Source organism: Acinetobacter sp. S54 (assembly GCF_016624945.1).
Lineage (GTDB): Bacteria > Pseudomonadota > Gammaproteobacteria > Pseudomonadales > Moraxellaceae > Acinetobacter.
On the sequence record NZ_JACVUI010000001.1, the window covers coordinates 115,344 to 173,014 of the forward strand.

At 41.1% G+C, this 57,671-nt stretch carries 49 protein-coding genes and 1 riboswitch (2 of these 50 cut by a window edge); of the genes, 34 read left to right on the forward strand and 15 right to left on the reverse strand.

The window, feature by feature from the left end:
- Together dsbD and IAE20_RS00565 are read left to right on the forward strand one after the other, a co-directional pair.
- On the forward strand, positions 1-1,382 hold the 3' portion of the coding sequence (gene dsbD, locus IAE20_RS00560) for a protein-disulfide reductase DsbD (RefSeq protein ID WP_200482023.1). The gene continues 466 nt to the left of window position 1, outside the view; only the last 1,382 of its 1,848 coding nucleotides appear in the window; its start codon lies off the left edge, out of view; its stop codon occupies positions 1,380-1,382.
- Between the two features lie 6 nt (positions 1,383-1,388).
- On the forward strand, positions 1,389-2,081 hold the full coding sequence (locus tag IAE20_RS00565) for a glutathione S-transferase family protein (RefSeq protein WP_200459007.1): 693 nt from the start codon (positions 1,389-1,391) through the stop codon (positions 2,079-2,081).
- 3 nt (positions 2,082-2,084) lie between these two features.
- Here the strand turns inward: IAE20_RS00565 and IAE20_RS00570 are convergent, their stop codons facing one another.
- A complete protein-coding gene (locus IAE20_RS00570) occupies positions 2,085-3,257 on the reverse strand; it encodes a GGDEF domain-containing protein (RefSeq protein WP_200459008.1) in 1,173 nt (390 codons plus the stop codon).
- A gap of 355 nt (positions 3,258-3,612) precedes the next feature.
- Positions 3,613-4,524, reverse strand: a complete 912-nt coding sequence (locus IAE20_RS00575; RefSeq protein WP_200482051.1) for an alpha/beta hydrolase — start codon at positions 4,522-4,524, stop codon at positions 3,613-3,615.
- Between the two features lie 156 nt (positions 4,525-4,680).
- Here IAE20_RS00575 and IAE20_RS00580 point away from each other — a divergent pair, with 156 nt between their 5' ends.
- Entirely contained in the window at positions 4,681-5,118 is a 438-nt protein-coding gene (locus tag IAE20_RS00580; protein ID WP_200482022.1) for a DUF2147 domain-containing protein, read from the forward strand.
- 65 nt (positions 5,119-5,183) lie between these two features.
- Here IAE20_RS00580 and IAE20_RS00585 read toward each other — a convergent pair whose 3' ends face one another.
- Positions 5,184-5,537, reverse strand: a complete 354-nt coding sequence (locus tag IAE20_RS00585; protein ID WP_200482021.1) for an arsenate reductase — start codon at positions 5,535-5,537, stop codon at positions 5,184-5,186.
- A 468-nt stretch (positions 5,538-6,005) separates the two neighbouring features.
- Positions 6,006-6,827, reverse strand: a complete 822-nt coding sequence (locus tag IAE20_RS00590) for an exodeoxyribonuclease III (protein ID WP_200459012.1) — start codon at positions 6,825-6,827, stop codon at positions 6,006-6,008.
- Between the two features lie 38 nt (positions 6,828-6,865).
- Between IAE20_RS00590 and pyrE the strand changes: the two genes are divergently transcribed.
- Positions 6,866-7,516 carry an orotate phosphoribosyltransferase gene (gene pyrE / locus IAE20_RS00595; protein ID WP_200459013.1) on the forward strand — a complete coding sequence of 217 codons (651 nt, stop codon included), beginning with the start codon at positions 6,866-6,868 and terminating at the stop codon, positions 7,514-7,516.
- Positions 7,517-7,720: 204 nt separating this feature from the next.
- On the opposite strand, the gene IAE20_RS00600 is transcribed toward pyrE, so the two are convergent.
- Complete coding sequence (locus IAE20_RS00600) at positions 7,721-8,347, reverse strand: class I SAM-dependent methyltransferase (protein WP_200459014.1); 627 nt, start codon at positions 8,345-8,347, stop codon at positions 7,721-7,723.
- Positions 8,348-8,674: 327 nt separating this feature from the next.
- Between IAE20_RS00600 and gshB the strand changes: the two genes are divergently transcribed.
- The 8 genes from gshB to lpxC all read left to right on the forward strand — a co-directional run bounded on the left by gshB (position 8,675) and on the right by lpxC (position 17,950).
- Complete coding sequence (gene gshB / locus IAE20_RS00605) at positions 8,675-9,613, forward strand: glutathione synthase (protein WP_200459015.1); 939 nt, start codon at positions 8,675-8,677, stop codon at positions 9,611-9,613.
- Between the two features lie 250 nt (positions 9,614-9,863).
- Complete coding sequence (gene murG, locus IAE20_RS00610) at positions 9,864-10,961, forward strand: undecaprenyldiphospho-muramoylpentapeptide beta-N-acetylglucosaminyltransferase (RefSeq protein ID WP_200459016.1); 1,098 nt, start codon at positions 9,864-9,866, stop codon at positions 10,959-10,961.
- A 13-nt stretch (positions 10,962-10,974) separates the two neighbouring features.
- Positions 10,975-12,423, forward strand: a complete 1,449-nt coding sequence (murC, locus tag IAE20_RS00615) for a UDP-N-acetylmuramate--L-alanine ligase (RefSeq protein ID WP_200482020.1) — start codon at positions 10,975-10,977, stop codon at positions 12,421-12,423.
- Positions 12,424-12,475: 52 nt separating this feature from the next.
- Positions 12,476-13,405 carry a D-alanine--D-alanine ligase gene (locus IAE20_RS00620; RefSeq protein WP_200459018.1) on the forward strand — a complete coding sequence of 310 codons (930 nt, stop codon included), beginning with the start codon at positions 12,476-12,478 and terminating at the stop codon, positions 13,403-13,405.
- A gap of 3 nt (positions 13,406-13,408) precedes the next feature.
- Positions 13,409-14,263 carry a cell division protein FtsQ/DivIB gene (locus tag IAE20_RS00625; protein WP_200459019.1) on the forward strand — a complete coding sequence of 285 codons (855 nt, stop codon included), beginning with the start codon at positions 13,409-13,411 and terminating at the stop codon, positions 14,261-14,263.
- Positions 14,264-14,327: 64 nt separating this feature from the next.
- A complete protein-coding gene (gene ftsA / locus IAE20_RS00630) occupies positions 14,328-15,590 on the forward strand; it encodes a cell division protein FtsA (protein WP_200459020.1) in 1,263 nt (420 codons plus the stop codon).
- Between the two features lie 168 nt (positions 15,591-15,758).
- Positions 15,759-16,937, forward strand: coding sequence for a cell division protein FtsZ (gene ftsZ, locus IAE20_RS00635; RefSeq protein ID WP_200459021.1), 1,179 nt, complete (start codon positions 15,759-15,761; stop codon positions 16,935-16,937).
- A gap of 110 nt (positions 16,938-17,047) precedes the next feature.
- Positions 17,048-17,950, forward strand: coding sequence for a UDP-3-O-acyl-N-acetylglucosamine deacetylase (lpxC, locus tag IAE20_RS00640; RefSeq protein ID WP_200459022.1), 903 nt, complete (start codon positions 17,048-17,050; stop codon positions 17,948-17,950).
- Between the two features lie 97 nt (positions 17,951-18,047).
- Here lpxC and IAE20_RS00645 read toward each other — a convergent pair whose 3' ends face one another.
- Complete coding sequence (locus IAE20_RS00645) at positions 18,048-18,491, reverse strand: DUF721 domain-containing protein (RefSeq protein ID WP_200459359.1); 444 nt, start codon at positions 18,489-18,491, stop codon at positions 18,048-18,050.
- A 111-nt stretch (positions 18,492-18,602) separates the two neighbouring features.
- Between IAE20_RS00645 and IAE20_RS00650 the strand changes: the two genes are divergently transcribed.
- The 9 genes from IAE20_RS00650 to recJ all read left to right on the forward strand — a co-directional run bounded on the left by IAE20_RS00650 (position 18,603) and on the right by recJ (position 31,858).
- Entirely contained in the window at positions 18,603-19,304 is a 702-nt protein-coding gene (locus tag IAE20_RS00650) for a M23 family metallopeptidase (RefSeq protein WP_200459023.1), read from the forward strand.
- Between the two features lie 230 nt (positions 19,305-19,534).
- Positions 19,535-22,252, forward strand: a complete 2,718-nt coding sequence (aceE, locus tag IAE20_RS00655; protein ID WP_200459024.1) for a pyruvate dehydrogenase (acetyl-transferring), homodimeric type — start codon at positions 19,535-19,537, stop codon at positions 22,250-22,252.
- A gap of 3 nt (positions 22,253-22,255) precedes the next feature.
- Positions 22,256-24,241: a 2-oxo acid dehydrogenase subunit E2 gene (locus IAE20_RS00660; RefSeq protein ID WP_200482019.1), complete on the forward strand. Its 1,986-nt coding sequence runs from the start codon at positions 22,256-22,258 to the stop codon at positions 24,239-24,241.
- A 141-nt stretch (positions 24,242-24,382) separates the two neighbouring features.
- Positions 24,383-24,489: riboswitch (yybP-ykoY riboswitch) on the forward strand.
- Positions 24,490-24,582: 93 nt separating this feature from the next.
- On the forward strand, positions 24,583-25,158 hold the full coding sequence (locus tag IAE20_RS00665) for a TMEM165/GDT1 family protein (RefSeq protein ID WP_200459026.1): 576 nt from the start codon (positions 24,583-24,585) through the stop codon (positions 25,156-25,158).
- A 275-nt stretch (positions 25,159-25,433) separates the two neighbouring features.
- Positions 25,434-26,450, forward strand: coding sequence for an AI-2E family transporter (locus IAE20_RS00670; RefSeq protein ID WP_200482018.1), 1,017 nt, complete (start codon positions 25,434-25,436; stop codon positions 26,448-26,450).
- 110 nt (positions 26,451-26,560) lie between these two features.
- Positions 26,561-28,027, forward strand: a complete 1,467-nt coding sequence (gene guaB, locus IAE20_RS00675) for an IMP dehydrogenase (protein WP_200459028.1) — start codon at positions 26,561-26,563, stop codon at positions 28,025-28,027.
- Between the two features lie 121 nt (positions 28,028-28,148).
- Positions 28,149-29,486: a phosphoglucosamine mutase gene (glmM, locus tag IAE20_RS00680; protein ID WP_200482017.1), complete on the forward strand. Its 1,338-nt coding sequence runs from the start codon at positions 28,149-28,151 to the stop codon at positions 29,484-29,486.
- Positions 29,487-29,497: 11 nt separating this feature from the next.
- A complete protein-coding gene (gene pdxH / locus IAE20_RS00685) occupies positions 29,498-30,154 on the forward strand; it encodes a pyridoxamine 5'-phosphate oxidase (RefSeq protein ID WP_200482016.1) in 657 nt (218 codons plus the stop codon).
- Entirely contained in the window at positions 30,155-31,858 is a 1,704-nt protein-coding gene (gene recJ / locus IAE20_RS00690; protein WP_200482015.1) for a single-stranded-DNA-specific exonuclease RecJ, read from the forward strand.
- Between the two features lie 87 nt (positions 31,859-31,945).
- Here the strand turns inward: recJ and IAE20_RS00695 are convergent, their stop codons facing one another.
- From IAE20_RS00695 to IAE20_RS00705, 3 genes are all read right to left on the reverse strand, one after another.
- The gene (locus tag IAE20_RS00695; protein WP_200482014.1) at positions 31,946-32,164 is read right to left on the reverse strand and encodes a helix-turn-helix transcriptional regulator; all 219 of its coding nucleotides are present in this window, start codon (positions 32,162-32,164) and stop codon (positions 31,946-31,948) included.
- Positions 32,161-32,538 (reverse strand): hypothetical protein, encoded by a 378-nt coding sequence (locus IAE20_RS00700; RefSeq protein WP_200482013.1) that lies wholly within the window; start codon positions 32,536-32,538, stop codon positions 32,161-32,163. Before IAE20_RS00700 ends, IAE20_RS00695 begins: the two co-directional genes overlap by 4 nt.
- 216 nt (positions 32,539-32,754) lie before the next feature.
- On the reverse strand, positions 32,755-33,522 hold the full coding sequence (locus tag IAE20_RS00705) for a putative porin (protein ID WP_200482012.1): 768 nt from the start codon (positions 33,520-33,522) through the stop codon (positions 32,755-32,757).
- A 465-nt stretch (positions 33,523-33,987) separates the two neighbouring features.
- On the opposite strand from IAE20_RS00705, the gene prfB reads away from it, so the two are divergent.
- The 5 genes from prfB (at position 33,988) to IAE20_RS00730 (ending at position 38,735) form a co-directional block, all read left to right on the forward strand.
- A protein-coding gene (gene prfB, locus IAE20_RS00710) for a peptide chain release factor 2 (protein WP_200459033.1) occupies positions 33,988-35,083 on the forward strand; the annotation gives its coding sequence in 2 pieces (ribosomal slippage) (positions 33,988-34,059 and positions 34,061-35,083; 1,095 coding nt in all).
- A gap of 161 nt (positions 35,084-35,244) precedes the next feature.
- Positions 35,245-35,544, forward strand: coding sequence for an ArsR/SmtB family transcription factor (locus IAE20_RS00715; protein WP_200482011.1), 300 nt, complete (start codon positions 35,245-35,247; stop codon positions 35,542-35,544).
- Positions 35,545-35,568: 24 nt separating this feature from the next.
- A complete protein-coding gene (locus IAE20_RS00720) occupies positions 35,569-36,639 on the forward strand; it encodes an alkene reductase (RefSeq protein ID WP_200482010.1) in 1,071 nt (356 codons plus the stop codon).
- A gap of 90 nt (positions 36,640-36,729) precedes the next feature.
- A complete protein-coding gene (locus tag IAE20_RS00725) occupies positions 36,730-38,031 on the forward strand; it encodes a 3-deoxy-D-manno-octulosonic acid transferase (RefSeq protein ID WP_200482009.1) in 1,302 nt (433 codons plus the stop codon).
- Positions 38,028-38,735, forward strand: coding sequence for a 16S rRNA (uracil(1498)-N(3))-methyltransferase (locus IAE20_RS00730; protein ID WP_200482008.1), 708 nt, complete (start codon positions 38,028-38,030; stop codon positions 38,733-38,735). Before IAE20_RS00725 ends, IAE20_RS00730 begins: the two co-directional genes overlap by 4 nt.
- Here the strand turns inward: IAE20_RS00730 and IAE20_RS00735 are convergent.
- Positions 38,712-39,707, reverse strand: coding sequence for a mechanosensitive ion channel family protein (locus IAE20_RS00735; RefSeq protein WP_200459038.1), 996 nt, complete (start codon positions 39,705-39,707; stop codon positions 38,712-38,714). The genes IAE20_RS00730 and IAE20_RS00735 overlap by 24 nt on opposite strands.
- Positions 39,708-39,792: 85 nt before the next feature.
- A complete protein-coding gene (locus IAE20_RS00740; RefSeq protein WP_200482007.1) occupies positions 39,793-40,377 on the reverse strand; it encodes a DUF805 domain-containing protein in 585 nt (194 codons plus the stop codon).
- A 305-nt stretch (positions 40,378-40,682) separates the two neighbouring features.
- Here IAE20_RS00740 and acs point away from each other — a divergent pair, with 305 nt between their 5' ends.
- From acs to IAE20_RS00755, 3 genes are all read left to right on the forward strand, one after another.
- Positions 40,683-42,626 carry an acetate--CoA ligase gene (gene acs, locus IAE20_RS00745; RefSeq protein WP_200482006.1) on the forward strand — a complete coding sequence of 648 codons (1,944 nt, stop codon included), beginning with the start codon at positions 40,683-40,685 and terminating at the stop codon, positions 42,624-42,626.
- Positions 42,627-42,764: 138 nt separating this feature from the next.
- The gene (locus tag IAE20_RS00750) at positions 42,765-43,943 is read left to right on the forward strand and encodes an acyl-CoA dehydrogenase family protein (RefSeq protein WP_200482005.1); all 1,179 of its coding nucleotides are present in this window, start codon (positions 42,765-42,767) and stop codon (positions 43,941-43,943) included.
- Between the two features lie 111 nt (positions 43,944-44,054).
- Positions 44,055-46,295: a TonB-dependent siderophore receptor gene (locus tag IAE20_RS00755; protein WP_200482004.1), complete on the forward strand. Its 2,241-nt coding sequence runs from the start codon at positions 44,055-44,057 to the stop codon at positions 46,293-46,295.
- Positions 46,296-46,441: 146 nt separating this feature from the next.
- Here IAE20_RS00755 and sfnG read toward each other — a convergent pair whose 3' ends face one another.
- Together sfnG and msuE are read right to left on the reverse strand one after the other, a co-directional pair.
- On the reverse strand, positions 46,442-47,551 hold the full coding sequence (gene sfnG / locus IAE20_RS00760; RefSeq protein WP_200482003.1) for a dimethylsulfone monooxygenase SfnG: 1,110 nt from the start codon (positions 47,549-47,551) through the stop codon (positions 46,442-46,444).
- 31 nt (positions 47,552-47,582) lie between these two features.
- Positions 47,583-48,326, reverse strand: coding sequence for an FMN reductase (msuE, locus tag IAE20_RS00765; protein WP_200482002.1), 744 nt, complete (start codon positions 48,324-48,326; stop codon positions 47,583-47,585).
- A 369-nt stretch (positions 48,327-48,695) separates the two neighbouring features.
- Here msuE and IAE20_RS00770 point away from each other — a divergent pair, with 369 nt between their 5' ends.
- The 3 genes from IAE20_RS00770 (at position 48,696) to IAE20_RS00780 (ending at position 51,358) form a co-directional block, all read left to right on the forward strand.
- Complete coding sequence (locus IAE20_RS00770; protein ID WP_200459045.1) at positions 48,696-49,346, forward strand: response regulator; 651 nt, start codon at positions 48,696-48,698, stop codon at positions 49,344-49,346.
- Between the two features lie 261 nt (positions 49,347-49,607).
- Complete coding sequence (locus tag IAE20_RS00775; RefSeq protein WP_200482001.1) at positions 49,608-50,924, forward strand: ammonium transporter; 1,317 nt, start codon at positions 49,608-49,610, stop codon at positions 50,922-50,924.
- A gap of 77 nt (positions 50,925-51,001) precedes the next feature.
- Positions 51,002-51,358 carry a hypothetical protein gene (locus IAE20_RS00780; protein WP_200482000.1) on the forward strand — a complete coding sequence of 119 codons (357 nt, stop codon included), beginning with the start codon at positions 51,002-51,004 and terminating at the stop codon, positions 51,356-51,358.
- Positions 51,359-51,451: 93 nt separating this feature from the next.
- On the opposite strand, the gene IAE20_RS00785 is transcribed toward IAE20_RS00780, so the two are convergent.
- Positions 51,452-52,219, reverse strand: coding sequence for a hypothetical protein (locus IAE20_RS00785; protein ID WP_200481999.1), 768 nt, complete (start codon positions 52,217-52,219; stop codon positions 51,452-51,454).
- A 396-nt stretch (positions 52,220-52,615) separates the two neighbouring features.
- Positions 52,616-56,113, reverse strand: a complete 3,498-nt coding sequence (locus IAE20_RS00790) for a PAS domain-containing hybrid sensor histidine kinase/response regulator (RefSeq protein ID WP_200459049.1) — start codon at positions 56,111-56,113, stop codon at positions 52,616-52,618.
- Positions 56,114-56,295: 182 nt separating this feature from the next.
- Between IAE20_RS00790 and IAE20_RS00795 the strand changes: the two genes are divergently transcribed.
- Both IAE20_RS00795 and IAE20_RS00800 read left to right on the forward strand, forming a co-directional pair.
- Positions 56,296-56,628: a DUF485 domain-containing protein gene (locus IAE20_RS00795; protein WP_200459050.1), complete on the forward strand. Its 333-nt coding sequence runs from the start codon at positions 56,296-56,298 to the stop codon at positions 56,626-56,628.
- A gap of 2 nt (positions 56,629-56,630) precedes the next feature.
- A protein-coding gene (locus tag IAE20_RS00800; protein ID WP_200459360.1) for a cation acetate symporter crosses the window boundary here: on the forward strand, positions 56,631-57,671 show its 5' portion. 675 nt of this gene lie beyond the right edge of the window; the window shows 1,041 of its 1,716 coding nt (coding positions 1-1,041); it begins with the start codon at positions 56,631-56,633; the stop codon falls past the right edge of the window.

A 57,671-nucleotide genomic window follows, 5' to 3' on the forward strand; every position in this document is an offset into this window, starting at 1 on the left:
TGGATGCAGCTAAAGCATCTCAAAATAATGTATCAAATAGTATTTATGCTGAATCTGGTTCAGGTTCAGATGCAACAAGAAAATCTGGAACAACAGAGGCGGCCCAGTTAAATAGCGATACTCAAGTGGCTCAGGATCAATTCTGGAGCAGTAAACTTGAGCAACATTCATTGGGGTATGGCGTTCTGCTGTTTTTGGGTTTGGGAATGCTGTTGGCTTTTACGCCATGTTCATTGCCCATGTTACCCATACTCACCTCACTCATCGTGAGGGAAAGCAAAGGTTTACGCGCATGGATCGTTGCGCTGACTTTTGTATGTAGTATGGCATTGGTGTATGCGGTACTGGGTTTAATTGCTTCATCAGCAGGACTTAATTTTCAGCGTTGGTTACAGCAGCCTGCGACTTTGATTGCCTTTAGTTTATTATTTGTGGTTTTTGCCTTAAATTTATTTGGCTTATTCGAGATCAAGCTTCCTCAGCAATTAATGAATCATTTGGATCGGATTCAATCGGTACAACGGGGGGGAACACTGCTTGGTGCTGCGATTATGGGCATGATTTCTGCCTTATTGGTTGGGCCTTGTATGACGGCTCCTTTGGCAGGAACTTTATTATTTATTTCCCAGACTCAGGATCAGTGGCAAGGGGCTTTACTCTTATTTTGCCTAGGCTTTGGCATGGGCATTCCTTTACTACTGGCCACCATTTTAGGCGCAAAAGTTCTACCCAAAGCTGGGCAATGGATGCATCAGATCAAAGTGATTTTTGCGTTTATCATGCTGGGTTTGAGTCTGTATTTCATACGACCTTTATTGCCTGCGCTTGTACTACAAATTTTAAGTCTGGCTTTAGGGTTAAGTTTTATTGCATATACCTGTTATCGTCTTGTCAAACATCATGATCGTTTACGCTGGTTGTATATTTTATTATTAATATTCGTAATTCCTGCGATCATGTTTGATCAATACCAGCATTTTCAGCGTAATCAGCTCGATCAACAGCAAGGTGCTAGTGCTTGGCATATCGCACATACTGCGGCTGAGTTTCAGCAATTATTAAACCAAGCCCCGAAGGATCCTATTGTTATTATTGATGTCTATGCGGATTGGTGTGTCGCTTGCCAACCAATTGAACACCGTATTTTAAAAGATGCCCAAGTACAAACGGCATTACAGCCCTATTATCTTATTAAACTGGATCTCAGCCAGTATGATACTTCTCATCAGGCTTTGCTGAATCAATGGCAGATTTTAGGGCCACCGACCTATTTATTTTTAAATTCACAGCAACAGGAATTGCGCCGTTTACGATTGACTGGAGCATTTAGTAAGACTGAGCTGCTGGATCATTTACAGGCGTTAAAAAATCTCAAGGAGTAAGGTCTGATGGAACTTTATATTGGCAATAAAAACTATTCATCATGGTCGATGCGTCCTTGGTTGGTTATGACACATTTTAATTTGACATTGGATGAGCATGCGGTTGCTTTTGATGATTTTGCTGTTGAAGGGCAGTTTAAGCAAACCATGTCAGCCATTAGTCCTGCAGCTAAAGTTCCCACATTGGTTGATCAGGATGTGGTGGTGTGGGATTCTCTCGCAATTTGTGAATATCTGGCGGAAAGTTTTCCTGAAAAACATTTATGGCCGGTGGATAAAACCCAACGTGCCCGTGCGCGCAGTATTAGCGCAGAAATGCATAGTAGTTTTATGACGCTGAGACAATACTGTGGCATGAACATTGAAGCAGATCTAAGGTTTATTGGCAGTAAACTATGGAATGACTTGCCAGCATTGCGAACAGATGTGGCTCGTATTGAACAGATCTGGGCTGAACGGCCAGATATGAATGGTTTTTTATGTGGTGACTTTAGTATTGCAGATGCTTTCTATGCACCAGTGGTGATGCGTTTTGTGAGTTATGGTTTGCCTGTTTCTGAGCAAAGTCAGCAATATATGCAAACCATCTTGGCCAATGCTGCGGTACAACAGTGGATGAATCAGGCACAGGTAGAAAAGCAGTTTGTTCAAAATCAGGAACCTTATCGACAGCATCCTGAGCAGTTTTTGAGAGTGTGAGGTTTAGCTGAGACGAGGCGGCAGATCAAAAAAACATTGGACTTGATTACGTCCCATCGCCTTGACCGCGTATAAGGCCTGATCAGCCTGATTAAGTATTTCTTTAGGATCACAATTATACTGAGACGTTGCAATACCAAAACTGGCGCTAATACGAATTTCGTTTTGATGGTCGACCAATATATTTAGTTTTTGAATAGCAAGTCGGCATCGTTCAGCAATAATTTTTGCTTGTTCTAGCGGCGTGTGGGGAAGTAATAGAATAAATTCTTCACCCCCAAAGCGCCCAATATAGTCTTGACGTCGTAGATGATTGGACAAACAGTTTGCAACTTCAATTAAAACTTCATCACCAATATGATGACCATAGTGGTCATTAATCTGTTTAAAATGATCTAGATCCAACAAAATAATGGCATAACCTGATTTTGGGTCAAGATGTTGCAGATGCAATTCTTGTAAACACCGATTTATACTGCGGCGATTGAGTATATTGGTTAAGGGATCAATCTGGCTGAGACGTTGAATATACTCCTCACGATTGCGCCATTGAGTCAGTAAAATTTCAAATAAAAGTAAACAGGTTAAAAAAATTGGTGCGCTAAAGAAAATCATACTTGCGACCCAAAATGGATGAGTAAAAGCATCGATTCCTAAATGTCCAAAATTAAAAAGAGGAGCGTAGGGAATGATATGCTTCATGCTCAAATACGTACTGCCTAAAAGCATTATACTCGCGGGGATCATCACCACATAGATGAAATGACGTTGAAATAGAATGAGCCCCACGCCTACTATACTGACATAACCTACCATAGTGGCTGGGCTAAGCGTACCAATCGAATAGCTCCCTGCACATAAAGTCACAGTAAATAATCCAACACTGAGCCAAGGAATAACCGCTTCAAACCATTTATGTTCACGATAATAAAGGGTCGGATAAATCAATAACGCCAATAAACAAAACCCGAGAATATCAATTCCCAAGCTAACTTTTAGTAAGGAGCGATTAATGAGCGGCCATAATTCAGGTTTCAAAAAAATATAAACTTTCCAGACGATCCATGTGATATGGATACCACATGCTAAAAATAGAATCAGGGTACATTTTTGCATGGTGGTCCAGTTCATGACGACATTATCTTCAAATATCGCTTTGATTAACCGTTTTTTCATTTGCAACATCCCCGGTAATGCCATCACGTAACAATGCAAAACCGTATACTTTTTTCATTAAAATTTTAATTGTTGTGATATGGAGGACTATAGATTGGTTTTTATTTGCTTAAGATAACAGTTTTAGGCGTGTATGAAAATTGAGCTTGGTCTGAAAAAATTGTGATGTTATTGGCGTTAATATTCTTTTATTCATTCATTTTTTTACTGAATTATTTAAAGTCACGCTAAGTTTTTGGGGGGATTAACCTATTTCACCCAGAATATTTTTCATGTAATGAAATAGGTAAGAGATGAGGGAGATAGTGGTAAATTAATCTCATTTTAAATTTAAAAGCTCGAACGTCTACACCTACTAGTCTTTATCCAATTGGTGAGCAAATTCAGCAATATCTGCCAATGCCTGTTTAGCTTCATCAAACCATGCATTAAACATCTGAAAATTGTGCCACATACCCGTGTAAAGTTTAAATTCTACATGTACTCCTGCTTTCTTGGCCTGTTCCTGAAAGCGTTTAGCATCGTCCAATAGAATCTCTTTAGAGCCGACTTGTACTAATGTTGGCGGTAAACCAGAAAGATCATCAAATAAAGGAGAAACTTGAGGATTGTCAGTGGCGATCCGATCACCCAAATAATAATCGATTCCTGCTTCCAGCGCTTCAATAGACAATAAAGCGTCATGCTTGCGATTAAAGCGTAAAGACTCGCTGGTTAAAGTTAAGTCCAGAAAAGGCGACAGTAGGATCAAGCCGCTAGGTTGTTCGTCCTGATTTTCTTTAAGACGTAAACACAGTGCCAAAGCTAGATTTGCTCCACAGGAATCGCCCGAAATAATAATATCCTTGGCCTGTATGCCCTGATCCAATAAAAGTTGATAGATATCATAAAGTGCATCTAAGGCATCGGGAAAACCACTTTCAGGTGCCAAAGGGTAATCGACATGAATGACCTGCATCTGCGTACGTGCTGAAATATCAGTCATAAAAGCACGATGCGTATTTAGACTGCCTAAGAAGAATGCACCGCCATGAATATGAAAAATGAGTTGGGTTGAAGATGATTGAGGTTTGATTTCCTCTGCTTTTATACCCGCTAGGCGAATTGGACGAATTTCAACTTCTTTATTGATTGGGAAAACACGGCATAGTTGATCCAACGCCGTTCTGAGAGCTGCTGGAGGTAAACTAAACTGACTTGGAGTTCGGATAGCAGCTTTTAAAATTGTTTCAGTAATATATTGTTTCCACATGGTATTCATCTTCATCATTTTTTCATAGTTGGAGTATAATTTTTAAAATTGTGCGAATTGGGCTATACAAGTTACAAGGCTACACTAATTAGTCACAGACAAAAATTGCAATATTGTTGTGAGTTTTGAATACTAATCATGTCAACAAAGACTTAGGGATATTAAACAAAAATGAAAAAATTTGCATTGGCAATTGGATTACTTGGTGCGACAGTTTTGGCAAATGCAACTGATCCATTAAATGGTACGGTTTGGAAAACGATTGACGATCAAACAAAACAACCGAAAGCGATTGTGAAATTCACTGAGCAAAAAAACGGGACATTATCTGCGACGATCCAAAGTATTTTAACGCCTGGTGAAGAAAATTCTTGTACTAAATGTGAAGGACCCTACAAGAATAAATCACTGAAAGGCGTCACCATTGTGAATGGCCTAAAAAATACAGGTGGCGCAAGTTATGATGGTGGATCAATTCTGGATCCTAAAACAGGTAAAACCTATAAACTCAAAGGTGAGCTTGCGGATGGCGGTAAGAAACTGAATATTCGTGGCTATATTGGAATATCGGCATTAGGGCGTAATCAAACATGGATTCGTGCTAACTAATCGAATTTCTTCTAAATAGCATCAAATAGCCGAATGATTGATTCGGCTATTTTTTTATCAAATTTTTAGGCTTTGGCTAATTGTTGATAAGCTGCTTCATCAAAACCTACCAGATAACCCTGAGCTGTTTGGAGAACAGGGCGTTTAATCAAACTGGGATGGGCGATTAGGGTTTCAATTAAATGGGCTTCACTGCTGAGCGCAAATTGTTGTTCATCAGGCGATAACTTACGCCATGTAGTTCCCTTTTTATTTAAAATAATGTCCGCACCGACTTGATCTAACCAGACTTGAATAGTTTCTGCATCTATTCCTTGTTTTTTATAATCATGAAACTCGTAATTTAATCCTTGAGCATTCAGTGCATCAAAGGCTTTTTTCATTGAATTACAGTTTTTAATTCCATAAATCTTTAACATATTCTTGGGCTTTATCCATGACAATGCGTATTAGCCTACCCAAAAATAAAACAAAGCTCTAGTCTGAAGTGAATTGAAAAATGGATTTGAGATAACAATATCAGAATTAATTAAATCTATCGTACTTGTGTAATTAGATAAATGTCATAATATTGACATATGCTTCAGGTAAAAATGACTTGAAATTATAAGTAGATTGATCAAGAGTATTTTAATGGATGTTAAAAAAGAGAAAACCCGCATTTAATCATCCTGATCATGCGGGTCTCAGTCCAACGTCCATTGTCACATCCTTGAATAACCAAACTAGGTTATATATTTCCTTCCTACGGCGTCCTATCCTTTTGTCATCCTGACATGTCCCTGTGCCGTGCAGCTATAATGCTCTTAAACGTCTGTAAGAAAAATATACAATTTCCACAACAATTGTAGGTAAAAACCATTAATTCAGTGAACAAGTGTACCTTTTTAGCCGATTTTATAGTCAATAATCACAGGTGCATGGTCGCTAAACCATTCTTCTTTATAGACCCAAGCGTTGACTGTGCGGTCTTTCCAATCGGGAGAACAAGCGTGATAATCAATACGCCACCCCACGTTTTTGGCACGGGCTTGTCCACGGTTGGACCACCATGAATACAGTTCGGCTTCCTGACGGACTTCACGGAAAGTGTCCACATAACCTAAATCGTCATAGATATGATCCAGCCATGCACGTTCATGAGGCAAACAGCCAGATGATTTCTGATTGCCTGACCAGTTTTTAATATCAATACGTTTATGTACGATATTGTAGTCACCACAGACAATGATCGATTTATTCTCACCACGCCATTGCTTTAAAATTCGTGCATATTGCTCTAAAAAGACATCTTTACGTGCTTGTGCTTCATCGCCTGAAGAACCAGACGGTAAATACAAGGAACATACATAAACAGGCTGTGCTAGACCTAAATCAAATTCGGCCGCAATAAAACGCCCTTGTGAATCGGCGAGTTCAAAACCCAGCCCATCTTGTACCGAGCTAAAGGGAATGCGACTATAGATGGCTGTACCCGCATAGCCAGCACGTTCAGCAGGAAACAGATGAGTGTACCAGCCTTCTGGTTTAAATTTATCTGTCCATTGGGTATGGGTAATGCGACTCTCCTGCATACACACCACATCAGCTTCTGACTTTTCCAGCCATTCGAGCAGCCCTTTGGTCACAGATGAACGCAAACCATTTACGTTAATTGAAACCACACGTAGAATTTTTACATCACTTGGATAGCTATCCTTTGGTATCATGCGCAAGTTTGACCTCAATTGATGAATCTGGAGCACCTATGACAACGCCATCGTCTTTTAACCCGCAAGCTTTTATTGAACTCGCGTTATCACGCGGTGTGCTTAAATTTGGTGAGTTTACCCTAAAATCAGGACGTGTCAGTCCGTATTTTTTTAACGCAGGTTTATTAAATGATGGTGAAGCATTGTCGCTATTAGCTCAAGGCTATGCCGATAAACTTGTACAATGTAAAAATGTTGATGTGATTTTTGGTCCTGCATATAAAGGTATTCCTTTTGTTGCGGCAACTGCGGTGGCATTGTCTCAGGTTCACACTAAAAGTGTACCTTGGGGTTTTAACCGTAAAGAAGCCAAAGATCACGGTGAAGGTGGCGTGCTAGTGGGCGCTGCTGTTGCAGGTCAAAAAGTCTGGATTATTGATGATGTAATTACCGCAGGTACTGCGATTCGCGAAGTGGTGAACATTTTGAAAAATGCAGGTGCGACCATTGCAGGGGTATTGGTTGCATTGGATCGTCAGGAACGTGGTCAAGGTGAACTTTCTGCGATTCAGGAAGTACAAAAAGAGCTAGAAATCCCGGTACATGCTTTAATTACCATGAAAGACTTGATGGACTTTTTGGATGCTAAAGGTGAAAAAGAGGCCTTGGCAAATATGCAGGCTTATCGTGAAAAATATGGCATCTAAGTTTTAAAGAACTAAAAGGAGGTGGAAACTTCCTTTTTTGTTTCGTTAATTGATAATTTAAAATAATTTTAAAAAGAGAACGTGGAACATCAAAAATCAAGGAAAAAGCCCTTTCAATGCGCTGAATCCTAGAAAGTCTTTGATTAAAATATTGATGCGGAAAGAAAAATTCAAGTATTTCGCATAAGGTCTACTATGTTAATTTTAGGAAACTTTAAAAGAACATAAAGCATTTCTTTCTTTTAAAATATTAATTTGAGTAAATCCTGCTAAAGATAACTCTTTTAAATGTTCATCAACTGTCATGTACAAGTCAGTATTTTTCATACCATTATCCGCAACAATATGATCTGTAACTATATATATTCCATTCTTATTTAATAGATGATCTCTAACTTGGGTATGAAAATTCTTAGAATAGGCTTTGTGTCTTAATTCATGTAATGCTTGATGAATTATCACTACATCATATTTTTCTTGTTCTACTATATGAAACCAATCAGAATCTTTAAAATTAGCAACTAGATACTTTGCTTTTGCACTCAATTTACCTAAATTTTCTTTTGATAATTGGTGCATAGCTTGCGAAAAATCTATGGCTGTATAACTAATACTTGATAAGTTTTCTAATAAAACCTTTGCTAAATATCCTGGACCAGAACCTATTTCAAGAATTTTAGGAATTTCAATATTTAAACTATTAATTTCATCAACATAAGTATCAAAAAATTCATATCTCCATGGGCGCTTTATATTTACTTCGGCAGCCCACTCAGATGCGTCATTTAAATTTCTTAAATCAATAGGACTTTTTACCTCATTAATATTCATTTTGTGTTCCTACAATTAAGATCTATTGTTATAGAAAATGTTTTATCATTAATTTCTAAATTTGAAAAATCATCTAATTTAAAAACTATTTAACAGAATGGCGCTTATACGAATTGTGCTTACTTACATTTCTTAGATGCTAGCATGCTGGCCTTTAATTTATCTTTATGCCTTTGATTAGCCAAAATCCAATGGTGGTTTGCTGCATAGAGCGATACTTATTTCTGTTATGAACATTCCACGCTTCACTTATTCACTCAAATACTAAGCTTCATGGATAAAGCTCGTTTATAATCAAGCCAATTGAAAATAAAGAGTGAACTGGTAATGCGTGTACTTGTCGTGATGGACCCAATTGAAACTGTTAATCTGAAAAAAGATTCAACCATGGCGATGCTTTGGGCGGCCAGCCGTCGTGGACATGAATTGGGTTACGCATTACAACAGGACTTATATATCGATCAAGGAAGTGCTTTTGGTCTGATTTCGCCGCTTAAAGTCTTTGAAGATTACAACCATTATTACGAGTTGGGTGAAAAACAAAAAGAATCGCTCGCTGCCTATGATGTAGTGTTGATGCGTAAAGACCCACCATTTGACATGAATTTTGTCTACACCACTTATATTTTAGAACAAGCAGAACGTGAAGGTGTGTGGATTATCAACAAACCGCAATCTTTACGTGACTGTAACGAAAAGTTGTTTGCCACTCAGTTCCCTGAGCTCCAAGTACCTACTCTGGTGACTTCACAGCAAAGCCTAATTCGTGAATTTATCAAAGAACAGGGCGATGTTATCGTAAAGCCTTTAGATGGTATGGGGGGCATGGGTATTTTTCGTTTATACCAAGATGGCGTAAATATTGGCTCAACTCTTGAAATGTTAACGGAAATGGGAAATCGCCCAATTATGGCACAACGTTATATTCCTGAAATCGTAGAAGGGGATAAGCGCATTTTGATGGTCAATGGCGAACCTGTGCCGTATTGTCTGGCACGTATTCCGCAAAATGGTGAAGTGCGTGGTAACTTGGCGGCAGGTGGTTTGGGTGAAGCACGTCCATTGACTGAAAATGACAAAAAAATTGCAGCCAAAGTCGGGCCATTTCTACGTGAAAAAGGGTTAGTATTTGTCGGACTAGATGTGATTGGCAATTATGTCACTGAAATCAATGTGACCAGTCCAACTTGCATCCGCGAGATTGATGCGCAATATGGTACATCTATCGCCGATGATTTGTTTGACGTGCTAGAAGCAGGTCGTTAATTGCCAAAATAAATAAAGATGATATTCACTCGTATCACTTGTGAATATCATCTTTATTTTAAAAAAATTAATCAATTTACATCTATTCTCACTTGCCACAAGCCTAAATTGAATACAAGGCAAAAAAGCTCGGCTTTATGTTGCAAACACGTGAAATTTGCTTTCCGTTCTGCTTGCTTTAGGATTAAAATGAACGGCTAAAATAATAGATGTGATTTCCCCATTTTCTTTTGAGTTGAAGAATTACACCGTGACCGATTCACCACAGCACAAACCTAAACATGTCATGATGATGGCGGCCGGTACGGGCGGTCATGTATTTCCTGCCTTGGCAGTTGCCAAAGAGCTACAACAACAAGGCTGTCAGGTGTCTTGGCTAGCAACGCCAGCAGGTATGGAAAATCGTTTATTAAAGGATCAAAATATCCCGCTTTATCAAATTGATATTCAAGGTGTGCGTGGTAATGGCGCAGTACGTAAATTATTAGCCCCATTTAAAATTTTAAAAGCTACACTCAATGCGATGCGGTACATGAAACAACTTAAAATCGATGCGGTCGCTGGTTTTGGGGGGTATGTGGCTGGCCCGGGTGGTTTGGCAGCACGTGTTTTGGGGATTCCTATTTTAATTCACGAACAAAATGCAGTTGCTGGTTTTACCAACTCTCAACTTTCGCGTATTGCCAATAAAGTGTGTGAAGCATTTCCAGATACTTTTGCTGCCAGTGAAAAAGTCGTGACAACAGGTAACCCAGTTCGTAAGGAAATTGCAGAAATCCTAAGTCCAAAATGGCGCTATCAGATTCGCGAGCAGGAAAATCAACCATTCAATATTCTGATTGTGGGTGGATCGCTAGGGGCACAGGCATTAAATGAGCGGTTACCTGAAGCACTTAAAAAGTTGGATCTGCCCCTCAACGTTTTTCACCAATGTGGTCAAAAACAAATCGACGAAACAACAGCACGTTATGCGGATGCACCAGCACATGTAAATGTTCAGGTGATGCCGTTTATTGAGGATATGGCAAAAGCCTATAGTGAGGCTGATTTAATTATCTGTCGTGCAGGTGCGCTCACGGTAACTGAAGTCGCTACCGCAGGCGTGGCAGCCGTTTTTGTACCTTTACCGATTGCCGTGGATGATCACCAAACAGCTAATGCCAAATTTTTGGCAGACATTGGTGCAGCAAAAATTTGTCAGCAATCCAGCATGACACCCGAATTTTTACATACTCTTCTGAGTGGTTTGATGAATCGTCAGTTATTGTCTGAAATGGCAGTGAAGGCACGTCAACATGCTCAACCCCAAGCGACTCAAACCGTCGCTGATCTTATTCAAGCTTTATAACTTCGAGTTCGCTATGTCACCATCAACGCCAGCTGATCAAGCCAAAAAACTGATTAAAGTCCCTGAAATGCGCCGTATTAAACACATTCATTTTGTGGGGATTGGTGGAGCAGGGATGTGTGGTATTGCCGAAGTACTCAAAAATCAAGGTTATAAAGTATCTGGTTCGGATATTAAGGCATCGAATACTACAGCACAGCTCGAAGAAAAAGGCATTAAGGTTTATATCGGACACACTGCTGATAACATTCAAAATGCCAATGTTTTAGTCGTCTCTACAGCGATTGATCCTGAAAATCCAGAAGTGAAAGCTGCTATCGAAAGCCGTACTCCAGTGGTGCGCCGTGCCGAAATGCTGGGTGAATTAATGCGCTATCGTCATGGTATTGCAGTGGCAGGTACGCATGGTAAAACGACAACGACCAGTTTATTAACGACCATGCTGGCCGAAGAAAATCTTGATCCGACCTATGTGATCGGTGGGCTATTGAATCGTACGGGTGTAAATGCCGCTTTGGGTGCAAGCCGTTTTATTGTTGCTGAAGCAGATGAATCGGATGCTTCTTTCTTGTATTTAGAGCCTATGGCGGCAATCGTCACCAATATCGATGCCGACCACATGGACACTTATGGTGGTAGTTTTGATACTTTAAAAGATACGTTTGTGCAGTTTTTGCATAAATTGCCATTCTATGGTTTGGCGGTCGTTTGTGGTGATGATGCGAATGTTCGAGAAATTTTACCGCGTGTAGGACGTCCAGTCTTGACGTATGGTTTTGATGAGGACAATGATATTCGTGCTGTTGATGTTGAACAGGATGGTATGCGTTCACATTTCACAGTGCTGCGCAAAGACCGTGAGCCGCTAGGTTTAACGATTAATCAACCGGGCTTGCATAATATTTTGAATGCTTTAGCAGCGATTGGTGTTGCGACTGATGAGGGTGTATCTGATGCAGCCATTAGCCGTGCATTGAAAGGGTTTAGCGGAGTTGGTCGTCGTTTTCAGGTTCAAGGTGAATTTGAATTAGGTGAAGGAAATGTCAAGTTGGTGGATGACTATGGACATCATCCTAAAGAGGTTGAAGCCACCATTAAAGCGGCGCGTCAAAGTCACCCAGATCGTCGTCTGGTGATGATGTTCCAGCCGCACCGTTTTAGCCGTACTCGTGACTGTTTTGATGATTTTGTTGATGTACTGTCTCAGGTCGATCAGTTGTTATTACTCGAAGTTTATCCTGCGGGTGAAAAGCCGATCGTAGGGGCGGATAGTCGTTCACTAGCACGTAGTATTCGTTTGCGTGGTGACGTCGAGCCGATTTTGGTTGACCCAGTGGAAGGTAACCTGCAAAACGTGATACAAAAAGTGTTACAACCGAATGACTTGTTATTAACACAGGGTGCAGGTAACGTGGGAGCAATTTCAGTTGAACTTGCTCAGCATCATTTGTATTTAAAATAATGCGGTTCATCCATTTTTAATTATTGTGCTTGAAAAGTTTAAGGATAAAAACGTGTCAAATGCTTCAAAATTCGGCAAAGTTGCCGTGTTGTTCGGTGGGAAATCAGCTGAACGTGAGGTTTCTTTAGATAGTGGGAACGCGGTACTTGAAGCCTTGTTACGTTCGGGTGTACAAGCAGAAGCATTTGACCCTAAAAATCGCAGTGTGACAGAACTGGTCAATTATGACCGCGCTTTTATTGTATTGCATGGTCGTGGCGGTGAAGATGGTCAGATTCAGGGAACACTGGAATGGCTAGATGTCCCGTATACGGGGACAGGGGTGCAGGGTTCCGCTATCGGGATGGATAAAATTAAAACCAAGCAAATTTGGCAAGGGACTGATTTGCCGACAGCACCTTATCGTATTATCAATAAAGACTCGAACGTTGATGAGATTGTAAATAGCCTTGGTTTGCCTGTCATTATTAAACCTGTACATGAGGGTTCAAGTATTGGCATGAGTAAAGTTGAGAAAAAAGAAGACTTTGCAGAAGCGATTGCGAAAGCCACCGAACATGATGCGATTGTTATGGCAGAAAAGTGGATTACGGGGCGTGAATATACGATCGTGGTACTAAATGGGGAAGCATTACCCGTGATTCGTCTGGAACCTCCTAAAGATGTGGCTTTTTACGATTATGATGCCAAATATCAGCGTAATGATGTGCAATATGGGATTCCTTCAGGTCTCAGTGATTCAGACGAAAAACAGCTTCAACAATTAACTTTGCGCGCGTTCCAGGCTGTAGGAGCAAGTGGTTGGGGACGTGTCGATGCCATGCAGGATGAACAAGGTAATTTCTGGTTATTAGAAATTAATACAGTTCCAGGGATGACCAGTCATTCATTGGTTCCTAAAGCAGCTCAGGCGATTGGAATCGGGTTTGATGAGTTGTGTGTCGCAATTTTAGAACAAACGCTTCAAGGTACGGCTCACTAACTTATGGCTCAACTCCCAGCATCTATGCGCCGTCGTCGTGCGGCCATTACCTCCATCCATGAAAAACCACCTTCGCCTAAGCAAAAGCTGGTCAATGCGGGTGGATGGTTACTACTGCTGGTTGCATTTGTGGTACTAGGTTTAGGCATTTTTGGCTTATATAAAGTTATTACTGATGCCAAAATTGCTGAATTGAGTGTCGTCGGTACTCACTCGACAACAGAACAACAACAACTCATTCAACACATTCAGCCTATTGTTAAAGATAATTACTTTACTTCGGATCTGGAGCAGATTCGTGATAAAGCGCTTGAGATCTCATGGGTTGATCGTGTGGTTGTATCACGTGCCTGGCCCAATAGTATTCGAGTTCGTGTATTGCCGCGTCATGCAATTGCGCGTTGGGGTACTGGACGATTATTAAGTGATGGCGGTGATGTGTTTAGTGAAGCAGATCCACAAAATCACCCTAATCTGCCAATGTTACATGGCCCTCTTAGCCAATCTAAAGCCATGATGCGCCGTTATAACGAAATTAATCAGCTATTTCATCCAGTCAATCTCAGGTTAAAAGAGTTGTACTTAACTGAACGAATGACTTGGTTTATGCAGTTTGATTCAGGTTTAAGGGTAATTGTGGATCAGGATCAAACCATGAGCAAGTTGCAGCGTCTGAGTCATCTTGCGCAAACTGACTTAAAACCCGTGTGGCCCAAAATCTCTGCCATTGATTTACGATACCGAAATGGATTATCACTACAGTGGAAGAATGCAATACCACCAAAAATTGTAAATGGTCAGTTTGTTGTAACCAATGATGACACAAATGTTGCAGGTGGAATAACCGCAAAGCCATAATACATGGTTTTAAAATAACAGGCATTTTTGCCCATACTAAATAACGAACAAGTGGTAGTGAGTAATGAGTGAAGCTGTTCCCTCGATTGTTGCGATTGATATTGGGACACATAAAGTTTCAGTTTTAATTGGTAGAGTTCACGCACCGGATAACATTCAGGTCATCGGGATGGCAAACGCGCCTAACCGTGGCATGAATAAAGGAAAAATTGTTAGCCTCGACAAAGTCATTGCCGCAATTAAAAACGCCGTTGCTGAAGCAGAAAATATGGCGGAATGTCGTGTACATACCGCATGGGTATCGATTCCAAGTACAGAATTACAAAGTTTTTATGCTTCTGGGCGTACCCCGATTGCCAAGGCTGATCATACGATTAGTACAAATGAAGTTGTGCGAGCTCTGGAATTGGCTAAAGCCAGTCACGTCACGCCAGACTATTATCTAGCGAGTGCTGTACCTTTGGGTTTTGAGCTGGATGATGAACCAGAATGGGTACAAAATCCGATTAATATGTCCGCACATAGCATGACGGGTCATTATCAGTTGATGATGATGCCGATTAGTACCATGCAAAATCTGGATCGTGCCATGAAAGGCGCCAATATCGGTGTTGAAAAAATGGTCGTGTCAAGTCTGGCAACTGCAGAAGCCAGTCTGCTGAAAGATGAGAAAGAATATGGTGTTTGCTTGCTGGATATTGGAGCAGGAACCACCAATATAGCGGTCTATTTAGATGGTCGTTTGGCCTTAGCGCGGACACTACAGCGTGGTGGTGAAAATGTTACCCGTGATATTGCAGCCGTGTTACAAACTACAACTGAAGAAGCAGAACGCATTAAGATTTTACATGGTTGTGTTGACTTAAGTGTGGTGAAGCCAGACCACATGATTCAGGTACAGGCGATTGATGGACCACAAACCATTAGTCGCATAGAACTTGCTGAAATCATTATTGCGCGGTATGAAGAGATTTTTACACAGATTCGTGAAGAGCTAGAACGTACAGGTGCGATTAATGGTCTCTATCATGGTGTAGTATTAACTGGAGATGCCTGTCAGATTGAAGGTATGGTCAGTCTGGCACGTCGTATGCTTGGTGTTTCTGCACATTTAGGTAATCCACCTTTGCAGGTGTATGCTGATGATCAGCATCAGGCTGCTTTGCGACGTTCCATGTATGCAACCGCAGCAGGGCTTTTGCTTTTTAGCCAGAGTGAATTGCAAGATGCAGTGGAAGAGGCCGATGAAGTTAATGACCGCACATTTGTTGACCGTGTAGTCAATGGCTGGAATACTTTGAATAGCAAGTTAAAAGCTATTTTTTAAGATGTATGCATTTGTTGGGAATATTGTTTGGAAGTTGTAAGAGAAAATTGTCATACTTGACAAGGTAAGTATTGCACAGCATTCTAAAATCTATTGTTTTTTGAAGTATTAAGGCAGTGTACGGGCTGAAGTGACTGCCACTTATTGAAATTAGGAACCCTAAAGGTCATGGCCTCATTTGAATTTATAGAAGATGAACTAACCGATAGTAACGGTCAAGCCCGTTTCACTGTGTTTGGTGTCGGTGGTGGTGGTGGTAATGCCGTACAACATATGGTGCAGTCTGATATTAAAGGTGTGAAATTTGTTTGTGCAAATACGGACAAACAAGCACTTGATAGCATGAATGCACCTTTTAAAATTCAGCTTGGTGAACAAAGTACTCGTGGTTTGGGTGCTGGAGCTAATCCTGAAGTCGGTCAAATTGCTGCTGAAGAAAGCCGTGAAGTGATTCGTCAACATCTCGAAGGCACGGATATGGTGTTCGTGACTGCGGGCATGGGGGGCGGGACTGGTACAGGTGCCGCGCCGGTCGTTGCTGAAGTTGCCAAAGAAATGGGAATTTTGACTGTTGGTGTTGTTACCACGCCATTTAACTTTGAAGGGCGACGCCGTCAACGTGCTGCGGAAAAAGGCATTGATGCACTTGAAGCACATGTAGACTCATTGATTATCATTCCTAACCAGCGTTTGCTGAGTGTGTATGGCGATATTTCGATGAAAGATGCATACAAGAAAGCAGACGATGTATTGCTAAATGCGGTACGAAGTATTTTTGATTTAGTCGTAAATCGTGGTCACATCAACCTTGACTTTGCTGACTTGAAAACTGCAATGAGTACTCGTGGTTATGCCATGATGGGCGCAGGTTTAGGACGTGGCGAAGATCGTGCGCGTCAAGCAGCAGAACAGGCTATTCGTAGTCCGTTGCTCGATAATGTGAATATTATCAATGCTAAAGGTGTATTGATTAATATTACAGGTGGTGATGACATTACCTTACGTGAAACCGAAATTATTACCGATGTGGTCAATCAAATTGTCGATTTGGATGAAGGTGAAATTTTTTATGGAACCGTATTTGATCCGGATGCGCGTGATGAACTACGTGTAACAGTGATTGCGACAGGTTTAACTCGTAACGCTTCAGAGGCAGAACAGCCAAGAAAACGTGCGAGCGCAGGGCATGTCCATGTTCCAAGTTCACATCCTACCGATGAAGATGATGTTCCCGCGATTAATAAGCGCCAGAATACTGAGGCTCCAGTTGCAACCAATGCAGGTGCCGCACCGCGTTCATCGCCTATGAGCATTCAGGATTATTTGAAAAATCAGCAACGCAAGTAATAAAATCAATCATTTATGAAAAGGTAGTGTATTTACACTGCCTTTTTTGTTTTTTATCAATAACTAAATGTGCTAACGTATAGCGGTTTTTGAATTGAAGTTAGAGTAGCATGTTGAAACAACGTACCCTCAAACGTGTGGTGAAAGCCAGTGGAATTGGTCTCCATAGTGGTCAAAAAGTGATGATCAATTTTCTGCCGCATGTTATTGATGGGGGAATCGTGTTTCGTCGGATTGATCTCAACCCACCTGTGGACATTCAGGCCAATGCTTTGCTTATTCAGGAAGCCTTTATGTGTTCCAACTTGGTTCAGGATGATATTAAGGTGGGCACCATTGAACATGTGATGAGTGCGATTGCGGGTTTGGGTATTGATAATTTGATTATTGAAGTATCTGCTTCCGAAGTCCCGATTATGGATGGTAGTGCTGGTCCATTTATTTACTTGCTGATGCAAGGTGAGCTAATTGAGCAGAATGCTTCTAAAAAATTCATTAAAATTTTGAAACCTGTTGAAGCCTTAATTGATGATAAACGGGCTAAATTTAGTCCACATGAAGGCTTTCAGCTTAACTTCACCATCGATTTTGATCATCCTGCTTTTGCTAAAGAATACCAATCAGCCACCATCGATTTTTCAACTGAAACTTTTGTTTATGAAGTGAGTGAAGCTCGTACTTTTGGTTTTATGAAAGATCTGGATTATCTCAAAGCCAACAATCTGGCACTTGGGGCCAGTCTGGATAATGCAATTGGGGTAGACGATACGGGCGTGGTAAATGAAGAAGGATTACGTTTTGCAGACGAATTCGTGCGACATAAGATTTTGGATGCAGTCGGTGATCTTTATTTAATGGGACATCAAATTATTGCAAAATTTGATGGTTATAAATCAGGACACGCACTCAATAATCAGCTATTACGCAATGTTCAAAGTGATCCAGATAATTACGAAATTGTAACATTTGATAACGAAGAAGAATGTCCAATTCCTTATGTAAGTGTGAGCTAAGTCATTGTCTTGATGGGCTATGTTATATTGTAACTTTTAAATGTGTTAAATAGGTCACAAAATAATTGAAGCGAATATTTATATTTTGAAATGCTTGTTACTTTTTATTGCTTGCCAAACGCAGCAAAGCTTGGCTAAGCTTAGGGTCGTTCACTAATCCAGCAGCACTTCGTAACATTTCTTGTGTTTCTGGTGGTAAAGAAGTGACCTCAGTTACATGACTTTGATGATGATTTTGGGATGAATTTCTTAATCTAACCTGAAGTTTCTGTAAATCATGCAATCCTTCGAGTTGAACAAGTTTAGAAATGTATTGTGTTTGAAGATATCCGAGTTGACTAATCATGGCTTGATTTTCACCGGTAATCGTCAAAACACCATATTGATAACAGACCACCTGCCAATTTTCAGGTTGTGGCAGTAGGGGCTGAATAACTTTCGTAAGTCTTTGCCATTGTGCGACTTGCGTTGTAAGAAACGTTAAGTTTCCTGTTTTTATGTGTTTTCTTGTTTGTTGAAACACGTTTTTAGGATCAGTCATGGTGCTGGATTTTCCTCGCCAGATTATTGTCATCTTAAACGCTCATTTCAATAGATATCAAGGACGAGATCACGCAAGGAACTTTTTAAGAACAGTTCAAGAGGTTTTTTTATGCATTCGCGACGTATACTACTTGCTTTTTCACTGGCAGCTTCTGCTGCATCAGTTGCTTTCGCAGATTATCAAACACTGAATAGCCCAGATGCACCAGATCGCCTAGAAGCATTGTCTCGTACGCTTTCGCAAGGCTCTTATACTCATCCTGATGATCTTGATCTCCCTGCATCGGCTAAAGTATCGGTGACACTACGTGAGAAAACGGTTGAGTTAAACAATGAATCTCTTGAAAAGAAATATGGTAAAACAAGTAACACAGCTAAATTCTCGGCTTCTGCTTCAAGTAATAATCCTTATTCTTCATGGTTGATTAAACACCCTTTACCCGATATGACGCGCGTTTCATCTGAATATGGTATGCGAACCCTGATGGGCACAACACGTGGACATTCTGGTATTGACTTGGCTGCTCCAAGTGGTACACCAATTTATGCGACAGGTCCTGGAATCGTGACCAAGGCAGGTTGGGGTACAGGTTATGGCCAGTACGTTGAAGTAAATCATGGCAATGGATACCTTACTCGCTATGCACATGCATCACGTATTATGGTGCGTGCAGGCGATCAGGTACAGGCAGGTGAACACATTGCCAATGTTGGCTGTACAGGCCGTTGTACAGGTCCTCATCTGCATTTTGAAGTAGTGCGTGATGGTGAGCGTAAAAATCCATCAAGTTATCTCGCTTTACTTCCATAAATGCGGATTTAATTAATCACATTTCTATTCAAGCTATCATCAAATTCAAAATATTGTGTATAAAAAATCGCCTAAATTGGCGATTTTTTGTTATTTTAGGTAATGAAAAGTCATCAACTATTTATTATCTAAATAATGCTGTCAATCTGTATTCACCTGTGGGGATAACTTTACCTGCACCAAATATGATAAAAATATGGACTAACCGTAGACTAAGGGAAAGGTGAATTATGGCGTTTTATGGTGATTCCGACGCACAAGAAACCCAAGAATGGCAAGATGCATTTGATTCAGTTTTGCAGCATATGGGTACAGAACGTGCTGCTTTTTTACTCGAAAAGCTTTATCAACGCGCGATTGCGAAGCATGTGCCTATTCAGCGCCTAAATACCCCTTACTTAAATACAATTTCAGTAGAAGAACAACCTGCAATGCCAGGTGATCAGGATATGGAGCGTCGTATCCGTGCCCTTATTCGCTGGAATGCACTGGCAATGGTGCTACGCGCTAACAAAACAGGTGATGATCTGGGTGGTCACTTGGCCAGTTTTGCATCTTCAGCTACCTTATATGATGTTGGCTTTAACCATTTTTTCCGTGCTAATAGCGATAGTTTTGGCGGCGATATGATTTATTACCAAGGTCATTGCGCACCTGGTATTTATGCCCGTTCATTTCTTGAAGGCCGTTTGACTGAAGATCAATTGAATAATTTCCGACGTGAAGTTAACGGTAATGGTTTATCTAGCTATCCACATCCGTATTTGATGCCAGATTATTGGCAATTCCCAACGGTATCGATGGGTCTTGGTCCAATTATGTCGATTTATCAGGCACACATTCAAAAGTACTTGATGAACCGAGGTCTAATTAAAGAAGAAAACCGTAAAGTTTGGGCCTATCTTGGTGATGGTGAAATGGATGAGCCTGAAAGTACAGGTGCCATTTCACTTGCAGGTCGTGAAAAGTTAGATAACTTAATTTGGGTAGTGAACTGTAATTTACAGCGCTTAGATGGCCCTGTACGTGGTAATGGTAAAATTATTCAGGAACTTGAATCTTTATTCCGTGGCGCAGGCTGGCGTGTGATTAAAGTGGTCTGGGGACGTCACTGGGATCCTTTACTGGCCAATGATAAATCAGGCGCGTTAAAAGCAGTGATGGAAGAGGCTGTTGATGGTGATTATCAACGTTATCAAGTGAAGGGCGGTGCTTATACACGTGCGCACTTCTTTGGGAAGTATCCTGAAGCTGAAGAATTAGTGAAAAACCTGAGCGATGAAGATATTGATAATCTAAATCGGGGTGGTCATGATCCGTATAAAGTATTTGCAGCTTATACTGAAGCGATGAAGAGTACAGGTCAACCTACAGTAATTTTGGCAAAAACTGTTAAAGGTTATGGCTTATCTGATGAGATTGAAGCAGTCAATAAAACTCATCAGATCAAAAAAATGCATGTTGATTCACTTAAGTATGTACGTGATCGCTTCAATTTGCCATTTACCAATGAGCAACTTGAAGAGTTGCCGTTATATCGTCCAGCAGAAAACTCGCCAGAATTGAAATATATGAAAGCGCGTCGTGAAGCATTGGGTGGTTACTTACCTGCACGTCGTAAAGAAAGTGAAGCGTTGGCGATCCCTGAAATTTCAATTTTTGATAGCGTATTAAGCGGCAGTAACGGTAAAGAACAATCTACCACTATGGTGATGGTGCGTTTGATCGCGGCCCTGCTTAAAGAAAAAGCAATTAAAGACCGTGTTGTGCCGATTGTTCCAGATGAAGCGCGTACTTTTGGTTTGGAAGGTATGTTCCGTCAATTGGGCATTTATGCTGCGCATGGCCAGAAATATACACCAGAAGACAATGAACAGCTCATGAACTATCGTGAAGCCAAAGATGGTCATATGTTACAGGAAGGGATTAACGAGGCGGGTGCCATGAGTGCATGGGCTGCGCTTGGTACGAGTTATTCAACCAATAACTTGCCAATGATTCCGATGTATATGTATTACTCGATGTTTGGCTTCCAGCGTATTGGTGATATTGCGTGGGCCGCAGGTGATGCACAGGCGCAAGGTTTCTTGCTTGGTGCAACTGCAGGCCGAACCACGTTGAATGGTGAAGGCTTGCAACATCAGGATGGCCATTCGCATATTCTGGCGGGAACTATTCCAAACTGTATCGCTTATGATCCTTGCTTTGGCTACGAGCTGGCGGTTGTTGTACATGATGGTTTAAAACGCATGTATGTGAATCAAGAGCGTGTGTTCTATTACTTAACGGTAATGAATGAAAACTACGAACATCCCGAAATGCCAAACGGTGCAGAAGAAGGTATTAAGCGTGGTATGTATCTCTTTGAAAAAGATGAGCAGGCCACAGTTCAGTTATTGGGCTCAGGGGTTATTTTACGTGAAGTAATTAAAGCTGCGAAAATCCTGCGTGAAGAATATCAAATTCATTCAAACATCTGGAGTGTGACCAGCTTTAATGAGCTGGCGCGTGATGGTATGGTATGTGATGAATATAACCGCTTACATCCACTGGCTGAAGACACGAAAGAGTCTTGGGTATCACAGCAGTTACGTGGTACAGATGGTATCGTGGTGTCTGCAACCGATCATATGCGTGCTTATAGTGAACAGATTCGCGCTTATTTACCAGACAATCGTCCCTATGTAACGCTAGGTACAGATGGTTATGGCCGTTCGGATACCCGTGGTAATTTGCGTAGTTATTTCGGTGTTGATGCAGCACATATTGTGGTGGCTACATTGAAAAAACTGGCAGATGAAGGCGAAGTGGAAAATCGTTTGGTGAAAGATGCGATTTCTAGCTTTGAGTTAGATACTGATCGTCCAGTAGCTTGGGCTCCACAGGCACATCCTGAAGTACAACCTGTAGCGGAATACCATGAAACTCAATCAGGTGAGGGGAACTAAGCGATGCAAGTGAAAACACCTGATATTGGCGTAGAAAAAGCAACCGTTGCCGAGATTTTAGTTAAGGTTGGTGACCAGATTTCTGAAAATGATAGTCTGATTCTACTTGAATCGGATAAAGCTTCTGTCGAGGTTCCAAGTACAGCATCCGGTGTGGTCAAAAGTATTTTGGTCAACCAAGGCGATGAAGTGACAGAAGGAACGGTTCTAGTTGAATTAGAAAGTGGAAGTGAAGCTGCGACTGAAGAAAAGGCAGCTGTAAAATCTGAAGAAGTATCGGAAGCTACTTCATCTGAAGCTACCAAGAAACCAGCAACTCGACCTACTATTTCAGCTTCATCTGGTGCAACTACTATCGTGGAAGTACAAGTTCCAGATATTGGTGTAGAAAAAGCAACGGTTGCTGAACTATTAGTTAAAGTGGGCGATGAAATTACTGAAAATGATAGTTTGATTTTGCTTGAATCAGATAAAGCATCCGTTGAAGTGCCGAGCCCTGTGTCTGGAACAGTTGAGAGTGTTGCCGTAAAAGAGGGAGACTCAGTTAAAGAAGGTGTACTTCTGCTAAAAGTTAAAACTCAAGGTGGACGTGAACAGGTCACTACGGCAAATGAAAATACCGTAGCGCAATCTGTCGAGACCGCTTCAACAACTGTTGAAGATGAAACGGATACACAGGAAACTGTTAGCTCAGGGGAACAGGAAATTAACGTACCTGATCTCGGGGTGGATAAAGCCACGGTATCTGAAATTTTGGTACAAGTGGGCGATCGCGTAGAAGCTCAACAAAGTTTGTGTGTGGTTGAATCGGATAAAGCTTCAGTCGAAGTACCAAGCAGTATTGCAGGTGTCGTAAAAGCGATTCATGTCAGTGTTGGACAAGAGGTTAAACAGGGCATTGCGCTGGCAACGATTGAAGGTGAAGCAAAAGCAGCGCCTAAAGCCAAACTGCAAGCCAGTAAACCTGCTGCTCAAACTGCATCGGTAAAAACAGAAAGTGCTGCAAAACCTGCTGAACAACCAAAGGCTGCTGTGGTCGACTCGGTCAATAAATTGAGTCAAGCGCAGGAAGCAGAAAATGCAAAAGTTTATGCAGGCCCTGCGGTGCGTAAACTAGCACGTGAGCTAGGTGTGATTCTGGCACAAGTTAAAGCTTCGGGTGAACATGGTCGTTTGATGAAAGAAGACATCTATGCCCATGTGAAGCAGCGCATGACTGCACCTGCGCCAACCCCAGCGAATGCTGCGGCGGCAGTGGCTTCTGGATTGCCAGCATTGCCAGATTTCAGTGCTTTTGGTGGTGGTGAAGTTAAAACCATGACCCGCTTACAGCAAGTGTCTGTGCCCCAGTTATCTCTTAATAACTTTATTCCTCAAGTCACCCAGTTTGACTTGGCGGATATTACTGAGCTAGAGGCATGGCGCGGTGAGCTGAAAGATGGCTTTAAAAAGCAAGGTGTTAGTCTGACGATCTTGGCCTTTATCGCTAAAGCTGTTGCACACTTGCTTAAAGAAGAGCCATATTTTGCAGGACATTTGGCTGATGATCAAAAATCAGTATTGTTGCGGAACGAAATCCATATGGGTATTGCAGTGGCGACACCTGATGGTTTAACTGTACCGGTGTTGCGTAACCCAGATCAGAAGTCAATTAAACAAATTGCGGTTGAGTTGGGTGAATTGAGTCAAAAAGCACGTGACAAGAAATTATCACCAAAAGACTTACAAGGCGCTAACTTTACCATTACCAGTTTGGGTTCAATTGGCGGGACGGCATTTACACCATTAGTCAACTGGCCTCAAGTTGCGATTTTAGGTATTTCACCTGCGACAATGCAGCCTGTGTGGAATGGTAAGGACTTTGATCCGCGTTTAATGTTGCCATTATCGCTTTCTTATGATCACCGTGTCATTAATGGTGCTGATGCAGCGCGGTTTACCAACAAGCTAACCAAATTGCTTAAAGATATTCGTACGTTACTGATCTAATGTCTCTTATAAAAAGACCTCGCTTTGGCGGGGTTTTTTTATAATTGAAATTGGGGCCAACTATTTGCTTGTATCTACATAAAAAAGGCCCAATAAGATAGAAAATCGATTTGAAAAAATAGTAAAAGCCCGTTAAACTGGCTTTACTTCATTGGGGAGTAGCCTCCAATTACGCAAAGTAATTGGGTGATGATCAACATAATTGTTCAACTGAACATGGTCATCATAGCTTGAACGTTTTTCGCGTTCCTGAGTTGGCAAGACCTTTGATTTATCGTTCTGCACTTTTTGGCTAGCAGGGGCGGTAGGTCATAGGTATATATGCTAGCCAGAGAACAGATATGCAAGAATTCCTGATTTCGACTTCTGTTGTTGCCCTTGCTGAAATGGGCGACAAAACCCAGCTCCTTGCGCTTTTACTCGCTGCCCGGTTCCGCAAACCTGTTCCTATCCTCATCGCTATTTTATTGGCCACCACCATTAACCACGGTTTATCCGCTGTGTTAGGTCAATGGCTCACCACGGTACTCAATCCAACTGTCATGGTATGGGTATTAGCTGTTGGATTTATTGGAATGGCGCTTTGGATGTTGATTCCAGATAAACTGGACGATGAAACTGATAGTATTAATAAATGGCAACGCTTCGGTGTGTTTGGCGCAACCTTTATCCTGTTTTTCCTTGCTGAAATTGGAGATAAAACTCAAATTGCAACAGTTGCTCTCGCGGCTCGTTTCGATAGCGTATTTTGGGTTATGCTTGGAACGACGATAGGCATGATGATCGCAAATGCTCCAGCAGTATTTATTGGTAATAAAATGGCGGATCGTTTGCCAATTTCCTTGATTCATAAAATTGGCGCGGCCATTTTTCTAATTGTTGGAATTTCAACTTTGGTACAACATTACTTTTTTTAATTCTAGTTTAGACATAATTTAAGCATCTGTTCACAGATGCTTTTTTATATTTTATTTTGAAATTTTTGTATCATGTGAATAGAAAAGTAAGTAAAGAGATATGCTTTTAAATAGAAAATTGATTCAATAGTAAAGTGATCATGCAGAAAATAATTTTATGATCTAAACAAATGAGCAATTCATAACAGATTTTGATAGTGACTCTATTTTAAAATAGCAGTAAGGTTAAAACTCCTATTGATATTTTTATTCTGATTAGAATAAAGGACCAAAAAATGCAGCTGTTGAATGAACGACAAAGTCTGATTGCCAGTTATATCGTCATTCCTTTAATGTTGTTGATCATTATTCCCCTGCATTTATTGGTAGGTTTGCTATCTGGTTTATTGATATATGCTTTGGTCACCAGCTTAAGTCCTTATATCGAAGGTTTCTTCAATCGCAGATACAGCCGTCTGGCAGTGGTTGCTTTGTTTAGTGTCATTATTATTAGCGTGCTGGTTTTTTTGGTGGTTAGCTTAAGTGCTTATGTCGTGCACGATTTAAAAGATGGCGGTTTATCGGCTGTCAGTACCAATATTGATGCATTACTACATAAATTTCAGCAGGAGTTTGGTGGATATTTTTTGGGAATATTTCCTGAAAGTATTGATGAAATGAAAGACTATTTGTTGAGATGGTCAAAAGATCATGCCGGAACCTTACAACATGCTGGAACTGACGTATTACATGCTTTTGTCACCATGATTATTGGCATGATTTTAGGTGCGCTTATTTCGCTCAATCCCCCGCAGGAAGATGAACACACTCCAAGTTTTCGTCGAGCTTGCCTACAACGGTTGCATGTGCTTTATCAGGCATTTAAAAATGTCGTCTTTGCACAGGTGAAAATTTCCCTAATTAATACGGTTTTATCAGGTCTGTTTATTTTCATTGCTTTACCGTTATTAGGTATGCATTTACCCTTTGGAAAAACATTGGTTATTTTAACCTTTGTACTGGGGTTGCTACCCGTAGTGGGTAATTTAATGTCTAATACGCTAGTCGTACTATCTGCAGTCAGTGTTTCCTTTACAACAGCGGGTATTGCGCTGGTTTATCTCGTGCTAATTCATAAACTGGAATATTTTTTAAATGCCGATATCGTGGGACAAAGAATCAATGCGAAAGCTTGGGAATTATTAATTGCGATGTTGGTACTACAGGCAATTTTTGGTTTAGGTGGTTTAGTTGCTGCACCCATTTATTATGCATATTTCAAAAATGAGATGAAGCAAGCTGGGCTTATTTAAGCTTTTTTTTAGCAAAAATTAGGCATGGGCTGAAAAATTCCCACAATAAAAATGAAAATTAATGGCAAATTTGTTTATAATAGCGCACGGAAACTACCAGTGAGATTGTTATGCTGACCATCGTTCAAGAAGCGTTGACCTTCGATGATGTCTTATTACTCCCTGCCTACTCTACAGTTCTTCCAAAAGATGTCTCCCTAAAGACACGTTTGACCCGCGGTATTCAACTTAATATTCCTCTCGTTTCGGCTGCTATGGATACAGTGACTGAGTCACGTATGGCGATTGCCATGGCTCAAAATGGCGGTATTGGTATTTTGCATAAAAATATGGATATTGCCGCACAAGCAGCTGAAGTGCGCCGTGTCAAAAAATTTGAAGCAGGTATGGTGAAAGACCCAATTACGGTTACGCCTGAAACGACTGTAGGTGAACTAATTGCTATTACACAGGCCAATAATATTAGCGGTGTACCTGTCGTAAAAGATGGCAAAGTTGTTGGGATTGTTACAGGGCGTGATACACGTTTTGAAACGAATCTGGATCAGCCTGTCAGCAATATCATGACGCCACAAGATCGCTTAGTGACAGTGAAAGAAGGTGAGTCCAAAGAAAACATTCAGGCTCTACTGCAAAAGCATCGGATCGAAAAAGTATTGGTGGTCGATGACAGTCATGCCTTGAAAGGTCTGATCACGGTAACTGACTTTCGTAAAGCCGAGCTTTATCCAAATAGCTGTAAAGATGACTTAGGTCGTTTGCGTGTTGGTGCTGCGGTCGGTACAGGTGCTGAAACACCTGCACGTGTTGAAGCTTTGGTTGAAGCAGGTGCCGATGTAATCGTAGTGGATACTGCACATGGTCACTCTGCAGGTGTAATTGAACGGGTACGCTGGGTTAAGCAAAACTACCCGCAAGTTCAGGTGATCGGTGGTAATATTGCAACGGGTGATGCTGCATTAGCTTTACTAGATGCTGGTGCAGATGCGGTGAAAGTTGGGATTGGTCCTGGGTCGATTTGTACTACACGTATTGTCGCAGGTATTGGTGTTCCTCAGATTTCAGCAATTGATAATGTTGCTTCTGCCCTAAAAGAACAAATTCCATTAATTGCCGACGGTGGTATTCGTTACTCAGGCGACTTGGCTAAGGCCATTGCTGCGGGTGCGAGTACGATTATGGTAGGTTCCCTCATGGCGGGTACTGAAGAGGCTCCAGGTGAAGTTGAGTTCTTCCAGGGGCGCTATTATAAAGCGTATCGTGGTATGGGTTCACTTGGCGCAATGTCTGGTGCAACGGGTTCATCTGACCGTTATTTTCAGGATGCAAAGGCGGGTGTTGAAAAACTAGTACCAGAAGGCATCGAAGGTCGTGTTCCTTATAAAGGTCCTATGAGTGCGATTGTGCATCAAATGATGGGTGGTTTACGTTCATCGATGGGCTATACAGGTTCTGCCAATATTGAAGATATGCGTCAGAATACCAAGTTTGTCAAAATTACTTCTGCGGGTATGCAGGAATCACACGTACATGATGTGACCATTACCAAAGAAGCACCAAACTATCGGGTGGGTTAATTTTCACCATACCCACACAGGAAAATGCCGTCAGTTCACTGACGGCATTTTTGTTTTGGTGTAAAGTAATCAGGATGAGAGAAAGGCTGTGATCGAGCAGTCCATAATAAGTGAGTAGAACATGAGTTATTTTGGAACAGATGGCATTCGTGGAAAATTTGGAGAAATGCCAATTACCCCTGAGTTTGCATTAAAATTAGGATTTGCTGCGGGTAAGGTTCTCAAACGTACCAATCCAAAAGCAAAGCCACTGGTCGTTTTAGGGAAAGATACACGACTTTCTGGTTACATTCTGGAAGCAGCTTTGCAAGCAGGTCTTAACGCTGCTGGTGTTTACGTACATTTATTAGGTCCGCTCCCGACTCCCGCCATTGCCCATTTAACTCGTGCGTTACATGCACATGCAGGGATTGTCATTTCTGCCTCACATAATCCTTATTATGATAATGGGATTAAGTTTTTTTCTAGTGAAGGGAAAAAATTACCAGATGATTTACAGGAACAAATTAATAAAGAATTAGAACAAGATATCCAGATCGAAAATACCGCTAATCTGGGTAAAAGCGTACGGGTTAAAGATGCCAATGGACGTTATATCGAATTCTGTAAATCGACTTTTCCGTATCATTTTGATCTACGCAATTTAAAGATTGTGGTGGATTGTGCCAATGGTGCGGCTTATAGCGTTGGGCCTGCGGTTTTCCGTGAATTAGGTGCCAAAGTTATTGCGCTATATAACGAACCGAATGGTTTGAATATTAATGAACATTGCGGATCAACCCATCCTGAAAATCTACAAAAAGCAGTAGTAGAACATCAAGCAGATTTAGGAATCGCTTTTGATGGCGATGCTGACCGTGTCATTATGGTCGATCAGTTTGGCCATCAAGTGGATGGTGATCATATCCTCTATATTTTGGCAACTCAGGCCAATAACAAGCCTGCCGGTATTGTGGGTACCGTCATGAGTAACATGGCACTAGAATTGGCACTTGAAAAAGCTGAAGTACCTTTTGTTCGCGCTAAAGTGGGTGATCGCTATGTACTGCAAGCCCTTGAGGAAAATAATTGGGTGACTGGTGGTGAACCATCAGGTCATATTTTAACTTTGGATAAAAGCACCACAGGTGATGCGATTATTGCAGCACTGCAAGTTTTGACGGTCATGGTCGAACAGGAAAAGGCACTGCATGAATTGGTGGCTGACTTTAAACTATTTCCTCAGGTCTTAGTGAATGTTCGTCTTGATCAAATGATCGATCCTTATGCAGTGCCTGCTTTGGTCAGCGAATTTGAAAAAGCCGAAGCTCAACTTAAAGGACGTGGTCGTTTACTGATTCGTAAGTCAGGCACAGAGCCAGTCATTCGAGTGATGGTTGAAGGTGATCAACACGAAGAAGTTGTTGCATTGGCCAATCAGTTAGCTGAAGCAGTACGCAATCACGCTACCGCTGCCTAAGAGGTACAAATATGATTGACCTGATTAAAGACTTGAGTGAACTGCGTCTCAGCTATGAAAAAGGTGAGCTGTATGAGAATCAAGTGAGCCTAAATCCTCATGAGCAATTTTTGCAGTGGTTTAATTACGCACTGGAAGCCAAGGTGCATGAACCTTATGCTATGTCGGTTGCTACTTGTAATTTACAAGGTCGACCTCATGTGCGGACGCTCTTACTGCGTGGTGCAACTGAAGCAGGCTACGATTTTTATACCAACTATGACAGCCAAAAAGGGCAGGACTTAGCTGAAAATCCTTATGTTGAACTGCTTTTTTATTGGCATGATCTAGAACGACAGATTCGTATCAGTGGTCGGGTCAATAAAATCTCTGAGTTGGAAGCGATTGATTATTATCATAAGCGTCCGCGAGATAGCCAGATTGCGGCACATATCAGTACGCCACAAAGCGGTGTAGTTGAAAATCGGGATGTATTGGAACAGCGCTTTCATCAGTTACATGATCAGGTTGGAGACAAAGCTGAACTTCCAAAACCTGAATTTTGGGGCGGATATCGTGTACAGCCTGATTATTATGAATTCTGGCAAGGCAGACCTAACCGTTTACATGACCGATTAAGTTATGAGAAAGTGAACGGTACATGGAAGTTACAGCGTTTAATGCCTTAAATGACCCAATTTCAAATTAAACAGCGCCCTTTATTGACACATCCTGAACAATTTCAAGATGTGCCTCCTTTTATTGCTGAAATTCTGGCACGTCGCGGGGTCAGCTCAAGCGATGAACTTGATTTAAAACTCAAACATTTGCTTGCTCCACAACTTAAAGATCTGGATAAAGCCATTGAACTGATTGATCAGGCCATTGATCAGCAACAAAAGATCGTGATTGTGGGGGATTATGATGCTGATGGTGCGACCAGTACGGCATTAATGATATTGGTACTGCGTGATATGGGCGCAGATGTAGAGTATTTGGTGCCTGATCGCTTTAAATATGGCTATGGATTAACACCTGCTATTGCAGAACTGGCGCATCAGCGTTTTCAGCCAGATCTACTTATTACCGTGGACAATGGTATTTCTAGTCATGCAGGTGTTGAGCATTGTCATGCTTTAGGGATGAACGTCATTATTACTGACCATCACCTTACCACCAAAGCTACTCCGCTGGCTGAGGCGGTGGTTAATCCTAACCAATTGGGCTGTGAGTTTCCAAGTAAAGCACTGGCGGGGGTCGGGGTTGCTTTTTACTTACTGGCAAATCTAGCCACGTATCGTAGTAAATTCAAAAAGAGTAGTTCTAAAATCAGCCAGTATCTGGATCTTGTGGCGTTGGGAACGTATGCAGATGTGGCCAGTCTGGACTATAACAATCGAATTTTGGTGGATGCGGGTTTAAAACGTATTCAGCAGCAGCAATGTCGCTTGGGCATTTTAGCGTTGTTGGAAATCTCTAAACGCGATGCTGCCAGTTTAAAAGCGCAAGATTTAGGGTTTGTGCTCGGACCACGTATTAATGCTGCTGGACGCATGGACAGCATGAATATTGGGATTGAGTGCCTATTGGCAGATGACTATGCCAAAGCTTATGAGATTGCAGTACAACTGAATCAGCTCAACGTAGAACGCCGCCAAGTCGAAACCAGTATGAAGCAACAGGCACTCGATTATCTGACACAGCTTCAACTGGAAATGGAGTGTATTCCTCCCGCGTTGGTCTTATTTGAACAGAGTTGGCATCAGGGGGTAATCGGGATTGTTGCAGGACGTTTAAAAGAACAATTTCATCGTCCTAGTATTGTGTTTGCACCCGATGAAGATGGGCAGCATATTAAGGGTTCAGCACGTTCTATTGATGGCATTCATATTCGTGATGCAATTGAACGTGTGGCGGAGCGTCATCCTGATTTGATTAGTCATTTTGGTGGACACGCGGCAGCGGCAGGTTTAACCTTGCATAAAGATCATTTTCAGGCGTTTAAACAGCATTTTACAGATTTGCTGGCGGATATGGATCAGGAGTTATTTCAGGCGACCCTATGGACAGATGGCCGTTTACCTCATGATGCTTTTCATTTGGAAATGTTGAACCAAATTGAGCAGCTTGGGCCGTGGGGACATAAATTTCCCTTACCTCAGTTTGAAGGTGAGTTTCAGGTACTAGACTATCGCTGGCTCAAAGAGAGTCATTTGAAGCTTAAACTGGCTTTGGATCATGGTGCAACAGTGGATGCTATTGCCTTTAATGCAAAAGATAAATTTGAATTCAATCCAATGAAAGAAAGTGTGCGGCTGGTGTATGAACTGGAGCGCAATCAATTTAATGGTTCGGTCAGCTTACAGCTACGGATTATTTATTTAGAACAATAATTGAATTTAGAAAACAACATAAAAGTAGGCTAAATAACGAACTTGCTTTTATTTTGCCCTTTTTATGTGAAATGAAAGCGTTCTTATTTATTCAATAGTGTGATCTGAGCTGTTTTCATCTTGCGGAAATATTTCCTCAATTGTTAATTTAAACTGTCTTGATAATTTGAATGCCAGAGACAGACTCGGGTCATAACGGCCTTTTTCAATGGCATTAATCGTTTGGCGAGACACACCCAGCAAAACAGCCAAATCATTTTGCGATAATCCTTGATTTTTGCGTAGTGTAGGAAGCTTATTTCTCATCGATTGTAATACCAAGTACCTATAATTGTACTCATTGACCAAAAGGTTCCCATGATAGGCCAGACAATAAACATGGTCAGTTTGGGAAATCCAATATTTTCCAAAAAGCCGTAGCTAAAAGTAAGGAATGCGGTGCCGAGGAAACTAATGGCGAGTGCTTGTAATTGAATTTTACGCTGTAATTCATCAAAACGAATAAATTGACGAATAATAACCCAGAACACCAGTATAACGGGAAGCACGGGAAGTAAAGAAACCAAGACTTTTAACGATTGATTTTCAATATGAGTAAGTGCTTTTAATGAAATAATCAAGATCACCACATAAAATGTAATGGCTAAAACTAATTCCAGAACAGCACGAGATTTATTCATTGGATACCTATGTAAAGTTTACTTTACATTAAGGATATTCGTAATTTATAAAAGTGTAAAGTTTTCTTTACATTTTGGAGGTGTAAACGTTTACTAAAATAAAAATTAAATAAAAGATGGGGGACAATAATGACTGAAATAAATAAGTTATATTCATTAAGTTTTAAAATAAAAAAATCGCTCGATTTGAGCGATTTTTTATAACTCATGTTTCGATTAGAAACGGTAAGCGGCACGTACACCATAAGTATTGTAGTTATCACCGAAACCGACACGGCCTTCAACGCTGACTTGTTGATTCAGGAATTTCTTGGCATTAATGCCCCATTCATCTTTATCTAAAGAGTCATTGTTGTAGTAATCCACACCAAGACTTAAGGTTTTATCTAGGTAGTAGTCACCACGTACGCTGAATTCATCAAGATCACCAAAACCGCCATAAGCTTCAAGGTTTACGTCATGTTGACCCATTTGAGTCACATATTTGGCGCGTAGTGTTGGATCAACACCATCATCACCCCCTTTTACGTCGTAGCCTTTAAGACCCAAAGCAACGAGTAAGCCAGGTACAGGTAAATAACCGACTTCAGCACCATACGTTGTTAATTTACGTTCAGCATTAATGTTGTCGTATTCAAGCTCATCACGTGCAACATTACCACTTAAATAGAAATCTGAATTTGGAACATAGTATTCAGCACCTATACCATAGTTGGTATCTTTAGTACCGCTGTTATCACCATATTTAACATGTGCATTTACATTGCTGGCACGATCAAGGAAGGCAGCTTCAGCAAGTGGTGAGTTACGAGTTTGGACTGGATTGAAATAATAAGTTCCATCTACGCCAAATTTTGTCACACTACTACTATCATCTGGATCTAGATAATCGAGTGAACCACCCACTTCTGCTTGATAAGCATGTGCTGTGCCTACAAATGCCAATGTCGACAATAAAGCAGATGCAATTGCTAATTTTTTCATGGAAAAATCTCCCCTCCAAAGTTTTTAAAATTAAATCTTTTGTTACAACTTCAGTCTAGTGGAAAAAAAGAGTGCGTCAATCTTGAGATAGTAACTGTACTGTAATATTGTAAGTCCTATGTAAAAAAATTGTATCAACTATTTGATTTTAAAATTATTTTACAAATGTTTTGTTTTATTAAAAGATACATTGTTTTGTGAGTATTGTATGGGGTTGCGCAAAAAAAGCGCATTTTTGTGAGTAAATATCTCTATTACACATCATGATAGAGATGATTTTATAGCAAAAAATTACCGTTTAATTTTAGTTAATATGAAAAGATTATTCAGACATTTTTAAGTTTATTTCTCCGTTATATGACGCGCTTTTATGCCGACTATAAACGGAATATTTTCAAATCATCCCTTAAAAAACACTTTATGCTAAAATAATGCGCTATTTATTTTTGATGTGAGCACAATCGCGTGGAAATTAATCCTTATCTAAACCAACTAAAAGATTTAACTGAACGTAGTCAAACGCTACGGGGGTATCTTTGACTACGATCTGAAAAAAGAACGGTTAGAAGAAGTCCTGCGTGAATTAGAAGATCCTGCGATCTGGAATGACCAGAGTCGTGCCCAAGCGATGGCTAAAGAAAAAGGCGAGCTTGAAAATGTAATTGGTGTTCTAGAGGGTTTGGCTGATCAGTTAGAAGATGCCAAAGCCATGCTAGACCTAGCTGTTGAAGCCGATGATGAAAGCTTATTGGTCGATGTTGAAAGTGAACTTGGTACGGCAGAAGAAGAACTGGCCAAGTTGGAATTCCGTCGTATGTTTAGTAATCCGATGGATCCAAATCCGTGCTATGTCGAGATTCAGGCTGGTTCTGGTGGTACTGAAGCACAAGATTGGGCATCCATGTTATTACGCATGTACATGCGTTGGATTGAACGTCATGGTTTCAAAGCTGAATTGATGGAAGAATCTGATGGTGACGTCGCGGGGATAAAATCTGCAACTATTCGGGTTGAAGGTGAATATGCCTATGGCTGGTTGCGTACCGAATCTGGTGTACACCGTTTAGTGCGTAAGTCCCCATTTGACAGTGGTAACCGCCGTCATACTTCGTTTAGTGCAGTGTTTGTTTCACCAGAAATTGATGACAATATCGAGATTGAAATCAATCCATCTGATGTACGTACTGATACTTATCGTGCTTCGGGTGCGGGCGGTCAGCATATTAACAAAACCGATTCGGCAGTACGTTTAACCCATACTCCAACGGGTATTGTAGTCGCGTGTCAAAACCAGCGCTCGCAACATGCCAACCGTGATCATGCATGGAAGCAGTTACGTGCCAAGCTCTATGAGCTGGAAATGAGCAAACGTAATGAAGCAGCACAAGCACTTGAAGACTCCAAATCCGATATTGGGTGGGGCAGTCAGATTCGCTCTTATGTTCTTGATGATTCACGTATTAAAGATCTAAGAACTGGGGTTGAAAACTCCAATACTGGCGCTGTGCTAGATGGTGATCTGGACAAGTTTATTGAGGCCAGTTTAAAACAAGGTCTCTAAGTTAAAAGTCAGTTGGCAAAGCTAACGTTACATCTCATTACGATATATCTATAAAAATAGATATTAATATTTAAAAAAATGAATATTAATATCGTAATTATTCGATATAATAGGTATAGATGCTGAACAATGCTTTGTCATTTAGCCCATGAGCAACGTTTATGGATGTAGATGCGATTTTTAAAGCCTTAGCCAATCCGACTCGTCGGCAAATTTTGCAATGGTTGAAGCAACCTGCCCAATATTTGTCGATGGAAGAGTGTGGCAATTTTGAGCGTGGTATCTGTGCGGGTCACATTGAACGTTTAGGTAATGTTTCCCAATCCACCATGTCTAATCATTTGTCTGTATTACAGCAGGCAGGTCTGATCAAGGTTGAAAAATATGGTCAATGGTCCTATTTTTCGCGTAATGAAGCATTGATTCAGCAATATCTCGATCATTTAAAACAAGCGCTATAATCAGTAGCGTGAGCCGAGGCAATTATGGCTGAATTGAATTCTCCACTGAAAATTGGCGATTTTGAAATTAAAAATCGTCTGGTGCTGGCTCCCTTAACGCGTGCGCGTAGTGGTGAAAGCCGTATTCCTAATCCACTTATGCAGGAATATTATGCGCAGCGTGCAAAAGCGGGTTTGATCCTGACTGAAGCGACGGTCATTGCTCCAAAAGCAGTGGGTTATGCAGAGACACCTGGGCTTTGGTCTGAGGAACAGGCGCAGGCATGGCATCCAATTGTTGAAGCTGTACATGCGCAAGGCTCCAAAATTGTGGTTCAACTTTGGCATGTTGGGCGTATTTCTGATCCAGAACTTCTGGATGGCGATACTCCTGTGGCGCCAAGTGCGATTCAACCTGCTGGACATGTAAGCTTATTACGACCAAAACGTCCTTTTGTTACGCCACGCGCTTTATCAATTGAAGAAATTCAGGAGATTGTTGCGCAATATAAACACGCGGCAGAGTTGGCGAAGGTCGCTGGTTTTGATGGGGTGGAATTACATGCTGCCAATGGTTATTTGATTGATCAATTTTTGCAAAGTACCACCAATCAGCGTGATGATGAATATGGCGGAACGCTAGAAAATCGGGCACGGTTATTGTTGCAAGTGGTGGATGCATTTATTGATGTTTGGGGTGCGGGACGTGTTGGAGTTCATATTGCACCAAGAGCAGATTCGCATGACATGGGCGATGCCAATCCACTTGAAACGTTTGGTTATGTGATGCAACAACTCAGTCAGCGCCATATTGCCTTTGTTTTTTCACGTGAATATCAAGCTGAAGACAGTATTAGTCCACAATTGCGTCAGCAATTTACAGGAGCTTGGATTGCCAATGAAAATCTTAGTCCTGAATCAGCCAAAGCGCTTTTAGCGAACAATGAAGCGGATGCGGTTTCTTTTGGTAAAGCCTATATCGCCAATCCAGATTTGTTGACTCGTCTGGAAACAGGTGCGCCATTAAATGAACTCAATCCTGAAACCATTTATGCCAAGGGTGCAGTCGGTTATACAGATTATCCTGTTCTAGCTGAGCATACACTTAAAGCATAAATAGCTAATTTTCTTTAGAGCGGTGTACTTTAACTAAAGTACGCCGCTCTGTTATATTCAGCCCTGTAAAATTAATTGAGATCAAAATATTTGGCGACTCCATTTTGGTATAACTTTTTATTGGCGTGTATCAAGCCGTTTTATCGCTGGAAGATTAAACAGCGCGCTGAAACAGACGCACTCTATCAACAGGAATGTCTGGAGCGTTTTGGGCCATTTCAGCCTGTTAAAAATCGTTATGCCTTATGGTTCCACGCGGTTTCAGTGGGGGAAACCAATGCAGCGCAACCTCTTATTGAACATTATCTTAAGATGGGTTATCCAGTTCTGGTGACAAATACCACCAAAACAGGGCAAGCGCGCGCCAAATCATTATTTCTCAAACCGTCTTATCTCGACTTATTTCAGGCAGTGTATTTACCTGTCGATCAAATTAATTTACTCCAGCAGTTTTTTTCAAACTATCAGCCACGTTTTTTAGCGTTGGTCGAAACAGAATTATGGCCAAATTTGATTGATCAAGCTCGGCAGCAACAGATCGCTGTCATGTTACTTAATGCCAGACTTTCGGAAAAGTCAGCTAAAGGCTATGCTAAGGTTGCAGGTTTAACCCGTGCTATGCTGAGTAAAATGGATCGTTTACTGGCTCAGGATGTGTCCACTCAACAGCGTTATATTGAGCTGGGCGTGGCTGCACAAAAAACAGAAGTAGTTGGAAATATCAAGTTTGATATTTCAGCGCCGCCGCATTTTTTGGAACAAGCCGCACAGCTTAAACAACAATGGCAATTAGCCGAACGTCAAATTATTACGTTGGCGAGTACCCATGCTCCAGAAGAACAATTATTACTTGAGACACTGTTAGAAGATTTACAAAATAATCCTGCTTTATTGTGCATTCTTGTTCCGCGTCATCCTGAGCGTTTTGATGAAGTGTTTCAGTTATGTCAGAAATTAAATTTAAATACCCAGCGGCGTAGTTTAGGCCAACAAGTTCAGCCCGATACTCAAGTTTATCTGGCAGATAGTATGGGAGAATTATGGCTTTGGTATGCATTAAGTCAGGTTTGTTTTGTTGGCGGTTCGCTCAATGAACCGGGCGGCGGACACAATATTCTAGAGCCGATGGCGCTTCATGTTCCAACAGTAATTGGTCCGCAGTATTTTAATTTTCAAAACATTGTTGATGAGTGTGTAGCGGAACAAGCGATTAACATTGCGCCAGATGCATCAAGTGTAGTACTTGCACTTCGACATTATTTATATGACCAAGATGCTGCAAAGAATATGACAACTCATGCACAACAAGTGTTAGCGCATAATCAGGGTTCATTGCAACGTCATATTGCTGTGATTGACCAGTATTTAGATCAGCGGACGGCAAATGAATGAATATTGTGTTATTGCAACCTGAAGATGGTCAGGATGCATCCTGGATTATTCAGCAGCCCAGACAATATCAACATATTATTCAACATTTAAAACTCAATATTGGTGATCAACTCAAAATTGGAATTCGTAATCAGGCGCGCTATTTGGCAGAAATTAAAAAAATTGATGCAGAAAAAATCTGGGTTCAGCCTGTTCAGGAAGAAACGATTCCCGCTAAATTACCAGTGACTTTGGTGGTTGCTTTGCCCAGACCCAAAGTTTTACGCCGTTTAGTCATGGATAGTGTGACATTGGGTGTGGACAAGTTGATACTTATCCACAGTTATCGTGTGGATAAAAGTTATTGGCAGACGCCTTTTTTACAACAACTGGATCATTATGTGACGTTAGGACTGGAACAAGCGGGTGATGTCCATGCACCAGAAATTCAATTATACCAACGCTTTAAGCCGTTTGTAGAAGATATTTTGCCGCAAATGATACAGATAGATAGGCCTGCCTATCTGGCACATCCTTATGCGGAAATTGCCATGCCCCAGACAATTGATCATGCTTGCACTATCATTATTGGGCCAGAAGGGGGATTTATTCCCTATGAGGTGGATTTAATGAAAAATAACGGTTGTCAGGTTTATCATCTGGGCAACCGTATTTTAAGGACTGAAACAGCAGTGTCCTATTTATTGGGGCGCTTGTTTGCTTGAATCTGGAGTAGAAGGGGTACTTACGAGATCGGGGGGAGTGTTTTGGTGAACTTTCAGCTCTTGAATTGGATAAGGAATATTAATACCTTGAGCATTAAAGGCCTGTTTTACTTCAGCCTGAACTTCACTGACCGACGCAGCAATATTGGTTTCAGTGGTATCAATCCACCAGCGCACAGTTAAATTCACTGAAAAGTCGGCCAGTGCTGTAACATTGACACTAAAAGCAGGTTGACTCAAAACATTACGATTATTATTTAGAATATTCATAATAATATCTTTGGCTTTTTGTTCATCATCTTCATAACCAATGCCCACCACAAATTCGCAACGACGGCGCTGATAAGCAGTATTGACGGTAATCGCACTGGTATAAACGGTAGCATTGGGAATCACTAAACGACGGCCATCGGGCGAACGTAGAAAGGTTGCACGAATTTGAATATCTTCAACGGTTCCTTCCATATTATTGACAATAATGTCATCGCCAATACGAAAAGGTTCGCCTAATAAAATCAGGACACCCGATAGTAAATTTTGGAAAATATCCTTAAAAGCAAAACCAATTGCCACCGAGCCAATTCCCAATGCACTGACTAACTGACTTGGGGTAAAACCAGGAATGGCAATGACCAATGCAATCAGAAAGCCAAAAAACAAGATCAGAACACTGCCGACTCGATTGAGTACCAATACTAGATTTTGTCGAGTATAACTACGATTGGTCAGGGTTTTAGCAATGAAAAATTTAAATAGTTTAGTGAGTAGCCAAAAAAATAAAAATACCGCAAGTGCAATACATAAATAAGGTACACGCTCCCAAAAACCATCAACGATTTTATCTATTGCGGTATAGGCGTCATGGTATTTTTCAGTATGTTGAATTACTGATTTTGTGGTTTTTTCACCCGCCTGCTGAATCAGTTGAGCTGTATCAGTTGCAACATCACTCAGTTTATTATCTTCTGCCACATTGAGTTCCAAAATATCAGCATTCAAAAACAAGGCGCTAGTGTATTACGATCACTTATAAGCCTCAACTGCGTTCCAGCTAAGTTTAGAAATAGCTTGTGCCTTTTTGTACGATCTGTGTAGGGCTTTGCAATTCGCCAGTACTGGACATAAATGAAATCAGGCTAGCAATAGAAAATAGACTTAAAATCATCACAATAATCATAAGCCAAGCAAGTATTTTTTCCCAGACTGCCGAGCTACGAGGTGCGCCATAATCATTAAAGCCTTTGCTACCCGGAGCAAAAATCACATAAAGCATAAACAGGAATTGTACGATTGGTATTAGTAATAATAAACATAACCAGCCACTGCGATTAGCGTCATGTAAACGGCGCACTAAAAAAACAATATGAAAATACGCTACGACTACCCATAAGATCACCACACCGACCCCCATTGCACCACTAAATAGATCTATGACCCGATCATTAATGGAAAAGGTATTAAGGCTAAACACTCCAACAAATACGCCCAAAGCTAGATAAACAATGACAGTCACGATATTTAAAAAACCGTACCAGCCTAAATAACTGAGGCGATTAAAACGGCCATTGGGGGAAAGTGGATTATCTTTTACTTCAATACTATTTCTTGAGAAGAAAGGAGAATTAGGAGTTGGCTGTGTCATATTTTCCTCATTTATTTTGAATGTTTATATCAGGATGAAATGTTACAGTTTTTAAAAATTGATGAGGCGGTATTTTGAAATCTTCATTAAAAAAAGTATAGCTAAGTACACAAAAAATCAATAATTTTGTTAGAAAAGATAATGTCTGAAATAAAAATTTAGGCTATGTTGGACTAAGACCAAAGCATTATTGTGTGCACTTTTAAGCTGTGTTCATACTGCTTAAAGGTAAAGAAAAATCAATAAGTAAATGACCAGTGACAAAGTCTCGAGATGAGATATCAAATATCAAGGAAGGGAACAGCATGAATGAAATCTATCCAGTACCCGAAGAATTCAAAAAAACAGCGCGGACGCTTGAAGCGGATTATTTTGAGCGTTATCAGAAATCGATTGAACAACCTGAGGAGTTCTGGGCAGCGGAAGCGAAACGACTGGACTGGATGAAACCCTTTACTCAGGTTAAAAATACCAATTATGAGGCAGAAAACTTTAAGATCGAATGGTTCGCCGATGGTGAATTAAATGTTTGTGCTAACTGTTTGGATCGACACCTGAAAGAACACCCACACAAACCTGCGATTATTTGGGAAGGTGACCACCCATCACGCCATAAAATTATTTCATTTAAAGAGTTATACGACGAGGTTTGCCGATTTGCCAATGTCTTAAAAAAATACGGTGTAACTAAGGGCGATCGTGTGGTGTTGTACATGCCAATGGTCTCCGAGGCTGCAATTGCGATGTTAGCCTGTGCCAGAATTGGCGCGGTACATTGTGTGGTTTTTGGGGGATTTTCTCCCGATTCACTGGCCAGTCGTATTGAAGATAGTCAGGCAAAACTGGTCATTACCGCTGATGCAGGAATGCGTGGTGGCAAACAGCTACCACTCAAGGAAAGTGTCGATGAAGCGCTGAAACTTGATGGAACCAGCAGTGTAGAGCATGTCATCGTGGTACATCGTACAGGTAATCCAATTCATTTCGAAAAAGGACGAGATCTTTGGTATCACGAGGTGATTACTGAGGTCAATGAGATCTGTCCACCTGAACCAATGAAAGCTGAGGATCCTCTTTTTATACTTTACACATCTGGTTCAACCGGAAAGCCGAAAGGAGTGTTGCATACCACAGGTGGCTATCTGGTCTATGTGAATTCGACGTTTAGAGAGGTCTTTGATTTAAAACAGGACGATATTTATTGGTGTACTGCGGATGTTGGCTGGATTACTGGACATAGTTATTTGATTTACGGACCATTATCCAATGGCACCACTACGTTAATGTTTGAGGGCGTTCCACAATACCCAACATGGGCTCGGATTGGACATATTGTCGATAAACATAATGTCACTATTTTATATACGGCTCCAACAGCTATTCGTTCCATGATGCGTGAAGGTGATGCCTATGTACGTGAAAGCGATCGCAGCAGTTTACGTCTTTTAGGTACTGTTGGAGAACCGATTAATCCTGAAGCTTGGTCATGGTACTACAATGTAGTGGGAGAAGCTCGTTGCCCTGTAGTAGACACATGGTGGCAAACCGAAACAGGTGGTATTTTGATTGCTCCATTACCCGGAGCGACGGCATTAAAACCAGGTTCAGCGACGTGGCCTTATTTTGGGGTACAGCCTGCACTGGTAGATGGTGAGGGCAATGAACTTGAAGGTGAAGCTGAGGGTAATTTGGTGATCAAGGATTCATGGCCGGGTCAGATGCGAACTATTTGGGGAGATCCTCAGCGCTTCATTGACGCTTATTTCTCTACATTTCCGGGTCGCTACTTTACTGGTGACGGTGCGCGCCGTGATAAAGATGGTTATTACTGGATTACTGGGCGTGTCGATGATGTGCTAAACGTATCTGGACATCGTTTGGGAACTGCTGAAATTGAAAGTGCGTTAGTGGCCCATGAACATGTTGCTGAAGCCGCCGTTGTGGGAATGCCACATGAAATTAAGGGGCAAGGTATTTGTACCTTTGTGACCTTACAGGCAGGCATATCTGAATCTGAAGAATTGCGAGCAGAATTAGTACAATGGGTCCGCAAACAGTTGGGGCCGATAGCAACCCCTGATGCTTTACACTGGGCACCAGCTTTGCCTAAAACCCGTTCAGGGAAAATTATGCGTCGTATTTTACGTAAGATCGCAGCAAATGAACTCGATAGTTTGGGTGATACGTCGACCTTGGCCGAACCCGCAGTGGTTGAACATTTGATTGCAACGGTCTATCCAGATCGTTAAAATTAACTGATGAAAATACCGTCGACAAGGCGGTATTTTTATTTTAATGCTGAGTATTTTAAAGATTGTGATAAAGCATCGAGCTTAATTTTGTTAGGCTACCTATTTGATTTAAAAAATAAAGCAAGGATGAAAAACATGAATGCCGCTGATTTCTCACTTAATACTGATCCAGTTGAAATTGCTCAGCTATTGGCGTCAGAATTTTCAAAAACGGCAGCAGTTCGTGATAAACAGGGGGGCAACCCTAAAACAGAGCGCGATCAACTTCGTGCCAGCGGGCTATTGAGTTTGTCTATTCCTAAACAATATGGAGGAGTCGAGGCAGACTGGGCGACGATTTTTAAGACTATTCAAATTATTGCACAGGCTGATAGTTCACTGGCACATGTTTACGGATTTCATCATTTACTTATTGCTACGGTGCAATTATTTTCCAAACCTGACCAATATGCCCAATGGTTTGAGCAAACAACGCAACAACAATTATTTTGGGGGAATGCGCTAAATCCATTGGATCAGCGCGTTCAAGTTGAACAATTAAGTGAAGACGAATACCTCTTTCATGGAGATAAAAGCTTTTGTTCGGGGTCTATGGATTCAGATATTTTACTTTGTTCAGGTTATTTGAACGATAAATTATTAATTGGTGTAATTCCAAGTCAACGCGAAGGTCTCCATTTTCGAGGTGACTGGAATAATATGGGACAACGCCAAACCGATAGTGGTACGACCCATTTTGAACAGGTTAAAATTTTAAAAGATGAATTATTACTTCATCCAGGGCCATTAAGTACGCCTTTTGCCAGTTTAAGACCATTGATCGCCCAGTTGATATTTGTGCATTTATTTTTGGGAGTGGCAGAGGGCGCTTTTGAAACGGCGAGACAAGCAGTTCAGCATCAAAAAGCATGGTTTAAAGCACCAGTTGAGACCGCTATACAGGATCCGTACATTCAAAAACATTTTGCCGAATTTTATGTTCAGCTTGAAAGTGTTCGGTTGTTGTCGGAAAAAGCAATTAAGCACTTACAACAAGCATGGCAGCAGGGTGAACAATTGACTGCCCAACAACGTGGCGAAGTATCCATTGCAATAGCCACAGCAAAAATAGCAGCAACCCAAACAAGTCTTTTCATTAGCCAAAACATTTTTCAGGTAATGGGTGCACGTGCCACGACTGCTCAACTAAATTTGGATCGGTTTTGGCGAAATGTACGTACTCAGACTTTACACGACCCGATCGATTATAAATATCAGGAAGTCGGGGAGTGGGTGTTAACTGAGAAAGTACCTGAACCAAGTTTTTATTCTTAATTTTCTGAGGAGTTACATAGTAAATTAGTGGAAATATGGAGGGATTGTTGTTTTTATGTTTGTATTGAATGATAATTATTATTGTTAATATTAATATTCAATTGACTTAAAATGCCTTCCTTCGTTCAAACCCCTTTATCACTTGCTATATTTTCACTTCTTCTTTCAAGTATTTCCCCTATAGCGGTTGCAAAAGAAGAATCTTCAGATCAAGAAACTGCTGTACTTCCTTCCATCGTTTTACATGCAGATGAACAAGGGGATAAAACTGAGGGCACTGGAAGTTATAAAGCCAAAACTTCGAAAGGATCTGCTAAATTAACTTTGAGTATTCAGGAAACGCCTCAGTCTGTCAGTGTGATTACACGTGAGCAGATTGAACAAAGAAATTTAAATATTATTGATGATGTTTTAATGGCGACGCCAGGGGTCACGGTAACAAAGCTTGATAGTGAACGGTCTGCATACTATAGCCGTGGTTATTCAATTACCAATCGTCAAATTGATGGGATGCCCATTGGTGATAATAGCCCACGCACAGATAGCTTCTTTTTTGATCGAATTGAGGTTGTAAAAGGTGCAACAGGATTAACGGGTTCTACTGGGAATCCTTCAGCTACCATCAATATGATCCGTAAGCGTCCTAGCAAAGAATTATCAGGATATGCTTCTACCTCATTTAGCCGTTGGGATACGATTCGTAATGAAGAGGATGTTTCTGTACCACTGACACAAGATGGACGTGTACGCAGTCGTGTTATGGCGATGCATGAGCAGGGTGACTCCTATATGGATTATTATTCATTAGAGTCCACAGCAGCAATGGCGATGGTAGAGGCTGATTTTTCAGATCAACTAACAGGAAGCATTGGGTTTCAGTATCAGGATAATCAACCTAAAGGTTCCACTTGGGGTACTGTGCCTTATTGGAATGCAGATGGCAGTTTAGCCAACTTACCACGCAATTTTAGTTTGGCGAATCGCTGGAATACGATTAGTCAGAATGATCGTACTGCGTTTGCCGACTTAAGTTATAAATTTGCAAATGACTGGCTGGTTAAAGCCGCAGCTTCTTATTCTTATTCAAAAAATTTCTGGTTGATGTCTTATGGTGGAAATGGTTTCCCAAAACCTGATGGTACAGGCATAGGGCTGTGGTCAGCAGTTTATCCGACACAAGAATCCAAAAAAACAAATTTAGAATTATATGCTACAGGACCGTTTAAATTATTTAATCGAGAACATGAATTAATTCTGGGAGCAAATGGTTATCAGCGTTCCGATGATATTCCAACAGGTGCTCTTTATGGCAATATCGGTGACCAAGTGACCTGTACAGGAAAGAATGAAACAATCCCTAATAATATTGCTGGATCATGTTTGATTAATAACTGGCAAAGCTGGAATGGTAATGCCACAGCTAAGCCAAATTATACCGTAACACCTGCAAGTAAAGATGCGAAACAACAGAATTATGGTGTTTACAGTACGGTGCGTTTAAGCATTACCGATCCCCTTAAACTGATTGTGGGTGGACGATATAGTGAATACAAAGCAACGAATGGAAGCAAAAGTGATGTAAAAGCAGATGCTTTTACCCCCTATGTCGGACTTACTTATGACATTACGCCTTTAGTGACAGCCTACGCGAGTTATACCGATATTTTTAGTCCAAGTACCAACAAAGATCGGAACAATAGATTTCTTGATCCAGAAACAGGAAAAGCCTATGAAATTGGGGTTAAGACTAATTTGCTGAATGAACAATTATTGGCGACTGCTGCCATATTCCGCTCCGAAAAAGAGAACGTAGCAGTTCGTGATCTGGAGGCGATTAATCAAGGAATTAAAACAGATGATGGTGCCGATCCAATGATGGCATCAGGTGATGGATATAAGGTTGAAGGCTTTGAACTAGAAGCTATTGGCCAAATTACCAAAGGCTGGAATATTAGTGCGGGTTATACATATGTGAATAGTCTGAGCTCTCCACAAGTGAGTGCTTTAACCAACGTGCCGCAAAATCTGGTTAAAGTGTATACTAATCTGAGATTACCTGAAACATGGTGGGATGGTGCAGAAAAACTCAATGTGGGATTCGGTGTAAATTGGCAAAGCGAAGTGAAACGTAAATGGGGGGGCGCACCTAGTAATACCGATGGCTTTATTCGTCAAGACGCCTATTTTCTAGCCAGTGCCAATATCGGTTATGATTTTAGTAAAAACTTAAGTGCCAACTTACAATTTAATAATTTATTTGATGAAAAGTATTATCAGGAAATTGGATTTTATAACGGTGTTTATTGGGGAGAGCCACGCAACGTCACTTTAACGCTAAGAGCAAAATTCTAAGTTAAAATAAAATTAATTGGATTTAACCTACTTTCAATTCAATGAATTAAGCGAGTCAAAATAAAAAGCCCCAAGCCGAGTCTTGGGGCCAATCTTTTTTATATTACGGCGTCTTGCTTGTTTTTATATTATTAATTTAGTGTTGATTAAGCAGATTTAGCAGAGGGTTGTAAGGATTGTTGCTGTTCTAGCTCGCGAACTAAAGGCAGAACTTTTTCCCCAAAATATTCTACTTCTTCAATGAAATGCAGAAAACCTGAAAGAATCAAATCAACACCTACATTTTTTAGAGCCACGATGCGCTCAGCAATTTGTTGGGGAGTTCCGATTAAATTAGTTTTAAAGCCATCGTTATATTGCACCAAATCTTCAAAAGTTGATTTTGCCCAATTGCCTTCACCTTCAGGACTGGCTGCGCCTGCCTGACGGGTTGCATCATCAAAAGCATTAACTGCTTCGATGTTGGCCTGATCAATAATTTCCTGTAACACAGCTTTGGCTTCTTCTTCAGTATCACGGGCGATGATAAACGCATTGACTCCAATTTTAACCTGATGATGATTCGCTTTGGCTTTGGTTCGAATATCATCAATTTGCTTTTGAATTTCCTCTACGGTATTACCATTGGTGAAATACCAATCAGAAACCCGTGAAGCCATATCCCGTGCTGCACGTGAACTACCCCCCTGAAATATTTCAATATGCGGCTTTTGTAGAGGTTTAGGCTTTAAAGTATAATCTTTAAATTGATAGTATTTCCCCTCAAAATTAAATTGATCTGTAGTCCAGATGCCCTTAATGCTACGAATAAACTCTTCAGAACGGGCATAACGTTCGTCATGTTCAGGCCATTCCTCTCCAATCGCATCAAACTCGCCTCTAAACCAACCACTAACAACATTAATGGCAATACGTCCCTGGGTAAGATAATCAATAGTCGCCAACTGCTTAGCCGCGAGTACAGGTTTCCACGGTCCAGGTAAAATCGCGGCAATTACTTTGAGCTTTTCAGTTTTGGCTAAAAGGGCATGACTAAAACTCACCGACTCATGTTGATTTTCTGCGCCATAACCTGCTGTAAAGCGGATCTGAGTTAGCGCATAATCGAAGCCATTGGCTTCGGCGGCCTGCGCCAAACGTACGTTATAGTCGTAGCTCCAGTCCGTACGCTGTTCAATATTACTCACCACAAGTCCACCACTAACATTGGGAACCCAGTAGGCAAACTGAATCGGCTGAGAGGAAAATTGTGTCATCGTCAAACCCTCTAAATGTGTTTTATTCGTCTTAAGCGACGTTGGTTTTTAAACTTTTATTAATTTTATGATGCAAGCGTGATTCGGCTGCATCCAGATTTGGAACCGCCGCAGAAGGCAGAACTTCATCTTGTTCAATTTGTTTGTTAATACCTAAATTCTGATTGGCCTGTTCTGTTTTGGATTTAATCACTTCCGCGCGCTGACCTTTGGCAGGTGCCCATTCCAGAATAGGTAAGGCACGGGCGACTGCTAGGGTGATGCGATCGCGTAATAATTCACTCTTAATGGTATATTCAGGTGTGAAGTCGCGATCTGTGGCATATACACCGATTGGTAACGTTTGTGCCTGAAAAAAGCTGAACAATGGACGCAACTGATGCTCTAATACGAGCGCATGACGATCACTACCACCTGATGCTGCTAAAAGCACAGGTACATCTACCAAAGCAGTTTGTTCAACAAAATCAAAAAAATGTTTAAATAACCCTGTAAATGAAGCACGATAAACGGGTGTTCCGACTATGAGCGCATCTGCCGCTTCAACTTTGGCCAAATCATCCTGAACACGTTGTGGTAATTGATTGCGATAAATTGCTCCCCCTAACAAATGTCCAATTTCACTAAATTTAATAAAATGTATATTGATTGGGGTTGCTTCACCCAGTTCATTTAAAATTTTTTGAACCAGTGCTTCTGTTTTAGAGGGAGTATTTAAACCACCAGAAACTGCAACAATATTTAAAGGATTTAATGAACCATTTGAACTAGACATGAATAAACTCGATAACCTCAATAAAACTGTCTTTATTAATTCCTATTGAGCGGTCTAGGTAAAATAAGGAAATTACCAAAACTTATCTTTTTTAAAGATATATCGACAATGTGTTTATAGATTTTATTTTTTTAAATTTAACTATTTGAATATTATGAATATAATATAAAATCATATATTTATCTAATTTTAAAACTGGATTATATAAAAAACTGCTGAACTTTTTCCTGAACTTAAAATTGGAAAAAATTGACCAAAATTACGTGCCAATACGACATTTAGGCGAAAAATTGGGTAATATGGCATATCCTTAATAGCCAGAGTGTGGTTAGAATAAACTGACCGTGCCAAAGATTTCTCATTTCGCTTATGAATATATTAATCGTTGATGATCATCCGCTATTTCGTCATGCTCTCATTCAAGCTGTACGATATAGTTTTCCGCAAGCACAGATTCATGAGACTGCTGCCGTCAATGAATTTTATGAGCGTTTGGAAAGTGGCGCTGAACCTGATTTAGTGTTACTGGATTTAAACCTGCCAGGAGCATCTGGCTTTTCAGCTTTGGTACATGTGCGGGCGCAGTATCCTTCCATTCCGATTATTGTTGTTTCTGCGCATGAAGAAGCCTCTATCATTCAACGAGCCATTGCACACGGCGCGATGGGTTACATTCCAAAATCTGCGCATCCAAGTCATATTGGTGAAGCGATTCGTCAGGTACTAGAAGGTGAAATTTGGTTACCGCCAAATTTGCCGAATAATGTAAGTTTTGATCCACGGGCTGCCGACGAAACTGAACTGGCTGAACGTATTCAATCGCTGACACCGCAACAGTTTCGTGTCTTAATGATGGTGGCTGAAGGCTTGTTAAATAAACAAATCGCGTATGAGTTGGATGTTTCAGAAGCGACTATTAAAGCCCATGTTACCGCAATTTTCAGAAAGTTAGGTGTACAAAACCGTACACAAGCAGTTCTTGCGATTAATGCATTAAATATTGAAGAAAAGCGAAAATAAAATAGACAAAAGATATTTATTTTCATGATTAGGATCTCCAGCGAGATCCTTTTTTGTGCTTGGAAAATACAGAGATGATCGTTTAGTCATGTACTTGCAATAATGATAAATGCATCACACTTATTAATATTAAATTAAGTAATTCAATTAAAAAAGAAAATAAAAAGAAGTCGTTGGCGCGTTTTTTGCTAAATCCATCTTAGTCATCATTTAAATAGTAATTACAAAAGGGGCGGGCACGAGAGGCCTGGGGGGATGCGTGTGAAGAATAATCAATTGAAATATGCAATGATTGCAATACTGGGGATGATTATATCCACCCAGCGAGTTTGGGCAGAAACTGCACCATATATGACCGACATGAGTACAATTAGCGCAGGAAATACAGCATGGATGCTCACCTCAACTGCGCTAGTATTGTTGATGACCATTCCAGGAATTGCCTTATTTTATGCAGGAATGGTACGTAAAAAGAACGTATTGGCGACTTCCTTGCAAAGTTTAATCATCGTGTGCATTTCTACTATTTTATGGGTGGTAATTGGTTATAGTCTGGCTTTTACACCTAACTCACCGTTTATTGGTGGACTCGATCGCGTCATGTTAAATGGCGTTGATTTTAATGTATTACAACAAAAGCTTTCTGTAAGTCATATTGCTCCTAGTATTCCAGAGAGTGTCTGGGTCATGTTTCAGCTGACCTTTGCCATTATTACCCCTGCTTTAATTACAGGGGCATTTGCTGAGCGGATGCGTTTTTCAGCCATGTTGCTGTTTATGGTGTTTTGGATTTTATTGGTATACGTTCCTGTCGCACATTGGGTGTGGGAGCCAGGTGGTTGGTTGGCTCAATTAGGTGCGCTGGACTTTGCAGGTGGTACCGTCGTGCATATTAATGCGGGGGCCGCGGGATTGGTTTGTGCCTATATGTTAGGTAAGCGTCGTGGTTATGGTCGTGAACCGTTTATTCCAAATAATCTGATGTATACCTTTATTGGAGCATCCTTGCTGTGGATTGGCTGGTTTGGTTTTAATGCCGGTTCAGCAGGTGCCGCCGATGGTCGTGCAGGTATGGCGATGCTGGTTACTCAGATTGCAACAGCCGCAGGGGCATTAACATGGTGTCTGGTTGAATATTTAGCCCGCCAAAAAGTAACTTTATTAGGTGCTTGTTCAGGAGCAGTCGCAGGTTTGGTTGCTATTACGCCCGCTTCTGGTTTTGTCGGAGTGAGCGGTGCATTGATGATTGGTTTATTGGCTGGAGTTTGCTGTTATTGGGGTGCAACGGGCTTGAAGCGATTGCTCAAAGCAGATGACTCACTAGATGTATTTGGAATTCATGGTGTGGGTGGGATCGTTGGGGCAATTCTAACCGGTGTATTTGCTCAAAAAACCTTATCAGGTGCTGAAGCGAGTGTCATGACTCAAACGATTGGTGCCGTAGTCACCTTTATTTATAGTGCATTTATTTCATTTGTAATTTTATTCATTCTCGACAAAATCGTCGGTCTCAGAGTGAATGAAGAACAAGAACAACTTGGATTGGATCTGGCTCAACATGGAGAACACATTCCTTAAAAGAGAATGCGGGCCATACAAATGTCCTGTGAAAAAAACCACAGGCATTGTTGTTTAAATCAATCAGGAGTTTGGACATGAAAACCATTTATACAGATGATCCATTAGTCAATAATGAATTATTTACCTTAGCAACACAGCTTTATGTGCGTTTACGCCGTGAAACTGGGAGAGTGGTTGATGCCGTTTATATGGCACAAAATGATGCCTATGCACATGAAATTATGCATCTGGCTGCATCGGTTGATGATCGTGAACTAAAAAATCTGGCAGAAAAATTAAACAAGATTTTAAATGGTGCTGCTACCCAAGCTTTAACAAAGAGTCTGAATAACGAAACTAAGACTTCTGGGTTAAGAAGCAGCAGTGCGGAATTACAGGCCGAACTGCAACAAGAGGAAGTACCACATCATTATATTGGTGCATTACGTTAAGATAGGTCTGTACGAGTATAACGATGAAAACACACGTGCAGATATATAACACGATCTAAACCAGCCGTTGAGAACTGGTTTAGATCTTTACACTTATGCAAGACAATCTTGTTTCAGAGTAACACTGTCACAGTACAAAGGATTAAGTGCGCATTGTAAATCATCAATTTGCTCCTGAGTCACATAGCCTTTTTGTTTTAAATAATCGGCGACACGGTCATCACGCAAACTCAAAAATGCCGCATCATAAACGCTCAAATCAACAAATAGCGCGGCTGTTTCCAAACTATTAAAACGGTCAAGAAAAATATCATCACCGTACATTAAAAAGATGTGATCTAGGTCAGCACTCGCTTCTACATCTAAACGTTGTGCTAACTGCTGTGGTGGAGTTTTAATGAACAGTAAGTCAGAGAGTTCATCGAATTGGGTGGTATCGAGTACATCCGCATTATTTTTTACACGACCTAACCATGCCTTAAATACCAAAACGGCTCCACCCCGCAGAAGCATGCTCCAAATTTGATGACGTGTGGCATGATCAAGAGTGGCCGTTTCAGTCTCAAGTATCTCAAGCAGCTTATTTTCCTGTTGGGCCAACTTGTCAAATAAACCTAAACCATGTGGATGATAAGCAGCGGGTGCAAATACATCAAAATGAAGCTCATTGAAGACATTTAATGCCAAGGGTACAGCACTACGATAAATGGTGTCTAAGGCTTGTACATGAGTTGGATTCAATTTGCTATGGTTAAATAAATTTTGCCAGTCAATGTCAGGGAGGATGGCATTGGCACTATATTCACGATAAAACTGAAGTGATTTATGTTGACCGTGAGGAACAGCCTCTGAAATGTTCATGATCGTTATCCTTTAAAAATAATTCTGTCAATTTCCATTGTGTTTGGGTCAGCCAAAATAGTGACGGTCTTGCTCCATCAAGAAATCGACTTTTACTGTTCTTTTTATGAAGTATTCAGAAAGCAAGGTGTATTAGACTAAAGTTCTATATTGTACTTATATCTTTAATTTATTATAAAAAACAATTAATTATTTAATTGTAACTAACTGTGCAAAAAATTTCTTACAATTTGGTGAGTCTTTGCCATAGTGAATTAAAAATTGAAAACTTTCGTCAATCAAGTCATAGCAAAAAGTGCTCTTTCTGAGCACTTTCGCCTACTAGTCAAAATAAAACGCCAAGTTTCATATTTAAATGTAAACTTAAACTGAAAAATGTATCTATTTCACCTTCACTTAAGAAGATGAATGGATTTTTAGACCTGATAACCAAGCACGTAATCCAGCGGGTTTCAGTGGTTTTTTCAACAATACGATATTCATTTCTTTTAAACGCTGAGGTAATTCAGGATCTGAATCTGCGGTGATTAATGCCACAGGAATTGCAGCAGGGCGATGGGCCAATATGAAATCGAGCCCAAGTTGATCCTGATTTAAATGCTGATCAATCAGCCAAACTTGAATATCCTCAGTTTGGATCATTTTCAGGGCCTGTTCAGGTTCGGTTGCTTTGAATACATCATAGCCCCATTTGGATAATAAAGCCGCCATACCTTCCAAAATGGTTTCATCATTATCCAGACACAATACCCGATAGCCTGTCGCCACCATTGCGATATTCTGTTGTGTGGTAATTACTGTCTTTTGTGGAGCAGGAACAGTCGGAACTTCAATCATAAAACATGAGCCTTTGCCTAGCTCAGAATACACTTCCACAGGATAGTCCAGCAGACTGGTCATTCGTTGCACGATAGCTAAGCCTAAACCCAGCCCTTGCTCACCCCAAGGTGAAGTGTGTCCACAACGTTCAAACTCCTGAAAAAGCTTAATGCGCTGTTCTTCTGAAATTCCTGGGCCTGTATCCCATACGCCTATGCGTATGTGCTGCGGTTTTTTTGCACAGCGTAACACCCCCACCACTACACGACCAGATGCAGTATAGCGCAATGCATTACTGACAAAGTTTTGAATAATACGACGTATCCATTGAGGATCAGTATCAATCCAGAATTGTGCATCATGCACTTTAAGCTGAATATTACGTTGCGCAGCAATCGATTTAAACTGCAATGAAAGGTCACTCAGCAAATCATGCAATGGATAAGCTTGTCGTTTCGGTTGTAATGAACCACCTTCCAAACGGGCAATGTCGAGCAGGGCAGACAACATACTTTCAGCCCCATAGAGTGCGCGATCAAGTTGTTGTAGGGTTTGGCGTTCCTGTTCGCTATGCACACTTTGTTCAAGTACGGTACTAAACAGTCGAGCCGCATGCATGGGTTGTAATAAATCATGACTGGCTGCAGCAATGAATCGACTTTTAGACATATTGGCTTTGTCTGCTTGTTCCCGTGCCAATTGCTGTTCGGTTAATGCATCTGCCAACTGCTGAGTTCGATCCATCACTCGTGCTTCCAGCATGGCTTCATTTTCACGGAACGCCGTAATATCAGCAAAAGTCGTAACAAAACCTCCACCCTCGATGGGATTACCACGCATCTGAATCACACGACCGTCTTTACGAATACGTTCAAATTCATGAGCGCTACCGACCTGCATCCAATGAATACGCTTGCGGACGTGTTCTTCAACTGAACCGGGGCCGCATTCGCCGCGTTCAGCATTGTAACGAATTAGATCGGCAATCGGACAGCCGACATAGACCAGATCTTTGGGATAATCAAATAGTTTCAGATACTGATTATTCCATGCTACCAGGCACATATTTTCATCGACGACACTCACGCCTTGTGTCATATGATCAATCATGGTCATGAGCAGGTTTTGATTAAAACGTTGCCATTGAGAAGCTTGATCCAGAATATTAGCAACTTGTCCCAAAGCCAGACCATTGTTGACCATGGCAGTGGTCAGCAAGGTTCGTGCAGAAGCTGCACCGATGGTTCCAGCCAAGTATTGTTCTGTAAAACGCCACCACATACCATTGGCAAAACTATGTTCGTTTAATAAAACGTTGTTTTGATTGCTAAATTGTTCAAAGGCTTGTTGTGTTGGTCGATCCCCAGTAATGCGCTTGGCCAGTGTAATCAAATCACCCACTCGGAGTCGTGCTGCATCGTGATGCAGATAATTCATATCTGTCGAAGTCTGGTGAGCAGGCAGGGGTTTGGTTTCATAATAAAAGAAACTTTCGGCCTGAATTTGTTCTGCAACGCTCGGACGATAAATACGTGAAATCCAGACATATAAAATAATATTTAGACCAAGCGCCCAAATTACACCATGCGTCAATGGAGCAAAAGATTCAAAACCCAAGAGTGCTTCTGGACGTAACCAGCTGATCCCCAAAGGGCCTGAAGTCAAAAAATGATAGGAAAAATCCTGATATTGATCAGGCAGGCTTCTTAAAATTGTAGGCAGTAATAGTGTGTACATCCACATTAAAAAGCCAACAACCAGTCCCGCATAAACGCCTTGACGACTGCCCCCACGCCAGTACAATCCTCCAATCAGGGCAGGTGCAAACTGGGCCACGGCACTAAAGGCCAGTAAACCGAAAACTGAAAGTTGGTCAATGTCATTGAAAAAATGAAAGAATAAAAAACCCAGAAGCATGACTGCTAGAATGCAAATGCGACGGGTAAATTTTAACATTTGTGGTAAGCGAGTATCGTGGCGCGAAATCAGGTTAAAGCGCCATAAGGCTGGCATGATTAAGTCATTACTCAGCATAATCGACAGTGCGACAGAAGACACCAGCAACATACCAGTAGAAGCGGAAAAACCACCCAGAAAAGCCAATAATGTGAGCCATTCCTGATTATAACTAAGCGGTAAAGACAGCACGGCTACATCAGGAATAGTCAAAAATTGTGGAGCCGCATGTAGGGCCCAACTGGCGATTGGAATAATTGCCAAAGTGGTTAAAATCAAATACGCGGCAAACCAGCGTCGTGCGCCACGAATATGTTTTTCATCCCGCAACTCCACTACAGCCACATGAAACTGACGAGGCAGGCAAATGATTGCCAAACCTGCGAGCAAAGTTTGTATCCAGAAAGTTTCAGGGACACCAAATAACTGAACTTCGTGGAAAGTTTTGGCAATATCATGGCTGATTTGGAGGACGTTGGTTGGGGTTTCAAAAATAAAAAACAGCGCAACACAAATCAGTGCAGAGAGTTTAACAAAAGATTCAAACGCAACTGCCAGCATTAAACCGCCATGTTGTTCCGTATTGGCGATTTGGCGTGTACCGAACATCATGGCCAGTATCGCCAACACCCCTGTCATCAACAGGACGCTATTGGTGGTCGTATTTAAGTGCGGTCCTTGATCTAGCACCACTGAAGCACTCAGTGCAATAGCACGTAATTGTAGGGCGAGATAGGGGATGATAGCGATCACTGCAAGAATAGTAACCAGTGATGCTAAAGTGCCACTTTTGCCATAGCGTGCTGCAATAAAGTCGGCAATAGAGGAAATCGCATGATGGCGGCGTACTCGACCCAAACGTCGCCAAATGTCATACCCAAACCAGATAAATAATAATGGGCCTAAGTAAATCGGCAGGAAAATAATACCTTCCCGAACAGCAGCACCTGTCGCTCCATAAAAAGTCCAGGATGAACAATAAACCCCTAAAGTTAGGCTGAACAACAGCATTCGCCCGCGTGTACTCAGACGACTGGCATGCTTTTCACCAAAAAAAGCACAGAGGAATAAGACTAAAATATAAAGGGCCAATACCCCAATAATAAGCCAGCTGTTCATAGCACCTAAACTGTTTAACGCTTGGCCTATCATACCTTAAGCTAAACTAAAGCTTCTCATTTTGTATAAAATTTAGCGACCAAAGTCTAAGTTACGAACCTTATACAAGCTTGTTAATTTAGTAGCGTAAAGAAAAAGGATTAAAAAGCGCCCATCGATGGCCGCTGTAAAAGGAGTAGTTTATGGATGACGTTCAGGTAGAGCGAATTCTACAAAATCCAAAATTTAAAAAAATGGTTAGCAAGAAAGCGACATTAAGTTGGACACTCACAGGAATTATGTTGTTTGTTTATGTCGGATTCATGCTACTCGTTGGATACAACAAAGAATTTTTAATGAGTTCATTTAGCGGTGGTGTGACAACTTGGGGAATTCCTTTAGGTTTAGGCATTATCGTATTATCTTTTGTGTTATGCGCCGTGTATTCCTATATTGCCAATAATACGCTCGATCAACTAAATGAAGATGCGTTAAAAGAAGTTGAGGCCATTGCTCACGAGAAAGGATTACACTAATGATGAAATGGAATTCATTTAAGGCCCAAGCCATTATGGCAGTCACTGCGATGTTATCCACAGTCGCAATGGCAAGTCCTGATCTGGGTCAGGCGCAGCAGCAAGCCACTAACTGGCATGCCATCATTATGTTTGTGATCTTTGTGGGCGGAACCTTGTTCATTACCAAATGGGCAGCTAAACAAACCACAAATACCAAAGATTTCTATACTGCAGGTGGGGGCATTTCTGGTTTTCAGAATGGCCTGGCGATTGCGGGGGACTACATGTCTGCCGCATCTTTCCTCGGTATTTCCGCGATGGTATTTAGCTCGGGTTTTGACGGTTTACTTTATTCACTCGGTTTTATGGTGGGTTGGCCAATCGTTTTATTCCTGATCGCAGAACGTTTGCGTAATCTGGGTAAATATAACCTGTCCGATGTAGTGTCATTCCGTCTGGAAGAAAAACCAGTGCGTACTTTGGCTGCGTTTAGCTCACTAGTGGTTGTTGCATTCTATCTGATTGCACAAATGGTGGGTGCAGGGCAGTTGATCAAACTGTTGTTTGGTTTGAACTATAATATCGCAGTGGTAATTGTAGGCTTGCTCATGATGGCTTACGTGATCTTTGGCGGCATGTTGGCAACCACATGGGTACAGATCATTAAAGCAGTACTTTTACTTTCTGGTGCAACTTTCATGGCCTTTATGGTTATGAAAGCAGTGGGCTTTAGCTTCAGCAATATGTTTAACCAAGCAATTGATGTCTATTCGACTGTACGTCATATTAGCTTTGAAGATGCGGCTAAAATCATGGGGCCAGGTAGTTTGGCATCCAATCCGATTGATGCGCTTTCTCTAGGCTTGGCCTTAATGTTTGGTACAGCAGGTTTGCCACATATTTTGATGCGTTTCTTTACTGTAAAAGATGCTAAAGAAGCTCGTAAATCAGTTGTGGTTGCGACAGGTTTTATTGGTTACTTCTACTTGCTTACTTTCATTATTGGTTTTGGTGCAATTCTATTCGTATCAAACAATCCACAATTTCTTGATGTTGCTAAA

What these genes read in the sequence shown, in the direction of transcription:
- IAE20_RS00670 (WP_200482018.1), top strand. Translation starts at nt 25,434, where the DNA reads ATGCAGCTGTTGAATGAACGACAAAGTCTGATTGCCAGTTATATCGTC.
- IAE20_RS00730 (WP_200482008.1), top strand. Translation starts at nt 38,028, where the DNA reads ATGAATATTGTGTTATTGCAACCTGAAGATGGTCAGGATGCATCCTGG.
- IAE20_RS00700 (WP_200482013.1), bottom strand. Translation starts at nt 32,538, where the DNA reads ATGAATAAATCTCGTGCTGTTCTGGAATTAGTTTTAGCCATTACATTT.
- aceE (WP_200459024.1), top strand. Translation starts at nt 19,535, where the DNA reads ATGGCGTTTTATGGTGATTCCGACGCACAAGAAACCCAAGAATGGCAA.
- recJ (WP_200482015.1), top strand. Translation starts at nt 30,155, where the DNA reads ATGACCCAATTTCAAATTAAACAGCGCCCTTTATTGACACATCCTGAA.
- murC (WP_200482020.1), top strand. Translation starts at nt 10,975, where the DNA reads ATGTCACCATCAACGCCAGCTGATCAAGCCAAAAAACTGATTAAAGTC.
- IAE20_RS00780 (WP_200482000.1), top strand. Translation starts at nt 51,002, where the DNA reads ATGAAAACCATTTATACAGATGATCCATTAGTCAATAATGAATTATTT.
- IAE20_RS00650 (WP_200459023.1), top strand. Translation starts at nt 18,603, where the DNA reads ATGCATTCGCGACGTATACTACTTGCTTTTTCACTGGCAGCTTCTGCT.
- IAE20_RS00705 (WP_200482012.1), bottom strand. Translation starts at nt 33,522, where the DNA reads ATGAAAAAATTAGCAATTGCATCTGCTTTATTGTCGACATTGGCATTT.
- pdxH (WP_200482016.1), top strand. Translation starts at nt 29,498, where the DNA reads ATGATTGACCTGATTAAAGACTTGAGTGAACTGCGTCTCAGCTATGAA.
- glmM (WP_200482017.1), top strand. Translation starts at nt 28,149, where the DNA reads ATGAGTTATTTTGGAACAGATGGCATTCGTGGAAAATTTGGAGAAATG.
- sfnG (WP_200482003.1), bottom strand. Translation starts at nt 47,551, where the DNA reads ATGACACAATTTTCCTCTCAGCCGATTCAGTTTGCCTACTGGGTTCCC.
- IAE20_RS00570 (WP_200459008.1), bottom strand. Translation starts at nt 3,257, where the DNA reads ATGAAAAAACGGTTAATCAAAGCGATATTTGAAGATAATGTCGTCATG.
- msuE (WP_200482002.1), bottom strand. Translation starts at nt 48,326, where the DNA reads ATGTCTAGTTCAAATGGTTCATTAAATCCTTTAAATATTGTTGCAGTT.
- IAE20_RS00720 (WP_200482010.1), top strand. Translation starts at nt 35,569, where the DNA reads ATGGCTGAATTGAATTCTCCACTGAAAATTGGCGATTTTGAAATTAAA.
- IAE20_RS00740 (WP_200482007.1), bottom strand. Translation starts at nt 40,377, where the DNA reads ATGACACAGCCAACTCCTAATTCTCCTTTCTTCTCAAGAAATAGTATT.
- IAE20_RS00695 (WP_200482014.1), bottom strand. Translation starts at nt 32,164, where the DNA reads ATGAGAAATAAGCTTCCTACACTACGCAAAAATCAAGGATTATCGCAA.
- IAE20_RS00795 (WP_200459050.1), top strand. Translation starts at nt 56,296, where the DNA reads ATGGATGACGTTCAGGTAGAGCGAATTCTACAAAATCCAAAATTTAAA.
- gshB (WP_200459015.1), top strand. Translation starts at nt 8,675, where the DNA reads ATGCGTGTACTTGTCGTGATGGACCCAATTGAAACTGTTAATCTGAAA.
- IAE20_RS00585 (WP_200482021.1), bottom strand. Translation starts at nt 5,537, where the DNA reads ATGTTAAAGATTTATGGAATTAAAAACTGTAATTCAATGAAAAAAGCC.
- lpxC (WP_200459022.1), top strand. Translation starts at nt 17,048, where the DNA reads ATGTTGAAACAACGTACCCTCAAACGTGTGGTGAAAGCCAGTGGAATT.
- IAE20_RS00785 (WP_200481999.1), bottom strand. Translation starts at nt 52,219, where the DNA reads ATGAACATTTCAGAGGCTGTTCCTCACGGTCAACATAAATCACTTCAG.
- IAE20_RS00565 (WP_200459007.1), top strand. Translation starts at nt 1,389, where the DNA reads ATGGAACTTTATATTGGCAATAAAAACTATTCATCATGGTCGATGCGT.
- IAE20_RS00770 (WP_200459045.1), top strand. Translation starts at nt 48,696, where the DNA reads ATGAATATATTAATCGTTGATGATCATCCGCTATTTCGTCATGCTCTC.
- IAE20_RS00645 (WP_200459359.1), bottom strand. Translation starts at nt 18,491, where the DNA reads ATGACTGATCCTAAAAACGTGTTTCAACAAACAAGAAAACACATAAAA.
- IAE20_RS00575 (WP_200482051.1), bottom strand. Translation starts at nt 4,524, where the DNA reads ATGAAGATGAATACCATGTGGAAACAATATATTACTGAAACAATTTTA.
- IAE20_RS00590 (WP_200459012.1), bottom strand. Translation starts at nt 6,827, where the DNA reads ATGATACCAAAGGATAGCTATCCAAGTGATGTAAAAATTCTACGTGTG.
- IAE20_RS00660 (WP_200482019.1), top strand. Translation starts at nt 22,256, where the DNA reads ATGCAAGTGAAAACACCTGATATTGGCGTAGAAAAAGCAACCGTTGCC.
- IAE20_RS00600 (WP_200459014.1), bottom strand. Translation starts at nt 8,347, where the DNA reads ATGAATATTAATGAGGTAAAAAGTCCTATTGATTTAAGAAATTTAAAT.
- ftsZ (WP_200459021.1), top strand. Translation starts at nt 15,759, where the DNA reads ATGGCCTCATTTGAATTTATAGAAGATGAACTAACCGATAGTAACGGT.
- ftsA (WP_200459020.1), top strand. Translation starts at nt 14,328, where the DNA reads ATGAGTGAAGCTGTTCCCTCGATTGTTGCGATTGATATTGGGACACAT.
- IAE20_RS00580 (WP_200482022.1), top strand. Translation starts at nt 4,681, where the DNA reads ATGAAAAAATTTGCATTGGCAATTGGATTACTTGGTGCGACAGTTTTG.
- IAE20_RS00750 (WP_200482005.1), top strand. Translation starts at nt 42,765, where the DNA reads ATGAATGCCGCTGATTTCTCACTTAATACTGATCCAGTTGAAATTGCT.
- IAE20_RS00715 (WP_200482011.1), top strand. Translation starts at nt 35,245, where the DNA reads ATGGATGTAGATGCGATTTTTAAAGCCTTAGCCAATCCGACTCGTCGG.
- IAE20_RS00665 (WP_200459026.1), top strand. Translation starts at nt 24,583, where the DNA reads ATGCAAGAATTCCTGATTTCGACTTCTGTTGTTGCCCTTGCTGAAATG.
- guaB (WP_200459028.1), top strand. Translation starts at nt 26,561, where the DNA reads ATGCTGACCATCGTTCAAGAAGCGTTGACCTTCGATGATGTCTTATTA.
- pyrE (WP_200459013.1), top strand. Translation starts at nt 6,866, where the DNA reads ATGACAACGCCATCGTCTTTTAACCCGCAAGCTTTTATTGAACTCGCG.
- IAE20_RS00790 (WP_200459049.1), bottom strand. Translation starts at nt 56,113, where the DNA reads ATGAACAGCTGGCTTATTATTGGGGTATTGGCCCTTTATATTTTAGTC.
- acs (WP_200482006.1), top strand. Translation starts at nt 40,683, where the DNA reads ATGAATGAAATCTATCCAGTACCCGAAGAATTCAAAAAAACAGCGCGG.
- IAE20_RS00625 (WP_200459019.1), top strand. Translation starts at nt 13,409, where the DNA reads ATGGCTCAACTCCCAGCATCTATGCGCCGTCGTCGTGCGGCCATTACC.
- IAE20_RS00755 (WP_200482004.1), top strand. Translation starts at nt 44,055, where the DNA reads ATGCCTTCCTTCGTTCAAACCCCTTTATCACTTGCTATATTTTCACTT.